The sequence below is a fragment of the Salinispora sp. H7-4 genome (assembly GCF_013416675.1).
GTDB classification, from domain to species: domain Bacteria; phylum Actinomycetota; class Actinomycetes; order Mycobacteriales; family Micromonosporaceae; genus Micromonospora; species Micromonospora vitiensis.
On the sequence record NZ_JABZED010000050.1, the window covers coordinates 603 to 56,963 of the forward strand.

Sequence of the window (56,361 nt, forward strand, 5' to 3'; positions counted from 1 at the left end):
TGGCGTCGTGACCGGTGACCCGGCTGGCCTGTCCGCTCCCGGACAGCACCACGTGTTCTACCGGCTCGGCAACGGCAACGGCACCCTCGAACATCGCTTCGTCAGCGACGACACCGGCCGACAGCGAGCAGGCTGGATACTGCACTCTATAGGTAGGTGTACGGGAGGAGCTGAGCGTGAGTTCGGACGAGGTGAGCGCGGCCGACGCGCGTACCGGAACAGTTGTGTCGCTACTGGACGGTGCCACCGGCTGGGAACCCCTCTCCGGCGGGCTCGCCCACCACGTGCAGCGAGTCCGGCTCGCCGATGGCCGGCCGGCCGTGGTCAAGCAGACCCCGGCGTCCTCGCAAAACCCGCCCGGCATGTTCGCCCTGGAAGCCGCGGGGCTGCGCGCCCTCCACGACATCGGTGGCGTTCCGACCCCCGAGGTCTACGAGGTGACCGAGCGCCATCTCGTCCTCGCCGCCCTGGCGCCCCGCCCCGACACCGACCGGTACTGGGAAGAAGCCGGCCGTACGATCGCCCGCCTGCACTCCGTTACGGGCAGCACCTTCGGCTGGCCCGAGGACGGCTGGCTCGGCCTACTCCCCCAGCACAACACGCAGACCAGCGACGGCCACGAGTTCTTCGCCACCCACCGGCTACTGCGCTACGCCACCGAGCCGAAGGTCCAACAGGTCCTGGACCCGACCGACCTGAACCGGCTGGAACGCATCTGCCACCGGCTACCCGAACTGCTCCCACCCGCCCCCGCCGTACTCACCCACGGCGACCTCTGGCGCAACAACCTCATCGCCACCGACCAGGGCACCCCCGTACTCATCGACCCCGCGGTGCACTGGAACTGGGCCGAAGCCGACCTCAGCATGATCTACAGCATCGACCCCCCGCCCGAGCCCTTCTTCGCCGCCTACGAGGAGGCCGCCGCTCCCCAGCCCGGCTGGCGGGACCGCATGGACCTGCTCAACCTCCGCGAACAGCTCAGCGTCCTCGCCCACTTCGGCACCGACCTCCCGGACTGGATCCGCGACACCAAAGCCGTGCTGCACAAATACCGCTGAACGGTGGGCTGCCGCCGGCACCGGGCGCCGCGGCGGAAGCTAGCTGGCACCCGGTCCGGCAGCGGAGGCTGGAGGAGTGCCCCGAACTGCCGTAGCTTGTCCTCATCGGGCAGGAGGCGCCATGTTTGCCGAGCACGTGCGGGACTTTGCAGCAACTGCCGTGATCTTTGGCTTCTTCGCCTCGAGCTGGTTCGGCTGGGCGCAGGAGGCGCCTCCGGGTAGGTGGCGCGGGCTCCTCGCCGCCGGCTCGGTGACCGGCCTCCTCACCGCGATCGCCGGTGCTCTGCTGACCTGGCGGCTCTGGCACAACGACACCGCCTTCGACGAGGCCACCAGCCGCGCGTTCGGGGTCGTGGTCGCCATCGAGTTCGGGGCCGCCACCCTCGGGGCGGTCCTGCTCGCGCTCCGCGGCCGACGGGACCTGATCTCGATGTGGGTCGCCTTCGTCGTCGGTGTCCACCTCTTCCCGGTCGCCACACTGATCGGCTATCCGATGATCCACCTGGTCGCCGCTCTCATCACGGTCGTCTCCGTCGCCGCGATCCCGGTCGCCCGGGCCCGGGAGCTGTCGGTGAGCGCAGTCGTCGGTGCGCCAACCGGGCTGGTCCTGCTCACCGCCGCTCTCTTCTCTGTGGTCTCCGCAGCCATCCTCGGTTTCTGAATCCCAGCGCCGCTGGACGGGCCTAATCTCGCTTGCCGCGGTCATGCGGTTGTCCGCTACGTTGCCCAGGTGACTGTCGAGGTCCCCTACCGCCCGCTCCCGGTCAACCAGTCGAACGTCCGGTACGCCCATGGCCCGGACTCGAGCGCGCAGCAGGGTGTACCCGCCGGCGAAACCATCGAGTTCGACTGGCGTGAAAGCCATGCCTACCCCGGGACATCCCGCAGGTTCTGGGTTCACCTTCCGGCGCAGTACGACCCCACCAAGCCAGCGGCGCTGATCGTCTTTCAGGACGGAAAGCTATACCTGGACCCAGCGGGAGAGGTCCGGGGCGGAACCGTCCTAGATAATCTCATCCACCACGGGAAGATTCCGGTCACCATTGGCCTGTTCGTGGATCCAGGCACCTTCGAGGGGGCCGAGAGTCCGAAGAACCGTAACGCCGAATACGACGCCTTCGATGACCGATACGTCAACTTCCTCCTGGAGGAGATCATCCCTCAGGTCACCGACCGCTACTCCATCACCGAGGACCCCGAGCTGTGGGGTATCGGTGGTGGCAGCAGTGGCGGTAACTGCGCCTTCACCGCCGCGTGGTTCCGCCCGGACAAATTCCGACGGGTCATCGGCTGTCTGTCCAGCTTTGCGCAGATGCCCGGCGGTAATCCATACCCCGAACTGATTCCCCGCGTTCCCCGCAAGCCGCTTCGCATCTTTCTGCAGGCGGGCCATCGAGACCTACACTGGAACGAGCCCGAGCGAAACTGGCTGGCCAACAACCTCCAAGTCGCGGCCGCGCTGGCGGAAGCCGGCTATGACTTCCGTCTTGTGCTGGGCGATGGTGGCCACAGTCCGAATCATGGTGGCACCCTTGTCCCCGACGCTCTACGGTGGCTGTGGCGACCGGCCGACAGCCATTGAGCCAAGCTTCTCCTTTCGCCGGACAGCCACGGGTCGTCCCGCTGGATGCACCGCGAGTGTTGCTACTCTCCGCGCAAGCGCGCTGGTCGTACAGTGTCCGATGGAAAACGAATCCAGAGGACGGGATTTCCCATGAGTGACGTTGACGGCACGTACGCCTCCGGCACGCCGTGCTGGTTCGACATGACAGTGCCCAGCCGGGACACCGCAATGGACTTTTACGGACCGGTGTTGGGCTGGACCTTCCAGGGCGACTTCTACACGATGTGCGAGGTTCGCGGAAAGCCGGTGGCGGCGATCGCCGAACCGCATCCGGGCGAGCCGGCGCCCGCCCAGTCGAACTGGACGATCTACCTCGCGACGGCGGACTGCGAGGCGGCGCTGCGACGGGTCACCGATGCCGGCGGCAAGGTGGTGAAGCCGCAGCAGGACGCCATGGTCGGCTGGCTGGCAGTCGCCCAGGACACCACCGGTGGCATCTTCGCCCTGTGGCAGGGCCGTGAGCTGAGCGGGTCACAAGTGGTTGACGAGGGCGGAGCACCCTGTTGGAGCGAGGTGACCAGCGCTGACCTGCCCGCCACCGTCGAGTTCTACCGGCGGGTCTTCGGCTACGACACCAAGCCCCTCGAGGACATGCCCTACGTGACGCTCAACTCCGGTGGTCGCCCGGTGGCGGGAGTTTTCGCCGGCGCGGAGCAGCGCCCACACGAAGGGCACGCGGCATGGCTGGCGTACTTTCAGGTCCCCGACGCGGAGAGAGCCGCGGAGCAGGCGGTGTCGCACGGTGGTCGGGTGGTGACGGCTCCGCAGGATTCGCCGTACGGCCGCAACGTCGTCCTGGCCGATCCGTTCGGCGCCACCTTCGTGGCCATCGAACGCCACGGGTAGCGACCGAGCCCCCAGAGAACTGGCCCGCTCGGCCGATAGGTCCTGACGGATCCCCGACGGGATGCGACCAAAGACCTCGTCGTTCTTCAGCCACCCGGCCTCAGCTACCGACCACCCCGCCAAAGGGCGCGTATCAGCCCGCCGCCGGTTGGATTCAGGCGTGCACCGGCTGCCGTATGTTCGCCGGTGGGCGGGCCGAGCAGGACGCAACGGGTCAACCGGACGGTCCACCGGTTAGCCGGCGGACCGTCCAGCGCGACCCGGCACCTGGGCCTACAGCCTCGGTGTCTCGGCGATATACGGGTACCCCCGATCAACCTGAGGACTGCTCGGCCGGGGCGCGGTTAACGCCGCTTCGCCCGCTGGGCGTCTTTGATGACCCGGGCTAGTCTCCGACCCGCGCGGCGCTGGGCCGCCGGGTCCGCGCGGAGCTCTGCCCATGCGGCCTCCCGGCACAGCTGATTCCAGGCCCGCAGTCGTTGCTCGCTCAGCCTCCCGTCGGCGACGGCCGCGAGCACCTCGCAGCCGGGCTCGTTGGCATGACTGCAGTCGCCGAATCGACAGCCGAGCGCCAACTCCGCGAGGTCGTCGAACCCCGCGTCAACGGTGGCCACGTCGGCGTGGACGCCGACCTCGCGCATGCCGGGGGTGTCAATCAGGCAGCAGCCTCCCTCCAGCGCGAAGAGCTGCCGGGCAGTGGTGGTGTGCCGGCCCTTCGCGTCCGAGCTGCGGACCTTTCCGGTGGCGCCCAACTCCCGGCCGGCAAGGGCGTTCAGGAGCGTCGATTTTCCTGCCCCGGATTCGCCGACGAGCACCAGGGTGCGCTCCGCGCACCGGCCGAGGAGGTCGGATATCCCGGTGGCTGTCGCCGCCGCGACAGCGATGATGTCGACGCCGGGATGCTGCTGGAGCAGACCGTTCTCGATGGCTGCGGTGGATCTCACGAGGTCGGCCTTGGCGAGGATCACCAGGGGTACCGCTCCGGCGTCCCAGGCCAGCGAGGTGAAGCGTTGCAGCCGGCCGTGGACGACCGGCCGGTCCAAGCCGCAGACGATGCCCACCACGTCCACGTTCGCGGCGATGAGCTGGCTTCCCCCGGTGGAGGGGTCACGACGGCGGAGTAGCGAGGCCCGTGGCAGCAGGTCGAGGACGCGATCGTCATCGACGACGACCCAGTCACCGACCGCGAGCGCGGGTGCCGCGGACCGTACGGGGAAGTGGCGGGTGCCACCTGCGGTGCTGATCAGGACGGCGGAGCCGTCGTGGCGGACGACGCGCCCGGGACGGCCGGCACCGTGTGCGGCGAGCGCCGCCTGCCATCGGTGCGACCAGCCCAGGGCGGTGAGAGACGAGGATGATTCTGGGGTCGCCGATGGACCCCGGTGGGGAGAAGACAACTGAGGAACCCTCTGCGTGAAGGAGTGAGATCCGATCGGGTGAACCGATCGTCACCTGATGTCGCTCAGGCGCACGAAGCGTGGCGGTTTTCAGCAGTCACATGCATGAAAACGCCACCTCCTCCTTCAGCTCCCGCAGCCTCGCGGTGAGGCCCCCGGACACACTACGCCATCTGTTCCCCCCGCGTCACGGCCGAAGGACCTCCGCGACGGGGAAGCACCCGGTCAACGGGTCGTCGTAGTGCCGCCAGGTGTCGCTGCCGTCAGCGAGTTCGTCATCGGTGAGCAGGCAGCTGGTGAGGGTGCGGCACAGCGAGACGGGGTCGAGGCCCAGGCCGATGAAGACCAGGTGCTGGTGGCGGTCGCCGTAGTAGGGGTCCCAGTCGAGTGCGGCGGCGAGCCGGCGGTGGTCGGACACGTCGTCCCAGCGGGAGTCGGGAAGGGCGACCAGCCAGTGGCCGAGGGAGCCGAGGCGGAGTCCACCCCCGGCGAAGTTCCAGGCGATCACCGTGTCGGGTTGGCTGGCGAGCCAGAGGTGCCCGCGAGAGCGTACGACCTGGTCGTTGAGGTCCTCAAAAGCGTCGTGGATGCGCCGTGGGTGGAACGGCCGGCGGGCCCGAAAGACGACCGAGACGATGCCGCAGTCCGGGTCCGGCTCGTGCACCCCGAGGACGTACCCCTCGAGGCCACGGGTGAGGAGGCCGGGGGTCTCGGGCCGGTGCCGGAGGGTGCCGCGCAGTTGGCGGGTCAGCGCGGTAGCATCGAGTTGATCATCACTGACCGGGACCTGCGTCGCCCACGGCGCCATCCGCTCGAGCAGCACCGACAGGCGACTGGTGCCGTAGGCGCCGGCTCGGGAGCGGCCCCAGAGGACGAGGGTGTCGGCGTACTCGATCTGTCGGACGATGACATCGGCCAGCGCCCGGTCGTCGTAGTCCGCCGCCGCGATGCCAAGGTGCTTCAGGTCGTCGGTGCTGACGAGTCCGTCGAGCAGATGTTCGGCATCGACGACGGTGACATAGGAATCGATCCGGATCAGGTCGGTGATCGGCGCGCCGTCAACGGGGCAGTGCGCGCAGACGGCGGCGACCACCTCGGGCTCGACCACCTCGGGCAGCATCAGCAGCAGATCGCGGTTGGGCCGCGCGCGGGCCAGCCGGGCGAGGGTGGGCAGCACATCCTCCCGCAGCGTGCAGGGGACGCATCCGTGTGCGAGCGTGATCCGCTCGTCCTCGAGTACGCCCGCGCTGTCGCGCACGACCCGTCGCACGGTGCCGACGCGCAGGTCGGCGAGGTCGTGCTGGACCAACAGCAGGGTCGGATCCGCCACCAGCAGCGTACGGGCGACGGCGTACGTCGCGGACGGCCAGAGGCCGCTGAGCACGGTCAGGGACGGCCGGGTGCCGGCCACCGCGGCGCCGGGGTCGGTGGGCGCGAGTGGAGACGTCGTCATCGCAGTCCTCTCAACTCTTAATGAAAACGATTGTCAGTCTAAGCCCATCGGGCGCGCCGGGTGGGCAGGGGCGCCAACATCCAGCCCACGCGCACCAACAAGACGACAATTGCTTTCGTAAACACCCGGCCCGGACGCACCGGGATGGAGGCGCTCGGATCACGGCCTCCCGTCCGCCTGGTGCCACCTGGGAGCGACCCGGTCGCGCCCCCACTCCTCAGGAAAGGCTGCGGACCCCTACCGTCTGCCCGCCGCTCTGCTCGCCGGTCGGCCGAAAGCCCAACCGGAGGTAGAAGCCCGCCGGCCCACCCGCCCCCGGCTCCCAGGTGACGTACGCCCGATCCCCGCCCCCTGCCCGGATCTCTTGACATACGGCGTCAACCGCGAACCGACCGTAGCCACGCCCCTGCGCCTCAGCCGCGATATTCAGCCGCCACAGGCCCGACCTCAGATCGTCGGCATCATGGTCGGGCCCCCACGGAATATTCAAGAAGGCCATAGCGAAGCCGACCAGCTTGTCGCCGTCATAGATCAACCTCGGCCAGGCATAGTCGGGCCAGACGTACGCCTCCGCGAGCGACTCGGCCACGGACTCGACAAAGTGCTCCTGATCGGGCCGCACCTCGAGCGCAAGAGCCGCCTCGAGATTCTCTGGGGTGATCCGCTCCAACCGCATGCGGCGGAACCTAGCGGCCCGGAGACAGAGCCGGCGACCGGTTTCCCCGCGGCAGGGTGGCTTCACCTGCCCGCGAATTGCGCACCCGGGCACCAATCACCACAGCGGACAGACAGCAGGCCGTTCCGTTGCCCCTGCTACGGTGTGGGAGAAGTCACCCCATCGCGAGTCGAGAAGAGATTCCCAGTGACCAACGCCCCTTCGGAAACCACGCCAACGGCCACCGAACCGAACGGGTCACTCTCCTCGAAGATCGACACTACGATCGCGCATCCGGCCCGGATCTGGAACTACTGGCTGGGCGGCAAGGACAACTTCGAGGTGGATCGCGAGGTCGGCGACCACACGATCGCTGCCTACCCACACATCATCGAACTGGCCCGCAACCAGCGATCCTTCCTGGTACGCGCGGTCACTCATCTGGCCAGAGAGACCGGCATCCGGCAGTTTCTGGACATCGGCACCGGGCTGCCGACAGCCAACAACACCCACGAGGTCGCGCAGTCGATCGCACCCGAGTCGCGCATCGTCTACGCCGACAACGACCCGCTGGTCCTGGTGCACGCGCGGGCGCTACTGACCAGCCACCCCAGGGGCGTCACCGACTACATCGACGCCGACCTGCGGGACCCGGACAAGATCCTCGCTGCGGCGGCCAAGACACTCGACTTCACCAAACCGATCGCCATCACCATGCTCGGCATTGTGATCTTCCTGGCCGATGACGACGAGGCCTACGGAGTAGTCGACCGCCTGGTCGAGGCGCTTCCGTCGGGGAGTTACCTGGCGATGACACACACCACCAACGCCATCCACGGTGCCGCGACCGACGAGGCGGTCCGGATCTGGAACGAGGGCGGCTCAGACCCGATGGTGGTGCGTAGTCTCGACGGCATCGGCCGGTTCTTCCGCGGCCTTGAGCTGGTCGAGCCGGGCATCGTCTCACTGACCCGGTGGCGACCCGACGCCGATACCGCCACCGGGCCCGAGGTTGACGAGTTCTGCGGGGTGGGCCGCAAGCCGTGACCGGCAGGTAGGGCACCACGGTCGGCAATTTTCCGATTCCGGCGGGCGTGGCCGGCCGGTCATCGGAGTGACCCGCGGCAGGAGGGGTCGTAGGCGTCATAGATAACGGTCGTGTGTCGACACCTGTCGGGCCGAGTATCGGCGGTGTGACACTGCTGTCGATCGGTCACGGGGAGGGTGAGGACCATTGGTTGCGGAGCACCAGGGCCGGCAGGAACTGCCGCCCCTCGACACCCTCGCCGACCGCTTGGAGTACCTGTTCGAGACCATCCGCCCCACACCGGAGGAGCTTGGACGGCCCGAGGAGTCCGGGCGGAAGTACACAAACAAGGAAATAGCCGACAAGATCAATGGGCACCAGGCGGAGACGGGGGTGTCGATCAGCGCCGCCTACATCGGAGAGCTACGCCGGGGGGTGGCGCAGGATCCGCGCACCTCGCATGTTCGCGCCCTGGCTCGCGCCTTCGGCATCCACTCCGGATACTTTGTGGAGGATGATACGGCGCAACGGGTCCAGGAGCAGATCCGGCTCCTCGGCGAGCTGCGACGGATGGGCGTCAAGCAGGTAGCACTGCGGCAGGTTCTCGCCGACACCGGCTTGTCCTCGGCTGACTCCCGGCTGGTGGAACAGATGGTCGCCCGCCTGCAAGCCCTCGGCGGCGGCAACCGGAACGGCCACTGACCGCCGTGCTGGTCCTGCGGTGGAGGCATGCGGACGACCGGGGAAGAACCGACGTGACCCTGCGCCAACTACGAAAGCGCTGCAAACGGCTGCTCGCCGAGCTAGCGCTGCCCGAGGCGTTCGATATGCCGGATCTGTGCCGATTCTTGGGAGAGCGCCGGGGACGGCCGATCCACCTGGCTCCGATCAGCCTGCCGGTGCACACCGTGTGCGGCATGTGGGTGCCGACGGGCACCTTCGACGCGGTCTTCTATGAGCAGGACACCTCGCCGATACACCAAATGCTGATCATCGGGCACGAGCTGGGGCACCTGCTCGCCGGACACCGGACCGCTGCCGTCCTGGCCCCGGATACCGCCAAGCTGCTCCTGCCGGACCTCGACCCCCGGACCGTGCAGCGCTTCCTCGGCCGGAGCACCTACGCCGCCGAGGCGGAGCGGGAAGCGGAGATGATCGGCTCGCTCCTGCTACGCCGGGTCCGCGACAGTGCGACCCCGGCTGGGCCGCAGCCCTCTGGAGACGATCCCGAGGCCGACCTGTGCGACCGGCTACGGCAATCGCTGGAACACCCCGGCCGGTAGCAACCGATGGACACCCTGCTCTACGGCCTCTGCGCCGGCGCTGGGTGGGCGACCTTCGCCTACACCCTACGGCTGCTGCGCCGGCACCCCACGCCGGCACGCCGTGCCCTCTGCATCTCGATCGGTGCCTTCGCCCTCGGCGCCACCCTGGCCATCCCACCGCTCGCCGCTGGCATCGAGACCGGCTTGGGGCTACCAAATCTGGCGAAGGCACTCGCCCACGGCTGCGCCATGACCATCGCCGCCTCCGCCGAGCGCATGCTGCTGTACCTCGCGCTGCCCGCCGCGCAGGCGGCCGCCCGGGCCCGACACTGGGTCTGGATCACCGCCGGCGCGTACCTGCTCATGGTCGCCCTGTATGCCCACACCCTCGGCTACGACCAGCCGGTGCAGTTGACCGTCGAGTACGCCACCGACCCGGCAGTCTCGGCATATCTGCTGATTCTCCTGGTGGCGGGCTTCTTCGCCTACTGCATCGACATCGCCCGGCTGTGTTGGAGGTTCGCCCGCATCTGCGGCCGGCCCTGGCTCCGACGTGGCCTGCGCATCACCGCTGCCGGCGCCGCGGTCGCCGTGCTCTACAGCACCAACAAGGTCAGCTACCTGGTCGCCCACTGGGGCGGGCTACAGCCAACCGGCGAACGCGAGATCGCCGCGGTCCTGGTCACCATCAGCGCACTACTCATGATGATCGGCCTGACCATGCCCGCCTGGGGCCCACTGATACCCCTCCCCCGGTGCTCGGACGACCTGCGCTCCTACCGTCGCCTCGGGCCACTGTGGCACGACCTCACCGCGGCGCTGCCCGAGCTTGAGCTGGACCCACAACTCCGCCGGCCGCTCGTCGCCCTACGTGACCTCGATTACGCGCTGACCCGTCGCGTTGCCGAGATCCGCGACGGACGGCTGGCGCTGCGCCCCTTCCTGGACGCCCGGGTCACCCAGGCCGCCAACACCCTCGCCGAGCAGGCGGGACTCGTCGCCGAGGACCGGCTCACCACCATCGAGGCCGCCCAGTTGGCCTTCGGCCTGCGAGCGCACCGAGCCGGCGTCACCGCCGCCCAGCCGCATCCAGCCGAGGCCCCACCCCGATCGGTCGACGGCTACGCCGGCGAGATCATCTGGCTCACCCGCGTCGCGACCGCGTACCACCAGTCCCCGGTGGTGGCGGCCGCCCTCGACGCCACCGAGCACCTCACCGCCGCCGACGCCCGGCCGCAGCCCGCTGGAGGCCCCCGCCCGTGAGAGACCGCCTCGTTCACCTGCACCGGATCCGCTCGCTCGACCCCGACGACGACCACCTGACGATCTACCAGACCATGCTGCGGTACGAGTTTCCGTGGGACATGAAGCTCGGACTCAACCTCGCCTTCAACCGCTCGTTCTCGATCCCGGAGATCGCCGCGGTGCACACCGCCACCGGCGAACTCACCGAACGCACCCAGCAGCGGATCGACGACACCGGCCTGCTCATGTACGAGCTCATCCTCAACGGCTTCGAGCAGCCCCGCGGGCGGGACGCCCTCCGCCGGATCAACCAGATCCACCGCTCCCACCGCATCAGCAACAACCACTACCGCTACGTCCTCGCCTGCCTGATCGTGGTCCCCACCCGCTGGCTGGAACGCTACGGCTGGCGCCGACCCTGCTGCCACGAGCGGCGCGCGACCTGGCGGTTCTACCTGGAGTTGGGTCGCCGGATGGGAATCACCGACATCCCCGACTCCTACGAGGCGGTCGAGACCTGGTTCGACGAGTACGACCGGGCCCAGCTGCGCCCCAACGACGACGCGGCCGCGATCGAGCGGGCCACCCGGATGCTGATGCTGAACCGGCTACCCGCTGCCCTCGCCCCGGTGGGCAACGCACTGGTCAGCGCCATCTACGACCCACCCCTGCGGGCCGCGACCCAGGTGCCGAACCCACCCTGGCCGGCGCGCGTCGGACTGCACCTGGCCCTTCGCGCCCGCGCACACACGCAACGCTGGCTCAGGCGACCGCCGACAGTCCCCCTGTTCGCCGACGGCATCAAGACCAAGACCTACCCCCACGGGTACGACATCAGCCAGCTCGGACCCAGCCCACCCGCCGCGGCCGGCGACACCCCGGCTCCGAACTCGCACGACTAACCAGGATCCGACCGGCGACCTGCCCGGCGGGGCCAGGGCATCGGTACCGCCCTGCTGCGAACAGCGATCCGTGTGGTCGGCGAGCAGGGCGGCGGCGAATCTCACCTCACCGTCGACGAGGTTGATACGGACGCCCGGCGGTTAGCGTCCGCTGCGGCGCGTACCCGGACGGGACCGGCTGGAGAAGGCCGCTGCCCCGGACCGGGTCGGTACGGACCGCGTCGGTGCGGACCGGGTCGAGGTGGTCGGCGCCGGTTTGCCGCCGCGCTGCCTCCGGCCACCGTGGGCGGGCCGCGCCTCCGGCTGTGGGCCACCAGCGGGCGGTACGGGCTGGGGGGTCAACCGCCGTTCGCCCGGGGCGATCTCGCGGAGCAGCGCGTCACCCGGGCGCGGTCGGCTCGTGGTCGCGGTGATGCCAGCCTTGCGGGTCAAGGCCCGCACCTCGGTCACCTGCGCGTCGGTCATCAGGGTCACGACCGTCCCGTCCGCACCAGCCCGAGCGGTACGGCCCGAGCGGTGCAGGTACGCCTTGTGCTCCACCGGCGGGTCGGCGTGTACGACCAGCGCCACGTCGTCGATGTGGATGCCCCGGGCGGCGATGTCGGTGGCGACCAACGTGTGCGCCTCCCCGGTGGCGAATGCCCGCAGATTCCGGGTACGGGCGCCCTGGGCGAGGTTGCCGTGCAGTTCGACCGCGCTGACCCCGGCTGCGGCCAGCCGTCGAGCCAGGGTTTTCGCACCCCGTTTGGTACGGGTGAACACCACCGTACGGTTCGACGTGGCAGTCAACTCGACCAGCACGGCGAACCGGTCCTCGGCCTGAACGTGCAGCACGTGGTGGGTCATCGCGGCGACCGGCGACAGCGTTGAGTCGACGCTGTGCACGACTGGTGTGGTGAGGAACCGCCGCACCAGGACGTCAACGCCGGAGTCCAGGGTTGCGGAGAACAGCAGCCGCTGCCCGCCGCGCGGGGTGCGCTCCATCAGTCGCCGTACGCCGGGCAGGAAGCCGAGGTCGGCCATGTGGTCGGCCTCGTCGAGGACGGTGATCTCGACGGCGTCCAGGTGCGCGTGCCCGGCCTCGACGTGGTCGGTCAGCCGTCCCGGGCAGGCCACCAGGACGTCGACCCCGGCTTTGAGCCCGGTGATCTGGGGCCGGGCGGCGACACCGCCGAAGATGGCCATCGTGCGCAGCGACAGCGCCTGGGCCAGTGGCGCCATCACGCGGTCGATCTGGGTGGCCAACTCACGGGTCGGCGCGAGGATCAGCGCCCGGGGGCGGCCAGGGCGACGTCGCGTGGGGTTCGCGGCCAGGCGGGTCAGCACCGCCAGCACGAAGGCGTAGGTCTTACCCGAACCGGTACGACCCCGGCCGAGTACGTCCCGTCCGGCGAGCGCGTCCGGCAGGGTCGCGGCCTGGATTGGGAACGGCCGTTCCACCCCGGCAGCGGCCAGTTGGCGGTTGAGCGCGTCGGGCACGCCGAGGTCGGTGAAGGTCAGCGAGTCGGGCAGGGTGCGCTGGGAGTCAGGCGAGGTGTTCTGGCGCGGGCGGCTTGCCGCCATGGAGGCTCCGAAGGTTGAAGGGGGGCCGTCCCGCCCGGCGCTGACCGTTTCGGTCGCGGCGTGTGACGTGGGCATCGAACCCGGTCGTTCTGCTGGAAGGGCCGCGTGCCAAGTCTAGCCGAAGCCATTCCGGAGCACGTTGCCCACCGTCGTTCTGCCATCAGCACCATCCGCATGCTTCCAGCACGATGAATAGATTACTGAACGGGTCTGCGGGGTTGCGATGGGCGCTGATAACGTGCCGCACGTGACTGATCGAGCGGCCTCCGGACGGGAATACTGGCCCAACGACGAGCATGCGCCTACCTCCGGCGGCCACGACCAGTACGGTCTGAGCACCCAGCCGGTTTCGGGCGGTTTCGCCGCACCGCCGCTTTCCGGTGACTTCGCCGCACCAGCACCGCAGCGCCGGATCGTGCCGTCTCCGCCCCCACAGCGGGGGAAGCTGCTGCGCGGCGTGATCGTCGGGGTGCTCGCCGGTGCGTTGGTGGCCGGGGTCGGCGCGTTCGTCCTCGGCCGAACGACTGCCCCCGACAGCACCCCGGTCGCCGCCCCGCAGTCGGACGCACCCGCCGAAGAACCGGCTCCGGCTGAGGCACCGCCCGAGGAACCCACCGACCCGTTCGCCACCGCCAACCGCGCGGCGTTCCCGGATGACCTGATCCCGTTGGCGGAGCCGTGGCTCGCCGACATGAGTAGCTGCGCCGCGAACACCGATGACGGCGGCCCGGCCCTCGGCCCCGGCGAGCGCGCCCACGTGCTGTGCCGGGACGGCGGCATGTATCTCCACTTCGTCGCGTACCAGTCAGCCGAGGGGCGAGCCGCCGACCTGAGCTTCCGGCAGCGGATCGCCCGCGGATCGGCGAGCGACCGACCCGATGCGGAGGAGCCCGGCGAAAAGCTGGGTGGCGTCACCGGCGCTCCGGGGATGTACGTCGAGTACACCACCCCGACCGGCGAGGTCCCGGCGCTCTGCGGAATCTGGTGGAACCCGGACGGCACCGATACCGCTGTCTTCGTGGACGTACTCTGCGACAGCCTTGGTGGCAACTGGGACTCGCTGCGGTCCGTCTGGCAACGACACAGTTAGTCGCAGTCCAGTTCACTGTCGACAAGCGGCGCGGCGGGGCCGCCGTCTCAGCCACCCAGATCTCCGCGCTCTCCATTGTCCGGCTCGCTCTGACCCGAGTGCCGGAAGGACCAGCCAGTCGTGGTCCATGTGTTGCACCATCCACCTCCCATCTGCGTTTCAGGCACTGCACGCCGCGCCGGATGTGACTCCTTTTCGTGCCGAATGGCTGTCCTTCGCAGGGTTACTCATCGGCTGAGGCCCGCGTGAATGCGGCGACGTCGAAAACAAAGCTTTTTCCGGCCGCATCCAGCGTTGTGTGGAGCGAGCGTAGCGCTCTTCACCAGCTAACCTGACTAATCCGGATTTATCATCAGGAGGCAGACATGCAGCTCTCGTACTCCCGCCGGGTGGCCGCAGGTGGCGTGCTCGCCGCGCTGACATTCGCCGGAGTCGGTGCGCTCACCGCGACCCCGGCGTACGCGGCGGCCACAGCCGAGGTCTCTGCGATCCACGGCATCCCGGGCACCCCGGTCGACGTGTACCTCAATGGGGAGAAGACGCTGGACAACTTCGCGCCCGGCGAGGTGGCGGGCCCGCTGAGCCTGGCTGCGGGCGTGTACGACATCGCGCTGACCGAGCCGGGCGAGCCGGTGGCCAACGCGTTCCTCACGGTCGACGACGCGGAGGTGCTGGGCGGAACCAACATCAGCATGGCCGCCCACCTGGACGCGAGCGGCCAGCCGACGCTCACCTCCTTCGTCAACGACACCTCGAAGGTGGACGTCGGCAAGTCCCGGCTGATCGCCCGGCACATCGCTGCCGCTCCGGCGATGGACGTACGGGCCGGCGGCACTTCAGTCTTCACCAACCTGACCAACTCGAACGAGGCCAAGGCCGATATGGAAGCCGGAACGATCACGGCGGATGCGGTGCTCGCCGGCACGGAGACCGTCACGATCGGCCCCGCCGACCTGGAATTGAGCGAGGGTACCGCGACGATCGTCTACGCGTTCGGCTCGGCCGATGCCGGCACCCTCGAGGTCGTGGCGCAGACCATCACCGGCCTGCACTCCACCCCGTCCGGGGTGCCCAGCGGCTCCGGCGGCCTGGCCGGCACCGGGGCGAGCACCTGGTGGTACCTCCTGGCCGGTGCCGGCGCCCTCCTGCTGGTCGGTGGCAGAGCTCGGGTCGCCACCGCCCGGAGGAACAGCCGGTGACGGTGCGCAACCGCGGGGCGCTGGCGGCGATGGCCGCCGGCGCCGCCGCCCTCACCGTCGCGGCGGTGGCCGCCGTTGCCGCTCGGCCGGCGGCGGATGTCGGCGCGGACGAGGTGACCGCCCTCGCCAGCCCCGCCCCCGCCGCCGGAGGGGCCCGAACGCCGGTGCCGGTACGCAGGGGCGAACTGCCGACCGGCATCGAGGTTGTGCCGCCGGTCGGCCTACGGATCCCGACAATCGGGGTGACCGCCACGGTGAACGCCGTCGGCATCAACCCACAGACCGGTGAGTTCGAGGTACCGCCCAGCGTGGACCGGGTCGGCTGGTACCGCTACGGCCCGGGGCTGGCGGCGCCGGCGGGCTCGGTGGTGATCGCCGGCCATGTGGACAGCGCCACCCAGGGCGAAGGTGCGTTCTTCCGGCTCCGGGAGTTGGACCGGGGTGACCACCTGACCGTGACCGGCAGCGAGGGGCAGGACCGCATCTACCGGGTGATCGCCCGGGAGGAGTACCAGAAGACAAAGATTCCGCTGGACCGGTACTTCGCCCGCGACGGCGACCAGCGGTTGACCCTCATCACCTGCGGCGGGCCCTTCGACGCCGACACCCGCCGATACCGCGACAACCTCGTGGTCACCGCGGTCCCGACCTAATCGACCGGGTCGGTTGGTCGACGACCGCGCGCAGCGCCGGATAGCGCTGCCGGAGGCGTCGTTCCAGCTGGCCGTGCAGGGTGCTGCGGGCGGCCGGGCAGCCGTTGCACGCGCCGGCGAGGCGGACGGTCACCACGTCGTCCCGCACGTCCACCAGGTCGATCCGACCGCCGTGCGCGGCGGCGAACTGCCCGACCGGCCCATCGAGGAGCTGCTGGGCCAGCGTACGCAGCACCGCGTCACCGACCCGCGCACCGGAATCGGGCACGACGTGCCAGCCGTCGGGTTCCCCGAGCGCGGCGTGCAGCGCGCCGCGTACCCGTGGCCCCTGGTCTTGCCAGCTGCGCCGCGGGCCGAGTCGGGTGACCACGGCGGCGGGTTCCAGCCGGAGCTCGGCGAGGGTTCCGTCGGCGAGCAGCCCCGCCAGCGGTGGCGGGGCCGTGGCAACGACGCCGACCGGGTGGAGCAGGTCGGCGGGGATGACCCAGCGCAGCAGATCCGGTTCGTCGGCGCAGCGCTGCGGGTGCAGGGGAACCATCCGAGTCACCCCACGAAGAAGGCGGTGACGGTCCGGGCAAGGTAGGCCATCAGCCAGGCGGCCACGGTGAGGTAGCCGAAGGCCACCAGCGGCCACCGCCAGGTGCCGGTCTCCCGCCGGATGACCCCGACGGTCGCCATACATTGGAGGGCGAAGGCGAAGTACACCAGCAGCGCGGCGATCGTCGGCGCGGTGAAGATCGGCTGCCCGGCGCGCGGGCCGTCCGAGTAGGTCATGGCCCGCAGCGCGTCACCCGGGTCTTCGGGGTCCTCGGCCGCCGCGACCTGGCCGAGGGTGGCGACGAACGTCTCCCGCGCCGACTGGGCGGACAGCACGCCGACATTGATCCGCCAGTCGAAACCCAGGGGGTCGAAGACCGGCGCCACCAGCCGGCCGACCTCGGCGGCGTAGCTGTGGTCGACGACGTAGGCCGACACCGCCGCCGAATCAGCGGTGTCGACGCCCGCGGCCTGCATCCGCTCGGTCGAGTGCAGCGGCAGGTTCAGCAGCAGCCACAGCACCATCGTGGTGGCCACAATGATGGTCGAACACTTACGGAGGAACGAACTCGCCGCGCCCCACACCGCCAGCAGGACCGCCCGGGGCGAGGGCAGCCGGTACGGCGGCATCTCGAGATAGAACGGCGTCGGTTGGCCACGACGGTCGCCGAACTTCTTGAACGTCCACGCGGCCAGCATCGCCGCGACCGCACCGAGCAGGTACAGGCCGAACATGACCAGACCCTGCAGACCGAACGGGCCGAACGTGGCGGCGGGGTCGACCAGCAGCCCGATCAGGACCACGTAGACGGGAAGCCGCGCGGCGCAGGTCATCAGTGGCGCGGCCATCATCGTGGCGATCCGGTCCCGGGCCGAGGGCAGGGTGCGGGTGGCCATGATGCCGGGGATCGCGCAGGCGAACGAGGACAGCAGCGCCACGAAGGCGCGCCCCTCCAGCCCGAAGCGGCCCATCACCCGGTCCATCAGGAACGCCGCGCGGGACATGTAGCCGACCCCCTCGAGGAGGGAGATCAGCAGGAACAGCAGCATGATCTGGGGCAGGAAGACCAGGACGCCGCCGACTCCGCCGATCAGGGCGTCCCCGAGCAGACCCGACAGCCACGGATTGGTGACGTGCACCGACACCCAGCCCGACAGTACGCCGAAGAACGCCTCGACCCCTTCCTGCAGCGGAGCAGCCAGGGTGAAGACCGTCTGGAAGAACAGCACCATCACGGCGAAGAAGACCACGGTGCCCAGGATCGGGTGCAGCAGCACCGCGTCGAGCCGTCGGGTGCGGCCGTGCGGTTGGGCCGCCCGGTACCCGGCGTACGACAGGACGGACTCCACCCAGGCGTCCCGCTCACCCGGTTCCACCGGTGGTGGTATCACCGGCGTCGGCCACTCTCTCCAGTCGAGCAGCTGTTCCCGCAGCTGCGCGATGCCGTGACCGCGGTGGCCGACCACCGCGACCACCGGCACGCCCAGGGCCTGGCTCAGCGCGTCGACATCCACCGCGCCCTGGCGGCGGAGCAACTCGTCGGTGAAGGTCAGCACCACGCAGCTGGGAAGGCCCCGGGCCAACACCTGCGCGACGAATCCCAACGAGCGCCGCAGGGTCGTCGCGTCAGCCACGATCAGCAACGCGTCCGGCGCCCGCATGCCGTTGCCGTCCAGGACATCGACCAGAACCTGCTCGTCCAGACTGACCGGGTCCAGCCCGTACGAGCCGGGGAGATCCTCGACGGCGAACTTACGGTCGCCGACCCGGCAGGTCCCGGCGAAGCGGGACACGGTCACCCCGGGATAGTTTCCGGTCTTGGCGTTCAAGCCGGTGAGGGCGTTGAAGACGCTCGTCTTGCCCGCGTTGGGGGCACCGACCAGGGCCACCTGCGGCAGCTGGGTCAGTGGGGCCGCGGGCTGACCGCTCTCGTGGCAGGAGCTGCTCACCGGTCCGCCTCGACCACGTTCACGCACGACGCCTGCGCCCGGCGTAGGCAGATCTCGTAATCTTTCACCAGGTAGATCAGGGGGTCGCGCAGCGGTGCCCGACGCAGCATCCGGACCTCCGTGCCCGGCGTGAAGCCGAGGTCGGCCAGGCGCCGCGCGACCGCCGGGGAACCGGGCACCGAGACGCTCACCACCTGCGCAGTGACGCTCGGGGTCAGGTCGGCCAGCGTCCTTTCGCCGCACCGAGCCTCAGCCTGGGGCCGACGGTCGGGCCGGGCCTCAGCCCCGGGCCGACCGTCGGTCCCCTGTTCGAACGTCCTGCTCGTCATGCACGCCCCCAGCCAGACTCACCTTGGATTAGGTAAGGCTAACCTCAGGAAAACTCGCTGGAGCATGACCTTCGGCCCCTCTTCTCGGGACAGTTGCGGGCCAGCTGGGCAGCTGCCCAGCTCGCCGGGCCAACGCACCGGGGAGAGACTCCCCGCCCAGATCCGACCCAGGCCCGAGGCAGCGCAGCGCTACCCCCGGTCCACGAACTCGCTCAGGCGCTGCCGGACAGCCGACGCACCAGGCGCCACGAGCCCGGTAGCAGACCCGCAGCGAGCAGGGCCTTGAGTAGGTCGCCCGGCAGGAACGCAACGAGGCCCAGCAGGAGCGCGGTCGGCACGTCCATCCCGGCGGCAACCGTCAACCAGGGAACACCAACCGCATAGATCACCACGTTCCCGAACACCATCAGCCCGAACATGCGCCACGGCCGCCGGTCCGCCCCGGCCGAGGCCAGCCGGCCGACAACCGCCGCGGCCAACACGAAGCCCAGCAGGTAGCCCGCGGTCGCGGACGGCCAGCCGTGCGCGCCGTCGGCAAACCACGGCACCCCCAACACCCCCGCCACCAGGTAGAGCAGCATGCTCGCCACCCCACGGGCCGAGCCGAGCGCGGTCCCGGCCAGGAGCACCGCGAAGGTCTGCCCGGTCACGGGGACCGGCGACCCGGGAATCGCCACCGACACCTGTGCGGCGGCACCGACGACAGCGGCACCACCAACAACCAGGGCGATCTCCCGCGCCACGGAACCGCCCCACGCGTCGGCCAACACGCCGACACGTGGGCCGGAGGCCAGCACCAAACCGTCTGCCATTCCATCCTCCTGTTGTCGCTACCGACGCCGGTGGCGTCCCTACAGATCATGTGGATCCTCCCAGCACTGCCGCCAGCTCGGGCGTCCGCCCACAGCCCGTCATGCAGCACAGCCAGGATGATCATTCACGCCGGGACGGTAGGCGACGAAAACACCGTCGACCCGGGCCATCCGGCCTGCTCAACACCGACCCACACCGAAATACGGGTGCGCCGCAGCGGCCGATTCGATACTGATATCGCCATGCCCGAGTTGAGCCCGCCCACCGTACGGGTGCATCAATCGTTCATTGCCGCCATGGCCGAGTTCCGCACCGAGGGACGTGGCGGCCCGGAAGACCGCAGCATGATCGGGTCTGAGCTGCGCGAATTCTCGCGCCACTGGTCAACTCCCGCCGGGTTCGCGGCGTACGTCGACTGGCTACGAAAGCAAAACCTCGAGGAATCCCCGCGCCCGGACGGGCACGTACCGTCAACCACGTTGTGGTGGATCCAGGACGACGCCTATCTCGGCCGCCTCGCGATCCGGCATCGCCTGACCCCGAGCCTGCGGGACTTCGGCGGTCACATCGGCTACGACGTACGACCAACCGCACGGCGGCGGGGCCACGCGACCGCGATGCTGACCGCCGCGCTGCCCGTGGCGCACCACCTGGACATCGCCTCCGCCCTGGTGACATGCGACGTGGACAACGTCGCCTCCCGTAAGGTGATCGAGCGCAACGGCGGGATCTTCGCCGACCAACGCAGCGAGCAGCTTCGGTTCTGGGTTCCGACCGGCTGATCCGGCGATACGGACGGCGGATCAGCGGCATCCGGGTCACTCTCCGCGGTAGCTCTCCCCGTGCGGAGCCGGGCCACGGTGCGGGGCGACCGGGCTGTTGTCGGGCATCAACTCACCGGTGTCGTCGAACACGATCACGCCGTTGCAGCGCAGACTCCAGCCCTGCTCCGGGTGCGACGCGATGATGCGGGCCGCCTCGTGGTCGACCGCGCTCGCGGCAGGACACGTCGGCTGATGGCTGCACGGGGTGTTGGCGTTGTGCCGGGCTCGGAGGGCGAGGTCGACGGTGTGCATGCCGGTTCTCCTCTCAACTGGGCGACTCAGCCGCGCTGGCGCGGATTGGAGTGGCCGCCTCCTACCAATGCGCTACGTCATCGCTGAACAGATGAGACGGCCCACCCCCGGGCTGATACACGCACGGCAGAATACTGACGCACATATTGATAGATCATAAAAAATAGGGTACATGGAGTAAGGGAAAATGATCCTGATCACGAACTGAAAGATCAGTCCCAGGCTTCGCCCATCGTGGCGAGTTCGCCCGCGTACTCGATCTGATCGCGCCAGGGCTCCGGCCACGCGGCCATACCGCGGGCGGCACCGAGGAACGCGCCGGTCAGACCGGCGATGGAGTCGGAGTCGCCGGAGGTGGTGGCGGCGCGGGCCAGGGCGGACACCGGATCGTCGGCATGCCGGATCGCGCAGAACAGTGCGGTGGCCAGGGCCTCCTCGGCGATCCAACCGGCACCGGTGATCCGACAGGCGTCCCCGCCGTCGTCGGCCGAGGCGAGCGCCAGATCGAGCCGATCCAGTACGTGCTGGCACTCGTCCCAGCCACGGGCGAGGTAGTCGGCGGGATCGGCGACGCCGGGCTGCTGCCACAGCGCACCCAACCACTCGTCGCGGTAGACGGTGCGCTGGTCGTGGGCGCGGGCTCGCAGCAGCGTGGGCAGGGACGGCAGCTCCGCGCCGTCGCGCAGCAGCCGCACGGCGTACGCGGTCAGCTCACTGGCGGCGAGCGCGGTGGGGTGCCCATGGGTCATCGCGGCCTGCAGCTGCGCCACCCCGGCGAGGGTGTCCAGGTCGTAGCCGGCGACGAGCCCGACCGGCGCGACCCGCATGTTCGCGCCGCAGCCCTTCGACCCGATCATCGTGGCCTGGGTCCACGGCTGGCCGAGGGCCAGGTTCCCGCAGGCACGCAGGCAGGTCATTCCCGGTGCGCGGGTGTTGTCGGGACTGGCTGCCCACTGCACGAACCGCTCTCGAAACAGCGGTTCCAACACCTCGGCCGTCGGCGCGGGCGCACTCAACAGCGCCATTCCGACCGCCAGGGTCAGCTGGGTGTCGTCGGTGACCGGTGCGGGGTCGCCCGCCAACTCGCGCGGACCATCGGGCCCATAGCGGGCACGGATGTCCGGGACCGTCATGAACTCGGTCGGTCCGCCCAAGGCGTCCCCGTAGGCCAACCCGAACAGACACCCGGACGCCGCATTCGGCGTAGTCGGCTCTCGCATCTCGGGTGGATGGTAGCCCAACGGATGGCACTGCGGAGGTGCCAGATTGACGATAATCGGACCGGTACGCCAGCGAGGAGAGATCATGGACGACTGGAACAAAAAGATCATCAAAGAGTTCCGCGAAAACAACGGCCAGGTCGGTGGCCAGTTCGCGGGCGCGCCCCTGCTGCTCCTGCACACGGTGGGCGCCAGGAGCGGCCAGCCACGCCTGAACCCGGTGATGTACCAGAAGTTGGATCACGGCTACGCCGTGTTCGCCTCCAAGGCCGGCGCCCCCAGCCACCCCGACTGGTACCACAACCTGCGGGCCCATCCGCAGGTCAAGGCGGAGATCGGTACGGACACATTCAACCTGGTGGCCAGGGTCGCCGCGGGGGACGAGCGGGAGCGCATCTGGAGCGCGCAGAAGGAGGCCTTCCCAGGCTTCGCGGAGTACGAAGCCAAGACCGACCGGGAAATCCCCGTCGTCGTACTGGAAGCCGCCTCCTAAACCGCGCCCGAACGCCTTTGCTCCACGTCGGACGAATCGATAGGTTGCTGCCCATGGGCAGCATCCTCTCGGTCAACCTCGCGGTCCCGGAACGCAGTACCGTGAAGCGAGTCGGGGTCACCGGCATCAACAAGCAGCCCGTCGACGGACCCGTGACGGTCCGGGCCCCCGGGCCGAAAACCACCGGCCTACACAGTGGCCTGGTCGGCGACCAGATCTTCGACATCGAGCACCACGGCGGCGACGACCAAGCCGTGTACGCGTACGCCCGGGAGGACTACGACTGGTGGGAGGCCCACCTCGGGCGGGTGCTGCCAGGCGGGATCTTCGGTGAGAACCTGACCACGGCCGGCGTCGACGTCAACGGTGCGGTGATCGGCGAGACCTGGCGCATCGGCGACCAGCTCGAACTCCAGCCGACCTTTGGCCGCATTCCGTGCGCGACTTTCCAGGCCAAGATGGCGGAGCCGCAGTGGGTGAAGCGGTTCACCCGGGAAAATCGCCCCGGCGCCTACCTTCGGGTCGTCACACCGGGAGAGGTGCAGGCCGGAGATCCGGTTTCGGTGCTCCACCGGCCGGCCCATGGCGTGACAATCGCGGCGGCCTTCCACGCGTACCTGACCGAGCCGGAGTTGCTGCCCGCGCTGGCAGAGGTCGAGGGCCTCCCCGACGACCTCCGGCACACGCTACGGGAACGTGCGCGGCGGTGACGAGGGCTACCGGTAGCGGGCTGTCGCTGCTCATCGACAACCGCGGCTTCCGGACGCTCTGGCTCGCCCGTACCACCTCCTACCTCGGTGATGTCATCACTGCCACCGCCGTGGTTCTCTACCTCTACGAGATCGGGGCGACCCCGACCGAGCTCGGGTTGGCGCTCGCCGCGAAGGCACTGCCCCAAGGGCTCGGCCCGGTGACCGGCACCCTGGCCGACCGCTGGGACCCCCGCCGCATCATGATCGCCGCCGACCTGATTCGGTTCGGGACAGTCGGCCTGATCGCGGTGGCCCTGCCACCCTTTCCCGTGCTCCTCGCCCTGATCCTGCTCACCAGCACGCTGACCACCTGCTTCTTGCCGGCCGGCAAGAGCTGCGTGCCGCGGCTGGTGGAACGGTCCAGCCTGGTGCAGGCCAACTCACTGCTCGGGCTTTCGCACAATGTGGCGCTGGCCGTCGGGCCGGTCCTCGGTGCGGTACTCATCCAGACCGCCGGAGCCCGAGCCGCCTTCGCCCTGGACGCGGCCTCCTACCTGCTCTCCGCCCTGGTGCTGTTCTTACTGCCACCGGTCGGCGGCGGTCCCGGTGCTGCCGGCCGTACCACGCGGTTCGTCGCGGACCTCACGGCCGGCCTGCGTTACGTGGCCGGGCACGCCGTGGCCCGGGCGGTGGCGCTCTCCCTCTTTCTCGGTGTCTTCTTCGCGGCGTGGGACAGCGTGGGACTGGTCTTCCTGATCAAGGACGACCACGGCGGCACCGATACCTGGGTCGGGGTGGCGACCGGCGGGTACGGACTGGCGATGGTGCTCGTGCCGCTACTGCTCGCGCTGACCCGTTGGCAGCCGTCCGGCCCGCGGCTGCTGCTCATCGGCCTGTGCTGCTCGGCCCTGGGCCTCATCGCCGTTGGCGTCGCCGGCCAGCTGGCCCTGATCGTGCTGCTCTACACGATCGCCGGTGCCGGCAACGGCCTGGAGAACATCGCCACCGACACCGCCATCGGCCAGAACGTGGACAGCGACAAGCTGGGCCGGGTCTTCGGCGCGATCTACGGCCCAGTTTTCCTCGCGGAGACCGCCGCCTACCTGATCAGCGGCCCCCTACTCGAGGCGACCTCGCCGGCCGGCGTGTTCCTCATCGCCGGCACCGGCCTGCTCGGGGTGGCTGCTGTCGCCTGGTGGCTGCTCCGCCGGGCCGAAGGGCCGCCACCGTACCCGCGCCCCAGAACGCCACGCCGAACCAACCCTCCGGCCGGAGTCATCACTGCTCAATCCGGAGGGCCCAGCGCACCTCCGCCGACGTCTCCACCGTGACCCCCAGCTGCTGCGCGGTTGAGGCGGTATCAATCTTGTCAAGGCTGTGGTGAAGGTTCGGGCCACACCGGATGGTGGACGTGGAGGCTGAGCCCACCGCGAGCACGAGCGAGCCGTCACCCTGGCAGTCGAGGCTGATCCACAATGCGCCCGGACCAGTGGTGACGCGTCCGGCTATCGCCGCGCCAGACTGGGGCCCCGCAGCCAGGAGTGTGGTTCGCCCTGGCTCGGCGGGAGGTAGTCCCACTTCATCGGCGACGGATGGGGGCACTGAGGGTGGAGTTGCGGCGGACCCGGCGTTCGGGGGTGCGGTGGAGTCTGCGGTCGGGGTCGTGGCGAGACCCGGACTGGTATCGGATCCGGCTGCGCAGCCGGTCAGAGCAAGGGCGCCAACCATGGCCAGGGGAGTCAGAAACAGGCGCATTGCAGCTCCCCTATTAGCGCGACCAAGCCGGTTGAGCCGACCACGTAGGCCGTACACGGTTTTTATAATTGCCATGGCTCGTCCCGGATAACATCGAGATTGATGAAACGCGGGCCGTCGGTGCACAGTGGCACGAAAGCCTCATGGGTCGCGTTGGTCACGGCCAACTCGGAGTTCACCATCGCATCATCGTACGAGTCGAACTCAAGGATCTCCATGTAGTGGGTTGGATCATCGCGGTCGCGGCAGACCCGCGTACGGGTGGCGGTACGCAGGCCGGCACTCCCGTTGATCCACTCGGTGAGGAGCCGGTCCACCGCCTCGGGACACTCGGTCCGGTAGTCGATTATCTGGATGAATCCCACCCAGGTCTCCCTTCTCGATCTGTGGGGTGAATCAGCTACTGGGCCATGGTGACCGGCGGTAATCCGGCCCGATACCGGTCAACCAGCGGTGAGCGGTACCACTGCGCGATCTCCAGCAACTGCCGGACCTCCTCGTCGGGGTCGTCACCGGGGGCGCTCGTCAGGTCCTCCTGCGGCACCATCGGCGTGGCGCTGATGCAGCGGGCTCGTTCGATCGTGGTAGAAAATGTAATCAGTAGTGTCGGTCGCAACCCATACCCCACTGGCAATCCCGGCTCCGCCAACACCGGCGAATCAGACGCGCCCGTCGCACCCATGCCCCCCCGGTCGCCCCTTGCAGTTGCGCTACTGACCGTGACCCGCTCACCCGACACGTCCACACCCCGCTGACGCGCACCTCGGGGTGATCATTACTGGGGAGTATAGAAGCGGACGAACCGGAGGACTAGCCCGCTTTCACCCTGCCACCGTCACCCCAGACCACCGTCAGCTCAGGTCGCCGGCACCGCCCGGGCCGCCGGCACCGCCCGAGCCCTCGGCACCTGAACGCCCACCGGACCAGTTGCCAACCTCGATCTGGTAGCGAACGTGGGGCACCCCAGCCCGGTCCTGGCCAGACCCGGCCAGGATCCCACCGAGCTTCTCCACCGCCCGCCGAGAACGGAAATTTTCCGTACCGATGAGAAAGACAACGGTATCGACGAACTGGAAAGCATGATCCAGCATGAGCTGCTTGAGTGTCTTGTTGTAAACCCCGCCCCAGTGGGAACGCGCAAGGAAGGTCCAGCCAATTTCGACCTCGCGGCGCTCCGCATCGTAGCCGTGATACCGAGATGAACCGATCAGGCGAGACTCCCTGGTGTCGACCACTGCGAACGCGCCGCCGGAGGCGAGCGCATCCCGGAAGAAAGCGCGAAACACTTCCTCTCGGCACCGGTCCGGCTGCGGATGCTGTTCCCACAGCAGCGGGTCAGCGGCGACAGCGAACAGCTCATCGAAATCCGCCGGCCGGAGGGGCCTTACCGTAATCAGCTCGCCGGTCAGGACGGGCTGGAGTTCAAACGACATCGCGAGGGCTCCAATCATGGACGGGACAACCCGTGGCCTCATTCACCCAGGGCGGCGAGCAGCCGGGGAAGGTCGGCGAGGCCCGGGATCCGGTGCACACCGACCGGCACCGGCACGGTCGACCTCGCCGTCGCCGTCGCTGTTGATCGTGCACGATCAAGCCAGATTCCGACAAGGCCCGCGTCGCGGTGTAGCGCCGGAGCCACGAGTCCGCCGCCACGTCGTCCGGCGTCCGCCCCAGGAACCCGGTGACCCGCCGCCGCAAGACACACCGCTCCCGCGACCGATCGCCGGGAACACGCGGTTCCGGTACCGTCCGGGCCCACAGGGGTCGACCAGGGCAGTAGGTTGGGCTCCGGTACACCAGGCGCCGGTCAACGGGATAGCGAGGACAACGCCGCACATGAGCCCGTCATGATGTTCCGAGTCCTCCTCGCCGTCGCCGGTCTGCTGCTGCTCACCGTGGCCGCCGACCATCTCGTGCTCGGCGCGTCCCGGCTCGCCCACCGGCTACGGATCAGACCCGTCGTCGTCGGCGTCGTGGTGATCGGTCTCGGCACCTCGGCACCGGAGCTGCTGGTCTCCGGAGTGGCTGCGGCCCGCGGTGACACGAGCATCGCCCTGGGCAACATCGCGGGCTCCAACATTCTCAACCTGACCATGGTCCTCGGCGTCGCCGCACTGGTCGCCAAGGTCACCGTGAAGTCGACGGTGATCTACCGCGAGGCACGGCTCGCGGTCGGCGCCGTGCTGCTCTTCGGCCTCCTGGCCTGGACCGGACTGACGGCTGTGAGTGGTGTGGTGCTGCTGGTCGCCGCCGCCGGTGCGCTGTGGCTGCTGATCCGGTGGGCGGGCGAGGACGAAGCCACTCCGCTGGCCCGGGACGTGGTGGAGCACGTGGAGGGCGAGAACGTCGCCGTGGTCGACCCGACGCCGACGCAGCGGCAACCGCTGGCCCGGTGGGAGCCGGTCCGCACCGTACTCGGCCTGGTCGGGGTCCTGGCCGGGGCCCAGCTGTTGGTCGTCAATGCCGCCGCCATCGCCACCGACCTGGGGGTTCCCCAGTTGATCATCGGGATGACCCTGGTCGCGGTGGGCACCTCACTGCCGGAGCTGGTCACCACGATCCAAGCCCAGCGGCAGGGTCAGTCAGACCTGCTCGTGGGCAACCTGTTCGGCTCCAACCTGTTCAACAGCCTCGTCGGCGGCTCGGTGATCGCCCTGGCCGCCCCGAGCAGTGTCCCCGGCACCAGTGCCGCGCTCGTCCTGGTGATGGGCCTGGCCGCGGTGGCGGCGTGGATACTGCTCCGCCGGAGCTATTCACTCACCCGACCGGAAGGCTCGGTGCTGCTCGCGGCGTATGTGCTGACGATACCGCTGCTGCTGTCCACGTAACCGGCACCGACCGCCACCCGAAGAAGAGCGCCACCCGGAGAAGAGCGCCGGCTACCCAGCCGGCGTTGAACCGATTCCTACGAGGTGGGTGCCGACACCTCGCGCAGGCGGCGGCGGAGGTACCGGTACTCGGCGTCGGTCCCGCACAGCTCCAGCGCCCGTTGGTAGCCGGCTGCCGCCTCGGCGAATCGCCCCAGCCGGCGCAGTAGGTCAGCCCGGGTCGCCGGCAGCAGGTAGTAGTCATCGAGCACTCCGGTGGCGGCCAGGCGCTCCACCAAGGCCAGCCCAGCGCCGGGTCCGTCGGCCATCGCCACCGCCACCGCCCGGTTGAGCTCGACAACCGGGCTCGGTGCCAGGCGGGCGAGTTGCGCGTACAGGCCGACGATCTGCGGCCAGTCGGTCGCCGCCGCCACCGGCGCCTCGGCATGGACCGCGGCGATCGCCGCCTGCACCTGGTAGGCACCGGGGCGGCGCCGCGCCAGTGCCTGCTCGAGCAGGACGACCGCCTCGGCGATCTGGGTCTGGTCCCAGGCCGAACGGTCCTGGTCGGCCAGGGTGACAAGGTCACCGTGCTGGTCAACCCGGGACCGGCGGCGGGCGTCGTGCAGCAACATGAGCGCGAGCAGTCCGCGGGCTTCGGGCTCAGCCGGCATCAGGGTGGTCAGGAGGCGGGCCAGCCGGATCGCCTCGCCGGAGAGTGCAGCGGTCACGAGGTTCGTGCCGGCGGTCGCCGCGTAGCCCTCGTTGAACAGCAGATAGAGCGCCGCGAGTACGGCCGACAGTCGCTCCGGTAGCAGCCGAGCCGGCGGGACCCGGAACGGGATCCCCGCATGGCGGATCTTGTTCTTCGCGCGGAACAACCGTTGCCCCATGGTGTGCTCCGACACCAGGAAAGCTCGGGCGATCTCCGCGGTCCGGAGCCCGGCGAGGTAGCGCAACATGAAGGCGACCTGCGCCTCACCGGTGAGCGCCGGGTGTACGCAGGTGAACATCAGCTCGAGGCGTTCGTCGGGGAAGTAGCCGACCGGGGCCGGCTCCCCCAGCCGGGACACGTCGCGCAGCTTCCCGGCCTCCACGGCAGAACGACGAAGCCGGTCCACCGCGCGATTACGGGCCGTGGTGGCGAGCCATCCCCCCGGTCGATCCGGTATCCCCTCCGTCGGCCAACGCGTGAGCGCTTCGGCAAACGCGTCCTGGGCGCACTCCTCCGCCAGCTCCCAGTCCCCAGCGAGCCGGATCAGCATGGCGACGATCCGCCCCCAGTCGTCGGCGTAGGCGGTGGCGACCGCCGCGCTGACCCGGCCCGCCTCGATGTCGGTACGCAGTCCTACTCCCAGAACGGCCGCAGCTCGACCACATTGCTACGCGCCATCGGGTGCTTTGACGCCACCTCCACCGCCTCGTCGAGGTCGACGCAGTCGAGTACGTCGAAACCGGCTATCACGTCCTTCGTCTCGGCGTACGGGCCATCGGTGAGCAGAACCTTGCCATCGCGTACGCGAACCGTCGTCGAGTCGCTTCCCGGACGGATCGCCTCGCCCAGCAGCCGTACGCCCCGGCCGTCCATCTCCTCGACCCAGGTGTCAACGTCCATCTCGTCCGGTGCGGCACCGACGGGACGGCCGGGGTCGCCCGCTCCCTCGTCGGCCGGCCGGTTGACACACACCAGCATCAGGTACTTCATCTGCCCACCTTCTTCGCCTCGTCAGCCAACCGCGCCGGGTGGCTGACCCCTACGACGAACGGCCCGCCCTGATTTCTACCGTGCGCCGCGACCTATTTCAGCCCGGGCAGTCGGGGCGTTGCCAACCGAATGTCCTCTCAAGGGCGTTTCTCCGCATCTATACGGGATAGCTCGTTGACACTGGCGTCTGCCCTATTGGCGATGTTTCCCGACGTGGAGGTCGGAGTGATGCGGAGAAGCTGCCAGCGGATAGACCGGAGCGCCAGAGTCGACCGGGTGGGTCGGGCCATCGTCGGCTTGTTCTTTCTGGTGTTGGCGGTGACAGCCACGCAGGCAGTCGCCGGCGCATGGCCTGCGGCCGCACTGTCCGGCGCCGCGTCGGACACCCTCCTGGCCTGGGGGGAGAACAATGACGGCGAGTTGGGCGACGGAACCACCACCAACCGCAGCACACCCGTCACCGTCGACCTGCCCCCAGGAACCGAGGCCACGGCCATCGCCGCCACCGGCGACCACAGCCTGGCGCTGACGTCCACCGGCACCGTCCTCGCCTCGGGCGAAAACCTCGACGGCCAATTGGGCGACGGAACCACCACCAGGCGCAGCACACCCGTCACCGTCGACCTGCCCCCAGGAACCGAGGCCACGGCCATCGCCGCCGGCGACGACCACAGCCTGGCGCTGACGTCCACCGGCACCGTCCTCGCCTGGGGAGATAACTCCGAGGGTCAGCTGGGGGACGGAACCACCACCAACCGCAGCACACCCGTCACCGTCGACCTGCCCCCAGGAACCGAGGCCACGGCCATCGCCGCCGGCGACGACCACAGCCTGGCATTGACATCCACCGGCACCGTCCTCGCCTGGGGCGAAAACAACGACGGCGAGTTGGGCGACGGAACCACCACCGACCGCAGCACACCCGTCACCGTCAACCTGCCCGCCGGCGTCACCATCACCGCCATCGCCGCCCACGGCGACCACAGCCTGGCGTTGACATCCGCCGACGCCATCCTCGCCTGGGGCGCCAATTTCGGGGGGCAGTTGGGCGACGGAACCACCACCAACAGCAGCACACCCGTCAACGTCGACCTGCCCGCCGGCGTCACCATCACCGCCATCGCCGCCGGCGACGAACACAGTCTGGCGCTGACTCCCACCGGCACCGTCCTCACCTGGGGCTCCAACTTCTTCGGCCAGTTGGGCGACGGGACCACCACCGACAGCAGCACACCCGTCAACGTCAACCTGCCCGCAGGCGTCACCATCACCACCATCACCGGCGGCAACCTCTACAGCCTGGCGGTCACCTCCACCGGCGCCGTCCTCGCCTGGGGCGAAAACTCGAGTGGTCAGCTGGGCGACGGAACCACCACCGACAGCAGCACACCCGTCAACGTCGACCTGCCGCCGGAAACCATCATCACCGCTGTCGCCGCCGGCGATGCCCACAGCTTGGCCCTGACCGCACCACCGACGTCCACCACCACCCTGCAGGTCACCCCAACCGACCCGGCAGCGGATCAGGACATCACCCTCACCGCCACCGTCACCTGCAACATCGATGCCCCCACCGGAACCATCACCTTCCGCACCAACACCACCACCCTCACCACCACGCCCCTGACCGCCGACGCCACCGCCACCCACACCGCCACCCTCCCACCGGGCACCCACACCCTCACCGCCCACTACACCAGCACCAACACCTGCCCCGACAGCCAATCTCCACCCACCACCATCACCATCGCCCCACCACCCGACGAGCCCGACCTACCCATCACCGGCCCCAAGATGACCACCACCATCGGCGCTGCCGCCCTGTCCATCCTGGCCGGTGTGATCCTCAGCTACGCCGCGCGCCGACGCCCGCCACACCAGGTCAGGTAGAACCAAGGTGCCACCAGCCCACACCACCCCTCCCGCCCGACCTGCCGGAGCCGATCGAGGCGTACGCCCTGGTGGCCGCCCCATCGCCCTGGTGGTCTGGGGGCGGGGCGGGTGGCACCCGCGACAACAGGCATCCGAATGACGACGCCCCGCCGTTGGCCTCACAGCCGGGCGGGGCGTCGTTGCCTGGGACAGGAAAAAAGTTGTAGGCGATGCGGGTCACCATCGCGAACTCGCCGGCGGAGCCAGGTTGGAGCCCCCGGCCGGGATCGAACCGGCGACATCTCGCTTACAAGGCGAGTGCTCTGTCCAGCTGAGCTACAGGGGCGTGTTGCCGACGCCAGCATAGCGACTGACGTCCAGTTTTCCCGCGCGGCAGGCCCGGTCAGCGCGCCTTCCGTCGGCGGCACGCCCGAACCGCCGTCGTTTCGTGCCCGGCACTGCTTGCCTGACCGTTATGTGTATGGCCCGGGTCCCAGCAGCTGCTCCCGTTCTTGGCACGCGGACGAAACCGATCTACCGTTCAGGGACGCGGTCGACGCCCGTCGCCCGTGGGCCGGGTCGCAGCTGCGGGCCGGTCCGCTCTTTCACTCGGATCGTCCGGCACGTTCCTGCCGGTGAAAGGAAGCACCCTCATGGCCACGGTTACCTACGCCAAGGCGTCCCGGATCTACCCGGGCACCGAGCGGCCCGCCGTCAACCAGCTCGACCTGGAGATCGGCGACGGCGAGTTCCTGGTCCTGGTCGGCCCCTCCGGTTGCGGTAAGTCCACCAGCCTGCGCATGCTCGCCGGCCTCGAGGACGTCGACCAGGGTTCGATCTCCATCGACGGCCGGGACGTGACCCACCTGCCGCCGAAGTCCCGCGACATCGCGATGGTCTTCCAGAACTACGCCCTCTACCCGCACATGTCGGTGTACGAGAACATGGCGTTCGCCCTCAAGCTTCGCAAGACCCCGAAGGCGGAGATCGACCGGCGGGTCAAGGAGGCGGCGACGCTGCTGCAGTTGGAGGAGTACCTCGGCCGCAAGCCGAAGGCGCTCTCCGGCGGCCAGCGCCAGCGGGTGGCGATGGGGCGGGCGATCGTCCGCGAGCCGCAGGTCTTCCTGATGGACGAGCCCCTGTCGAACCTCGACGCCAAGCTTCGGGTGCAGACCCGTACGCAGATCGCGTCGCTGCAGTCCAAGCTCGGGGTGACCACGGTCTACGTCACCCACGACCAGGTCGAGGCGATGACGATGGGGCACCGGGTGGCGGTCCTGCTCGACGGCGAGCTCCAGCAGGTCGACACGCCGCGGGCGCTCTACGACACCCCGGCCAACGTCTTCGTTGCCGGCTTCATGGGCTCGCCGGCGATGAACATCAAGACCGTGCCGCTGACCGACGAGGGCGCCGAGTTCGCCGAGATGCACATCCCGCTGACCCGCGAGCAGGTCGAGGCGGCCCGCGCCGACGAGGCTGGCGACAAGGTCGTGGTGGGCTTCCGTCCGGAGGACTGCGAGCTGGTCAGCCCGACCGAGGGCGGCCTGCCGGTCACCGTTGAGCTGGTCGAGGACCTCGGGTCGGACGCGAACATCTACGGTCACGCCGCGCTGGAGGGCACCAACGAGCGGTTCGTGGTCCGCACCGACCGGCGCACCATGCCGACCATGGGCGGCACCGTGTTCGTCCGGCCGCAGCCCGGCCGCAGCCACATCTTCAACTCGAAGTCCGGCCTCCGGATCCCGTCCTGACCTAGCGAAAAAGAGGGGGCGGTCCGCTACTGCGGACCGCCCCCTCTTCTCGTGTGCGGAAACTAGGCCTCGACGGCCCGGCGGCGCGCCACCTCGGCGAGCGTCACGGCCGCCGCGACGCTGGCGTTCAGCGACTCGACGTCGGAGACCATCGGGATTCCGACGGTCAGGTCACAGGTCTGGCCGACCAGCCGGGACAGGCCGCGCCCCTCGGAGCCCACCACCACGACGAGTGGGCCAACAGCGGCCTCCAGGTGGTACAGGTCGGTCTCCCCGTCGGCGTCCAGGCCGACCACGAGGAAGCCGGCGTCCTTGCACGCCTTCAGTGCCCGGGTCAGGTTGGTGACCTGGGCGACCGGAACCCGAGCGGCGGCACCGGCGCTGGTCCGCCAGGCGGTCGCGGTAATCCCGGCGGCCCGCCGTTCGGGGACGAAGACCCCCTGCGCGCCGAACGCGGCGGCCGACCGGATCACCGCGCCCAGGTTCCGTGGGTCGGTGACCCCGTCCAGCGCCACCAGCAGCGGGGCGGGCTGTTCCAGCGCCGCCGCCGTCAGGTCCTCGAACGGCTCGTACCGGAACGGCGGCACCTGCAGGCCGACGCCCTGGTGCAACACGCCGCCGGTCATCCGGTCCAGCTCGGCGCGGCTGACCTCCAGCATCGCGATGCCCCGGTCCGCCGCGGTCCGGACGATCTCGCTGATCCGGTCGTCGGTGTTGAGCCCCTGCGCCACGTAGAGGGCGGTGGTCGGCACGTTCGCACGCAGTGACTCGAGCACGGGGTTGCGGCCGACCAACAGCTCGGGAGTGTCCTTCGCCGGGTTCGTCCGCCGACCGGGGGCGACCCGGGGGCCACCGCTACGGCTGTCCGGCCGACCCCGGCCGCCGCTCTTGGCGGGGGCGCCCCGGCCACTCTTGTTGGTGGGGACGCCCCGGCCGCCGCCCCTGCCCCAGGTGGTGTCCTTCGTGCCGGGTTTACCGATCTTCGGGGCGCGCCCCTCCTCGGCCGCGCTCCGCCGCTCCTTCTCCTGCTTCCAGGCGGTGCGCTGGGGCAGCTTCTCGGTGCCCGAGTACCCCTTGTGCCACGGCCGCTCGTCGGCGGGCAGGGTACGGCCCCGACCGGCGAGGGCGTCCCGCCCCTTGCCGCCGGTGCCCTTCGGGGCGCCTGCCTTCGATGTCAGCCGTCGGCCACGGCGCTGCGAGTTGCCGGCCATCAGTCCTGCTCTCCAATAGTCCAACGGGGGCCCTGGGGCGTGTCCTCGACCACCACGCCGGCCTGCTTGAGCTGGTCGCGGATCGCATCGGCGGCGGCCCAGTCCTTGCGGCTGCGGGCCTGCGCCCGCTGCTCCAGGGCCAGCTGCACCAGCGAGTCGACCACGGTGCAGAGGTCGTCGGTGTCGCCGCCGGCGCTCCATGCCGGGTCGAGGGGATCGACCCCGAGGATATCCAGCATCGCCCGCACCTGGCCGAGCGCGGTGCGGACGGTCACATCGTCGCCGCCGGTCAGCGCGGTGTTGCCGTCCCGAAGCGTCTCGTGCAGCACGGCGAGCGCCGCCGAGGTGTTCAGGTCGTCGTCCATGGCGGCGGCGAACGCCACGGGCACCACCGCGGGTTGGCCGGCGCCGACCCGTTCGGCGGAGCGCTGCACGAAGCCCTCGATCCGCCGGTACGCGACGGCCGCCTCCCGCAGCGCGTCCTCCGAGTAGTCGATCATTGACCGGTAGTGGGCGGCGGCGTAGTAGTAGCGCAGCTCCACCGGACGCACCCCGAGCGAGTCCACGTACGTCAGGTCGAGCGAGTTGCCGCAGGACTTGCCCATCTTCGCGCCGCCGATGTTGAGCAGGCCGTGATGCACCCAGTAGCGGGCGAACGGCAGGCCGGCGGCCTGGGACTGGGCGAGTTCGTTCTCGTGGTGCGGGAAGGTCAGGTCCAGCCCGCCGCCGTGGATGTCGAACTCACTGCCGAGGTAGCGCCAGCACATCGCCGAGCACTCGATGTGCCAGCCGGGCCGGCCCCGACCCCACGGCGACGGCCAGTACGCGTCGGTGGGCTCGCCGGGCTTGGCGCCCTTCCAGAGGGCGAAGTCGCGCGGGTCACGTTTGCACCGCGCGGGGGCGTCGCCGGCGGACTGCATGTCGCTCGGGCACTGGTTGGACAGCGCACCGTACGCGGGCCAGGAGTGCACGTCGAAGTAGACGTCGCCGGAGCCGTCGGAGGCCGGGTAGGCGTGACCGGCGTCGATCAGTTTCGTGATCAACTGCTGCATCTCCGGGATGTGCCCGGTGGCCCGCGGCTCGTAGGTGGGGGGCAGCACGTTCAGCGCCCGGTACGCGGCGGTCAGCTTCAGCTCGTTGGCGTAGGCGATCGACCAGTACGGTCGGTCCAGCTCCACCGCCTTGACCAGGATCTTGTCATCGATATCGGTAAGATTGCGAATGAAGCGAACCTCGAAACCGCGCGCCAGCAGCCACCGGCGGAGCACGTCATAGTTGACGCCGGAGCGAAGGTGCCCGATGTGCGGCGATGCCTGGAGGGTGAGACCACACAGGTAGATCCCCACCTTGCCGGCTTCCCGCGGGACGAAGTCCCGCACCGAACGGGTGGCGGTGTCATACAGGCGTAGGGTCACCGGACAAGGGTATCCGTCCCCGCTTCCCCGGGCCGCCGGGAGCCGGGTCGTACGCTGCTGGCGTGGACACGACCCCCCGACGCAGCGACCCGCCGTCCCCGCGGGGTGGCGAGAGCGCACAGACGCTGGACCGGGGGTTGCGCCTGCTGCACCTGGTCGCCGACGCGCCCGGCGGGATGACCGTCACCGAGCTGGCGGGCCAGCTACGGATCGGGCGCGCCGCCGTGTACCGGCTGGTCGCGCCGCTGAGCGCGCACGGCCTGCTGCGCCGGGACGCCGACGGCCGGCTCCGCCTCGGGGTGGGGGTGCTGAATCTGGCCCGGCGGGCCCAGCCGCTGCTGGCCGAGGGGGCGCTGCCGGCGCTGCGCCAGCTCGCTGAGCAGACCGGCGCGACCGCGCACCTGACCGTGGTCGAGGGCGGTGAGGGAGTCGCGCTGGCGGTGGTCGAACCGAGTTGGACCGCCCTGCACGTGGCGTACCGGACCGGGGCGCGGCATCCGCTGGAGCGTGGGGCGGCAGGGCGGGCGATTCTCGCCGGCCGGACCGGCGTGGCGGATCCGGTGGACACGGCGGGGGAGTTGCAGTCCGGGGCGCACGGGGTGGCCGCACCCGTGCTGGGCGTACCAGGTCTGGAGGCGAGCGTCGGTGTGGTCTCCCTGACGCCGCTGGACACCGAGACGGTCGGCGGCCAGGTCCGCACGGCCGCCGGCACCGTCGCCGACGCGCTGCGCTGAAGCCGACGGGCCGCGCCGAAGCCGACGGCCGCGCTGACAGTTGGGGCCGGCGGGCCGCGCCGAAGCAGAAGGCCCGGCCGACCTGTCGGGGTCGGCCGGGCCTTGTGCTCGGTCCCGCCCTACGGCCGGCCGTGCGACTTCAGCGGGGTGGTTACCGCCGTGTACGCGTCGATGACGCCGTGCCCGTAGAAGCCGTTGAAGCTACGTCCACCGGCGCAGTACGCGTCGTAGGTCTCGTCGCGGCCCTCGTCGCGGTACTGCTGCAGCCGCGGGGTGGGGCAGGCCTGCTCGGTGGCGGTGCGGTAGAGGTGCTGCTCGACCAGCTCCGGGGCCAGGCCGTAGCCGGTGTGGCCCTGCTTCTTGCCGTGCTTGCTGACGATCAGCGCGGCCACGCCCGAGGCGTGCGGCGACGCCATCGAGGTGCCCTGGAGGTAGCGGTAGTAGCCGCACTCACCGTTGCTCTTGCAGTCCTTGAAGACGATCCCTTCCGCGCTCGGGTCGATGTTGCCGTCCGCGTCCACCAGGCCGTCTTCCTTGAGCACCTTCTCCGGGTAGGTGGAGAGGATCAGGTTGGGGTAGGTGCTGAAGGTGTCGGTGCCGAACCCGTCGCGGTACCAGCCGCCGGGCGCGGCGATGCTGATCTGCTCGGTGCCGTAGTTGGAGTAGGCGGCCTTCTTGCCGGACGGGCCGACGGCGGAGACGCCGATCACGTGCGGCCCTTCGACCGGCAGGTCCCAGCAGCTGTCGTTGTCGATCTCACGCGGGTACGGCGGGGTGTCACCGAAGTCCGGGCTGGAGGTGTCGATCCGCGGGTCGCCCAGGTCCTCGTGGTTGTTGCCGAGGGAGCCGACCAGGGTGACGCCCTGTTCGTGGGCGAAGTTCAGCGCCCGCTTCATCGCCTTGATGATGGCCCGCTGCTCGGCCTGGTGTTCGGGGGAGTCGGCCGGGTTGGCGGTGCAGTTGTAGAGCCACGGGTCGACGTAGAAGGACATGTTCACCACGTCCAGCCCGGCCCGCCCGGCGTGCAGCAACGACTGCACCACCGGCTCCAGGAAGAAGTAGCCGGAGTCCTGGCCGCCCTTCAGCTCCACCAGCGAGACGTTCGGCGCGACACCGGAGAGGCCGAAGCCGTTGGCGGCGGCGCCGATGGTGCCCGCCACGTGGGTGCCGTGGCCACCGTCATCGGTGCCGACCGGGTCGAGGCAGCTCGCCACCTCGCACTCGCCGTCGACCTCGGGCAGGTCCGGCGCGAAGTTGCGGGACAACGCCCAGTTGAAGTTCGGCGCGATGTCGGGGTGGCTGGCGTCGAGGCCGGTGTCCAGCACGCCGACGGTGACGCGCTGGTCGCCGGGCTCCTTCTTGCGGGCCTTGTCGGCGCGGATCATGTCCAGGCCCCACAGCTTGTCGTCCAGCGGGTCCATCTTCTTGCCCTTGCCGCCGGACCCCTTGCCGCCGGAGCCCTTGCCGGAGTCGGAGCCCTTGCCGGAGCTCTTGCCGTTGATGGCGGTCAGCAGCGCCTCCTGCTCGACCGGGTCCAGCTTGGGCTTCCGGCCGATGGCTTTCTGCTCGACGGCACCGATCAGGGTGTCGGCCTCGGCAATCCGGTCGGTGAAGTCCAGCTTGTCGCTGGTCACCTGGAACACGCCGACATCGTCGATCCGGGTTACGACGGTGCCCCCGGCTGCCTGGATCTCGGCCAGGGCCGCCGCGGCGCTGACGCCGTCCTCCGCGACCACAGTGAAGGTTTGGCTGCTGCTCGGTGCGGCGCCGGCGGGGACGCTCAGCCCCGTGACCGTCAACGCCAGGCCCGTCACGGTAGCGACGGCGCCAGCGGTGAAGCGTCTGCTCACATCGGATCCTCTCGTTGCAGGACGTGGCAGTCATCGAACAGCACCGTCGACGTTTACACCAGGGGTCGTTCCGATTGCGCCCGAAGATCTTCTTCGTCCGCAAGGGCAGCCAAGACGGCAGAAAGATCCGTCAAGGTGGACAGCTCCGCATCTGGCCGCACCCCCGGCGGGCAGGATCGACCATCGCGGTTCAGCCAGACTCCATGCAGCCCGGCGGTCTGCGCCCCGACCACGTCGTGGGCGATCGAATCGCCGACGTACACGACCTGCCGAGCCGGCACCCCGGCTGCCTGGACCACCGCCGCGTAGAACTCCGGCGCCGGTTTCTTCGGCAGCCCGTTGTCGTGCGCGTACACCTCGAAGGCGAACCTCCCGCCGAGCCCGCACCGCTCCACGCGACTGTTGCCGTTGGTGGCGTAACCCACCGTCCACCTCTCCGCCAGGGCTGCGAGCGCGGGCAGCACATCCGGGAAGGGGCGGGTCAGCGCGAACCGCCGGGCGAAGTAGTGCGCCAGCAGGACGTCCAGGTGCGCGTCGAGCCCGACTCGGGACACCGAACGGGAAAGTGCCATCCGTCGCACCTCCGGCATCGACCGAGCGGGGTTCGCGGCGAAGGTCACGGACCAGTCGTGCTCCAGGTCAGCGAGCGAGACCGCAGCCGCCGCCGGGGCCAACCGGCGCATCTCGTCGAGGACGGCCAGCAGCCCGCCGGTCATCGCTGGGCGCAGGTCGAGCAGGGTTTCGTCGGCGTCGAACACCACCGTACTCAGCATGGCGTCGAGCTTGCCAGGGTCACCCGCGGGTGGCGAGTGCCGGTTTCTGGCCCTGCTCAACCGGTGGGGTCTCGCGTGGCTCGTCGAGGCGGACCAGGGCCACCCCGGCGACGATCAGGGCCCCACCGGCCAGCTGGACCACGGTGGGCAGCTCGGCCAGCACCAGCCAGGCGATGAGCACGGCGAACATCACCTCGGTCAGGCCGACGAAGGAGGCCAGCCGGGCACCGAGGAGACGGGTCGAGACAACCCCGGTGAGGTACGCGAGCACGGCCGCCACCAGCACCAGCCCCGCCACCGGCACCAGCCAGCTGGTGCGCTGCCCGGCGAAGTCGACCGCGCCGGTGTACGTCCGCAGCGGCAACACCCCGACCAGCCCGAGGAGGAGCAGCACACCGGCGCCGACCGCCATCCCACCGGAGGCCAGCACCACCGACGGGAGGTTGGCGTCCATCCGGCCGGCGAGCACGAAGTAGCCGGCCAGCCCGACGGCCGCGCCGAGCCCCCAGAGCACCCCCACCGGATCGAGCCGCTCGGCCCCGGCGAGGTCGAGCACGAGGCCGAGCCCGGCCAGGGCGACGATCGACCCGACGACGGTGAGCCGGCGGGGTCGTTGCCCGTGGGCCAGCCACATCCAGCCGACCACCACCACGACTGCCAGGTACTCCAACATCAGCGCGACGCCGACCGGCAGGTAGCGCACCGCGTTGAAGAAGCACACCTGGGCGAGGGCGACGCCGAGCAGCCCGAACGCGGTGATCGAGGCGGCGTTGCGCCGGAGCAGCGACCAGCGACCGCGCAGCGCCAGCACCGCGGGCGCCGTCAACACCAGGGCGGCGAGGCCGACCCGGACGACCACCGCCGCCTCGGCGGACCAGCCGGCGTCGATCAAGGAGCGGGCGAACGTCCCGGAGGTCGCGAAGGTCAGTGCCGAGAGCACCGCCAGCAGCAGGCCGGCGCTGCCGCGCGGGGGTTGGCGCATGGGTTCTCCTTGGCAACAACACCATGTAATGGGCAAAATGCGCTTACGTCGATGACGGTAGCGTTACCAGGATAGGAGTCAAATTGCTTTTTGCCCATGACACCGAGTGCGCACTGATCGCCGCCGCAGCCCTGGTGAACACCGACGGCAGCACCGGCGACGGCCTACCCGACACGACCGCGCTGAACAACTTCTTCGTCGCCCACGCGTACAGCGGACGACACGAGCACACCGACGGCGAACTCCGGGCGGTACGCGAGCTGCGCCCCCGGCTGCGCCGCCTCTGGCACGGCGACACCGACGAGATCGTGTCCATCGTCAACGGACTGCTCCGGGAGAACGCCGCCCTGCCCCAGCTCATCACGCACGACGACGAGCCGTACCACCTGCACGCGGTACCCCGGGACGCGCCGCTGGCGACCCGGATGGCGGTGGAGGCCGCGATGGCGATGGCCGACCTCGTCCGCAGCGGCGAACTGGGCCGGCTACGAAGCTGCGACCACCCCGGGTGCGGCAACGTCCTGGTCGACCTGTCGCGGAACCGGTCCCGCCGCTTCTGCGACGCCGGCTGCGGCAACCGGGCCGCCGTCACCGCCTACCGCGCGCGCAGGACCGCCCGCCGGCCCTGACCCGGCCGTGGTGCCGCCACCCCAGTTCTGACCGTTGCATTACGGAGTTCGGTAACCCCGGCCCCGACCGGGCATCCTGGACAGGCACGGTCGCACGGGAGGCGCAGCGAGGAAGGGCTGGTGGGGTGGAAGAGTGGGATCTGGTGGTCCTCGGTGGTGGCACCGCGGGGCTCGTGGCGGCCAAGACCGCCGGCCGGTTCGGCGCCCGGGTGCTGCTGGTCGAATCCGCCCGCACCGGCGGTGACTGCCTCTGGACCGGCTGCGTGCCCAGCAAGTCGCTGATCGCCGCCGGGCACGCCGCGCACGCCGTCCGCACCGCCGACCGGTTCGGGGTGCAGACCGGCCCGCCGACGATCGACGACACTGCCGTGCTCGCCCACGTACGGTCGGCGATCAGCCGGATCGAACCGGTGGACTCCCCCGCCGCGATCAGCGCCACGGGGGCGACGGTGGTTGCCGGCCGGGCGGAGTTCACCGGCCCGGCGACACTGCGGATCACCGACGACGCGGGCACCCGACCGGCGCGGTTCCGCTGGGCACTGATCGCCACCGGCGCCACGCCGGCCCTGCCCACCGTGCCCGGCCTGGCCGAGGCCGACCCACTGACCACCGACACGCTCTGGGATCTCACCGCGCTGCCCCGGCGGCTGGCGGTCCTCGGCGGCGGCCCGGTCGGCTGCGAGCTGGGCCAGGCCCTCGCCCGGCTCGGCGTCGAGGTCACCGTCGTGGAGGTGGCCGACCGGCTGCTGGGCAAGGAGGAGCCGGAGGCCGGCGCGCTGATCGCCGAGCGACTGCGGGCCGAGGGCGTGACCGTGGTGACCGGGACCGCCGTCGACCGGATCGCCGACGGCACGCTCCACCTCAGCAGCGGCGAGACGGTCGAGGTCGACCGGATCCTGGTCGCCACCGGACGCCGACCGCGCAGCACCGACCTGGGCCTGGCCGCCGCCGGAGTGCGCTGCACCGAACAGGGGCACGTCGTGATCGACGGCCTGATGCGGACCAGCAACCGGCGGATCTACGCCGCCGGTGACGTCACCGGCACCCTCCCGTTCACCCACGTCGCCGGGGTGCAGGGCGGGTACGCCGCCACCAACGCGCTGCTCGGGCTGCGCCGCCGCATCGACTACGCCGCCGTACCGTGGGTGACCTTCACCGACCCGGAGGTGGCGCGCGTCGGGGCGACCCTCGCCCAGGCCCGCCAACGGCACGGCACCCGCGCCCGCGCGGAGCGGCTCTCCCACGACCACGTCGACCGGGCGATCACCGACGGTCGTACCGACGGATTCACCCAGCTGGTGCGCGGGCCGGGCGGCCGGCTCCTCGGCGCCACCGTCGTCTCGCCCCGGGCCGGTGAGACGATCGCCGAGCTCGCCGCCGCGATCCGGCGCGGCGCGAAGGTACGCGACGTCGCCAGCACCGTGCACCCCTACCCGACGTACGCGGACGGGCCGTGGAACGCCAGTCTCGCCCAGCTCCGCGCCGACCTGTCCGCGCCGCTGCCGGCCCGGGCGATGACCGCACTCCGCACCCTGCGCCGCGCCCTACACCCGATCCGGGGTGGGAACCGATGACCGACGAAGCAAACCAGCCCGCGGCGGCGTCCCGGCTCGTCCGGATCGTCGGCTCACCGTGGCCGAGGCTGGTCTTCCTGGTGGTGCTGCTGGCCGGCGCGGCGACCCTGCTGGCCACCCAGGGCACCCCGGATGTGGCGACGCTGCGGGACCGGGTCGCCGCCACCGGGCCGTGGGCACCGCTGCTCTACATCGCCGGGTACGCCCTGGGCACCGTGCTGCTGGTCCCCGGGGTGCTGCTCACCGCGGCCGCCGGGGCGCTGTTCGGGGTGGTCGGCGGATCGGTGGTGGTGCTGGTGGGGGCGACCCTGGGAGCGGTGGCGTCGTTCCTACTCGGCCGGTTGCTGGGCCGCCCGGCCGTGGAGCGGCTGGTCGGCGGCCGGCTGCACCGCCTGGACCGGTTCCTGGCGCGGCGCGGGCTGATCGCGGTGATCGGGCTGCGGCTCGTGCCGCTGGTCCCGTTCGCGCTGCTCAACTACGGCTCCGGGGTGACCGCCGTGCGGCTGCGTGACTACGCCCTCGGTTCGGCGATCGGCATGACGCCGGGAATCGTCGCCTACACCGCGGTCGGTGGCTCGCTGACCGACCCCACCTCGCCGCAGTTCCTCGCCGCCGTGGCCGGTCTGGCCGCGCTGACCCTGGCCGGTGCGGCAGCGGCCCGCCGGGCCCGCCGCCGGGACTCCCGCCCGGTGTCGACCGCCGAGGGCACCACCGGGTCGGCGTGGCGGCTGCCGCCACCGTCGCCGCCGAGGTCCGCTTCATGATCGACGCACGTCTGCGGCCGGTCCTGGCCAAGACCCTGGACCGGTGCGCCGCCGCCGTGGACCGGCCGTGGGTGACGCCCGGCCGGTTGACCGCCGCCGGCCTGACCCTGGGCCTGGCCGCGAGCGCCGCCGCGGCGGCCGGCTGGTGGTGGCCGGCGCTGGTCGCGTGGCTGGTGTCCCGGCTCGCCGACGGCCTCGACGGCCCCCTCGCCCGGCGCCGCGGCACCGCCTCCCCGTTGGGCGGGTTCCTCGACATCGTCGCGGACTTCACCGTGTACGGGGCGTTCGTCGCCGGGGTCGCCGTCGGCGTCGACGGGCCCGCCACCCCGTTCCTGGTCCTGCTGGTGACCTACTACGTCAACGGGGCGACGCTGCTGGCGTACTCGTCGATCGCCGAACGGGTCGGCCGGGAACGCGGTGACGAGCGGTCGCTGCACTTCCTCGGTGGACTGGCCGAGGGGACCGAGACCATCGCCGTACACGCCCTGTTCTGCCTGCTGCCCGGCTTCGCCGGGCAACTCGCCTGGGGGTGGGCCGCCGTGGTGGCCATCACCGCCGGGCAGCGCGTCGTGCACGCTGTCCGTACCCTGTCCGAGCCCGCCGGGAGGCCCACCCGATGAACCGACGATGGCGCGCGGTGGCGGCGCTGACCGCGGCCGGCCTGCTCGCCGCCGGCTGCACCGCCGGCACCGGCGACGCCGACCCCGCCCCCCGCGACTTCGCGCAGGTGCTGCGGGAGGCCCGCGGGCAGACGGTCAACCTCTTCATGTACGGCGGCGACGACGGCGCCAACCGCTACCTCGACGAGGTCGTCGCCCCGGCCGCCCGCGAACGTCTCGACGTCCGGATCAACCGGGTACCGATCACCGACACCGCCCTGGCGGTCAACAAGGTCCTCGGCGAGAAGCAGGCCGGCCGCGGCTCGGGCGGGTCGGTGGATCTGGTGTGGATCAACGGGGAGAACTTCCGCACCGGCAAGCAGGCCGGGCTGTGGCAGTGCGGGCTGGTCGAACTGCTGCCGAACATGCGCTACGTCGACTGGTCCGAGCCGACCGTCGCCAACGACTTCGGCACCCCGGTCGAGGGGTGCGAGGTGCCGTGGAGCCGCGCCCAGTTCGCGTTCAGCTACGACTCCGCCCGGGTCAGCGACCCGCCGACCAGCCTCGCCGGGCTACTGGACTGGATCCGCGCCCACCCGGGCCGGTTCACCTACCCGGCCCCGCCGGACTTCACCGGCTCGGTCTTCGTCCGGCACGCCCTCTACGCCCAGGCCGGCGGGGTCGACCTGATCCCGGACGACTTCGACCAGGCCGCCTACGACCGGCTCACCCCGCCACTGTGGCGGACCCTGCGCGAGCTGCGGCCCGCCCTGTGGCGCGCGGGTGCGACGTACCCGGCCAACGAGAAGGAGCTCAACGACCTGTACGCCAACGGGCAGGTCGACTTCACCATGACGTACGGGCCGGCGCAGGTGACCAGCCTGGTCGAACGGGGACAGTTCCCGGCCACCACCCGTACCCTGCTGCTGGACGAGGGCACCATCGGCAACACCAACTACCTCGCCGTACCGGCCAACGCCGCCAACCGCTCCGCCGCCCTCGCCCTGGCCGACCTGATGCTCTCCCCCGAGCTGCAGTACGAGAAGGCCCGCCCCGACGGGTGGGGCCAGTATCCGGCCGTGGACCTCGACACGCTCGACGTCGAGTGGCGGGACCGCTTCGCCGCCCTGCCCACCTCGGCCCAGGTGCCGAGCTACGACCAGTTGTCCCGCAACAGTCAACCGGAGCTGCGGGCGGAGTGGCTGCCGCCGTTGGAGGAGGGCTGGCGGCGCGAGGTGCTGCAACAGTGAACCACCGCCGCACCGGCCTCCTGCTGATCCTGCCGGCGCTGGCCACCGTGGTGCTGCTCTTCGGCGGCGGCCTCGGCTACGGGTTCGCGCAGAGCCTCGGCCTGGCCGGGTTCACCGACACACCGGTCGGCCTGGCGGCCTACCAGCGGGTGACCGACGGTCCGGCGTTCACCGACGGGCTGCTGCTGAGCCTCTGGATCTCCACCGTCGCCACCGGGCTCGCCGTCGCCATCGGGGTCGCCGCCGCCCTGGCCCTACGCCGTACCGCCCCGGGTCAACGCGCGGCCACCTTCCTGGCCCAGCTCGGGCTGCCGGTGCCGCACCTGATCGGCGCGGTCGCGATCGGGCTGCTGCTGGCCGACTCCGGCCTGCTGGCCCGCGTCGCCCGTACGGTCGGCGTCGCGCTGCCCGCCCTGGTCGCCGACCCGCACGCGGTCGCCGTGATCGCCGAGTACGTGTGGAAGGAGGCGCCGTTCGTGCTGATCGTCGTCCTCGCCGCGCTCGGCGGGCCGGTCGCCGAGCACGAACGGGTCGCCGCCACCCTCGGTGCCCGCCCCCGGCAGGTGCTGCGGCACGTGACCCTGCCCCTGCTCGCCCCGTCGATCCTGGCCGTGGCGGTGCTGATCTTCGCCTTCACCCTCGGCGCGTACGAGGTGCCCGCCCTGCTCGGTAGCGCCTACCCGCAGCCGCTACCGGTCCTGGCCTATCAGCGGTTCACCGCCGCCGAGCTCTCCGGCCGGGCCGAGGGGGTCGCCATCGCCCTGCTGATCGCGGTCATCGCCGTCGCGGCGGCGCTCGCGTACACCGGGGCGAGCCGGCGGGCCGTCGGCCGGGTGACGGGAGCACGGCGATGACCGGAACGCGGCTGGCGACGGGATCTCGGCCGGTGCAGGAAGCGGGGCCGGTGCAGGAAATGCGGCCAGCGCGGGGAGCGCGGCCGGCGACCGGAACGCGGCGGCCCCGGCGGCCGCTCGGCGTGGGGCTGGCCCGCCCCACGGTCCTGATCCTCACCGGACTCTGGGTGGCGGGGCCGCTGCTGCCGCTGGCCGTGCAGGCCTTCACCGACCAGTGGTTCTACCCCGACCTGTGGCCGAACCGCTGGTCGCTGGCCGGCTGGGAGCAGGCCCTCGGCCCGCAGTCCCGCCTCGCCGAGGCCGTCGCCACCTCCATCGGCATCGGCGCCGCCGTCGCCGCCCTCGCCACCGTGCTCGGGGCCGCCGCCGGACGGGCGCTGGCCTGGCACCGGCTGCCGGGGAGGCGGCTGATCGAGCTGGTCCTGCTCGCCCCGGTGCTGGTGCCCCCGTTCGCCGTCGCCATGGGCGCGCAGATCGTCTACCTGCGCGCCGGGCTCGCCGACTCGCTCACCGGCGTGGTCCTGGCCCAGCTACCGGCGGCCACCGCGTACGCCACGCTGCTGATGTCCGGGATGTGGGCCGGGGTCGACCCCGCTCTGGAACGGCAGGCCCGCACCCTCGGCGCCGGGGCGTGGCGGGCGTTCCGCGAGGTCAGCCTCCCCCAGCTGCGCGGCGGCCTGATCGTCGCCGCCATGTTCGCCTTCCTCATCTCCTGGAGCGACTACTTGTTGACCCTGCTCATCGATGGCGGCGTCGTCACCACCGTGCCGCTGCTGCTCTTCGCCACCGCCGCCGGCAGCGGCAACCAGGCCGCCACCGCGGCCATCGCGCTGGTCGCCGTCGCCCCGCCCCTGCTGCTGACCGCCCTCGCCGCCCGACAACTCGCCGGCCGCGACACCGCCCTGCTCGGAGCCGGCCGATGACCGCCGACATCACCATCGCCGACCTGGACCACACCTACCCGGGTGCCACCACGCCGACGCTGCGCCGGGTCACCCTGGAGGTGCCGGCGGGCACCCGTACCGCCGTCCTCGGGCCCTCCGGCAGCGGCAAGTCCACCCTCCTGTCGATCGTCGCCGGGCTGAGTACCCCCACCGGCGGCGACGTCCGGCTCGCCGGCCACAGTGTGCTGCACCAGCCCCCGCACCGGCGCGACCTCGGCGTCGTCTTCCAACGCCCCCTGCTCTTCCCGCACCTCACCGTGGCCGAGAACGTCGCCTTCGGCCTGCGCATGCGCGGCACCAACCGCGCTGCCATCCGGCGGCGGGTAGCCGAGCTACTCGACGCCGTCGCGCTACCGGGCTACGGCAAGCGGCGCAGCGGCGAACTCTCCGGCGGCCAGCAGCAGCGCGTCGCCCTCGCCCGCGCCCTGGCCGCCCGCCCCGGTGTCCTGCTGCTCGACGAGCCGTTCAGCGCGCTCGACCCGCAGCTACGCGGCGACATGCGGGTGCTCCTCACCGAGCTGCACCGGCGGGAGGGCAGCACCACCCTCTTCGTCACCCACGACCGCGACGAGGCCACCGACGTGGCCGACACGGTCACCGTGCTCCTCGACGGCCGGGTCGCGCAGCACGCCCCACCCGCCGACCTGTTTCGCCGGCCCGCGACCCTGGCCGTCGCCCGGTTCCTGGGCGGCGCCGGCAACGCCATCCCCGGCACCGCTTCCGCCGGCCACTTCGACTGCCCCCTCGGCCGACTCCGCCTCGACACCGACCACCGAGGAGCGGCCCTACTCCTCATCCGCCCGGCCGCCATCGTGGTCGGCGACCATCCGGGCGACAACGTGGTGCCGGCGACCATCACCGCCGTCACCGACCGCGGCACCCACCTCGACATCCAGGCCACCAGCGGTGGTATCACCCTGCAGCTCACCACCGGGCCGGCGGCACCGCTGCGCCCCGGCGACGACACCCTCCTCTGGCTGCCACCGGCCCATCTCGGCGTGGTCACCCCGTAGCCAGATCAGGGGAACGGTTCGTGGTCCGGGCCCGGGTGCCCGTCGCCTACCCCGCCTGTCGTACCCGCTGGGCGACGTCGCGGTAGAAGAGGGCCGAGCGCTTGGGCACCCGCCGTTGGGTCTCGTAGTCCACCCGGACCAGGCCGAACCGCTTCGCGTACCCCTCGGCCCACTCGAAGTTGTCCAGCAGGGACCAGGCCAGGTAGCCGCGGACGTCGGCCCCACGTTGCCGGGCCCGGGCTACCGCCCGCAGGTGCTCGGCGACGAAGGCGACGCGGTCGTCGTCGGCGACGAACCCGTCGGCGTCCGGCTCGTCGTCGAAGGCGGCACCGTTCTCGGTAATGACCATGGGAATGCCGGGATAGTCATGGCCGAGGCGGACCAGCAGGTCCGTCAGGCCCTCGGGTTGGATCTCCCACCCCATCGCGGTCGTCGGCCGGCCGGTCGGCAGGGAGCGCCGAACGGGTAGGCCGTCCGCCTCCTCGGTGCGGCCCTGCTCGTCGGTGCCGCTGATCCGGTGGGCGAAGTAGTAGTTGACGCCGAGCACGTCGATCGGCGCGGAAATGGTCTCCAGATCGCCCGGTCGCACCGGGATCTGGACGCCGACCCGGGCGAGGTCGGCGACCACGTCGTCGGGGTAGCTGCCACGCAGCACGGGGTCGAGGTAGAGACGGTTGCCGAGGCCGTCCGCGAGGCGGGCCGCGTTGCGGTCCACCGCACTGGCGGTGGCCGGCTGCCCCGGCCCCAGGTTCAGGGTGATGCCAAGCTGGGTGCCGGGGGCGGAGGCGGCCCGCAGCCGCTCGGTGGCGAGGCCGTGACCGAGCAACAGATGATGGACTGCGGCGACAGCGTCACCCAGGTCGCGCCGGCCCGGGGCGTGCACGCCGACGTGGTAGCCGAGCATCGCCGCGCAGAGCGGCTCATTGAGCGTCGTCCAGGTGGGTACGCGGTCACCGAGCGCGTCGTGGACGAGCATCGCGTAGTCGGCGAACCGGTACGCGGTGTCCCGGCCCGGCCAGCCGCCGGCATCCTCCAGCTCCTGCGGCAGGTCCCAGTGGTAGAGCGTGATCCACGGTTCGACACCGCGACTGAGCAGTTCGTCCACGAGCCGGTCGTAGAAGGCCAGGCCGGCGTGGTTGACCGGGCCGCGCCCGCCCGGCTGGACCCGCGGCCAGGCCACCGAGAAGCGGTAGGTGTCCAGGCCGAGGTCCGCGATGAGGGCGACGTCCTCCGGCATCCGGTGGTAGTGGTCGCAGGCGACGTCTCCGTGGTCGGCGTCCCGCACCGCGCCCGGGACGCGGCAGAACGTGTCCCAGATGGAGGGGGTACGGCCGTCCTCGCTCGCCGCGCCCTCGATCTGGTAGGCCGACGTCGCCACGCCCCACCGGAACGTGGCCGGCAGCGCCCAGATCGGGTCGTCCTGGTCCACGGTCAGCGAGGCACGGCGCGCGGTGGGGGTAGGAGGTGGGGTGGTGTCCATGCTGCTCCTGTCACGGTCGGGTTCCGGTGGCGGGCTCGGCGGTGGGGTGCAGCCAGCAGGCGACGGTGCGGCCGGCGTGGCTGTCGGCGGGGCGCCCCAGGGGTGGCAGCCGGCTGCGGCACACGTCGAGGGCGTACGGGCAGCGAGGGTGGAAAGCGCAGCCAGTGGGCATCGCCCGGAGGTCGGGCGGGGATCCAGGAATGCCGGTGAGGGTACGTCGCGGCCCTCGCAGGGCGGGGAATGACTGCAGCAGGCCCTCGGTGTACGGGTGCAGGGCCTGCTGGTAGAGCCGATCACTCGCGGCCTGCTCGACGACGCGACCGCCGTACATGATGGCGATGTGGTCGGAGAATTCGACCAGTAACGACAGGTCGTGGGTGATGAACAGGACGGCGAATTCGAGCCGCTGACGCAGCTGCGCGAGCTCGCCGAGGATCTGCCGCTGCATGACCACGTCCAGTGCGGTGGTGGGTTCGTCCATGATGACCAGCTGCGGTTCGAGCAACAGTGCCATCGCGATCATGACCCGTTGCCGCATGCCGCCGGAGAGCTGGTGTGGGTAGGCGTCCAGCCGGTCCGCTGGGATACCGACCAGCCGCAGGACCTCTCGGGCCCGCTCGCGCCGCCCGACGGCGGTGCTGGTCGGCCGGTGTGCCTTGAGCACGTCCAGCAGCTGGGTGGAGATCCGGTGCACGGGATTGAGCGAGTTCATGGCGCCCTGGAACACCACGGCCGTCTCGGCCCAGCGGAATCGGCGCAGTTGCGCGGGCGTCATGGCCAGCACATCCACCGGGACACCGGCCGGCGGGTGGTAGATCACCTGCCCGCCGGTCACCACGCCGGGCGGGGGTAGCAGCCGGGTCAGCCCGTAGGCCAGGGTGGACTTGCCGCTGCCACTCTCGCCCGCGAGACCGAGCACCTGGCCCCGGTGCAGGGTCAGGTCCACGTCGCGGACCGCGCGGACCGCCGTCGCACCCACGCCGTAGTCAACGCAGAGGTTGCGGATCTCCAGCACCGGGCTACTCACGGGACGACCTCCTCGCCGTGGTCGGCCGGCGCCGCTGCCGACGTGGTTGACGGTTCAGTGGCTGCGCTGGCGCGAGGACCGGGGTGAAGCCGGTCCGCATCCGGACGGTGCGGCCGTCGGGAGTCCGGATCGGTCCGCTGCCTGAGGTACGAAGCCGAGGGCTGACCAGTTCGTCGATGCCGAAGTTGACCAACGCGAGGGCGGTGCCGAGCAGCGCGATGGCCAGGCCCGCGGGTACGAACCACCACCAGGCGCCCTGCGCGAGGGCCTGTTGGCTCTGGGCCCAGTAGAGGATGGTGCCCCAGTTCCACGGGGAGATGGACGAGATGCCGATGAAGGCCAGGGTGATCTGGGACATCACCGCGAAGATCACGGTGCCGATGAAGCCCGAGGAGATCACCGCGGTCAGGTTCGGCAGGACCTCGAAGGCGATGATGCGCCAGGTCGACTCGCCGGTGGCGCGGGCGGCCTCGACGAAGTCCCGGCGACGCAGCGACAGGGTCTGCGCGCGCAGCACCCGGGCTCCCCAGGCCCAGGATGTGAGCCCGATGAGCAACGCGATGGTCAGGTCACCGGACTCGGGAATGGCGGCGGAGACGATGATGATCAGAGGTAGCGCCGGGATCACCAGGAACACGTTGGACAGCACCGAGAGGCTCTCGTCAGCGACACCGCCGAGGTGGCCGGCGGTAACGCCCACGACGACCGCGAGCAGCGTGGCCACGATGCCGGCGGTGAAGCCGACCAGCAGTACCCCCCGGGTGCCGACCAGAACCTGGCTGAAGATGTCCTGCCCGAGGTGTGTCGTGCCGAACCAGTGCTGGCCGGAGGGCGGTTGCAACAGGTCGGCGCTGCGGCGGCCGGGGTCGTACGGGGCCAGCCAGGGACCGATGACCGCGACGACGGCGAAGAACCCGAGGGTGATCAGCCCCGTCATGGCCTTGCGGTTGCGCAGCAGCGGGAGTCGCCGCCCGGGGCGGTGGCGCACTCCGGGGCCGACCGTCGCGGGGCCGGCCGGGGTGGCGGCGTCAACGGTGCCGGCAGGGACAGCCATCTCCTCAGCCCTCCTTGCGGGTACGCGGGTCGAGTGCGAGGTACGCCAGGTCGGCGAGCAGGTTCGCCACCAGCACCGAGACTGTGATGATCAGGAATATGCCCTGCAGGAGGGGGTAGTCCTTGGCGCCGACCGCCTGGAAGAGCTGGAAGCCCAGGCCGGGGTAGGAGAAGACGATCTCCACCAGCAGGGTGCCGCCGACGATGAAGCCGAGGGACAGCGCGAAGCCGGAGATGTTGGGTAGCAGCGCGTTGCGCGCGGCGTAGTGCAGGGCGACCCGGCGTTCACCGAGGCCCTTGGCGTGGGCGACGGTGATGTAGTCCTCGGCGGCGACGGTGACCATCATGTTGCGCATGCTGAGCACCCAGCCGCTCATTGAGGAGACCAGGATGGTGGCCGCCGGCAGCAGGCTGTGCTGTAGCGCGCTGCCGAGGAAGATGGTGTCGAAGGCGGGTACCAGGCCGGGTTCGTAGCCGCCCGAGGACGGGAAGAAGCTGCCGGGGCCGGTGAGCAGGGCGATCGCGACGAGCCCGAGCCAGAAGTACGGGATCGAGGAAAGGAACGTGGTGACCGGCAGCAGCCCGTCCAGCCAGGAGCCACGCCGCCAGCCGGCCAGGACGCCCAGCCCGGTGCCGAGGGCGAAGCTGACCAACGTGGTGATGCCGACCAGCGCGACGGTCCAGGGCAGCGCGTTCCCGATCACGTCGGAGACCGGGGTCGGGAAGAAGGTGAAGGAGAGTCCGAGGTCACCGCGGAGCAACTGCGCCCAGTAGTCAACGTACTGCCCCCAGAGGCTCCGCTCCTGGTCGAGCCCGAACAGCACGTACAGCGAGTCGATGGCGTCGGCGCTCAGTTGCCCCTGATAGCGGGCGATCAGGGAGCGGACCGGGTCACCGGGGATGAGCCGGGGCAGGAAGAAGTTGATGGTGATGGCGGCCCAGACGGTGAAGAGGTAGAAGGCGAGCCGCTGCAGCAGGAACCTCACCCGTCCCCCTTCCCCGCGCCGGCGAACGACGCGGCGGTGTGCCGGTCGTAGAGCCAGCAGGCCGCCCAGTGGCCCGGCTTGTCCCCCACGTCGAGGCGGGGCGGCAGGTCGGTGGCGCAGCGGGGCATCGCCGCCGGGCAGCGTGGGTGGAACCGGCACCCGGCCGGGGGCCGGATCAGGCTGGGCGGTTCCCCGTCACCGCGGTCGGGCACGGCCGGCGGCGCGGCACCGGTGATCCGGTCCGGGTCGGGTGCCGAGCCGACGAGCAGCCGGGTGTACGGGTGCGCGGGTCGCTGCGTGACGGTCTCGCTGTCGCCGCCCTCCACCGACCTACCCGCGTACATCACCAGCGTCTCGTCAGCGAAGTAGCGCGCTGAGGCGATGTCGTGGGTGATGTAGAGAACCGCCAGGTGTAGCCGTTCGGTCAGCTCGCGCAGGAGGTTGAGCACGCCCAGTCGGATGGAGACGTCGAGCATGGACACCGGCTCGTCGGCGAGGAGCACCTCCGGGTCGGCGCCGAGCGCGCGGGCGATGGCCACCCGCTGCCGCTGACCGCCGGACAGTTCGTGCGGGAAGGCGTCCAGGTAGCGCTGCGGTGGCGTGAGGGCGACCCGTTCCAGCAGCCGGTGCAGGGCGTCTGCACGCTCGGCCGGGCCGCGACCGGCGGTGCCGTGGATCCGCAGCGCGCGGGTCAGGTGGTAGCGCACGGTGTGTACCGGGTTCAAGGAGGCGAACGGGTCCTGAAAGATCATCTGCACCCGCCGGACGTACGCCCGGAACGGTCGGCCACCGCGGACGGCGACAGGCTGGCCGTGCAGCAGGATTCGGCCGCTGGTGGGCGGTTGCAGTTGGGCCAACAGGCGCGCGACGGTGGACTTCCCGGAGCCGGACTCTCCGACGAGCGCCGTCACCCGGCCACGGCGCAGGGTCACGGTCACGTCATCAACGGCGTGCACGACGGGCCGCTGCCGGCGCAGGAGTTGCGCCAGCCCCCGGCGGACGGGGAAGTGCCGGGTCACCGCCTCGGCGGTGAGCACCACGTCGGAGCGGGGTTCGGTCTCGGTCATCTGGGCTCCTTCGCCGGGGCGGGCCGGACGCGGGTGCGGGGCCCACCAGGACGAGGTCCCGCACCCGGTCCGCGCTCAGGAGGTGGGGGTGAGACGCAGCAGCACGTCCAGGGCGCTGGGTTGGGTCGGCTGCGCGGACGCGTAGGGGTCGGCGTCATTCGGCCAGCCGGTCCAGTTCCTGGTGACGTACGCGCCGCCGACATTGCCGGCTCCGGCGGGCAGCATCGGCGCCTGCTCGACCATGATCTTCTGGAGGGTGTTCAGGGCCGCGGTCCGGCTGGCGTCGTCGGTGGCCTCGGCGTAGTCCCGCAGCGCCCGCGTCGCCTCCGGGCTGTCGAACCGGCCGAAGTTGCCCTGCTGGGAGGCGGTTCCGATCGGCTTGAGCAGCGCACCATCCATGATCGTCCGATAGAGGTCGTAGGGGGTGGCACCCGAGTCCGTCCAGCGGAAGGTGCCCTCGAAGGTGCCCTCCTCGACGGACTTCTGCCACGCCTCGGTGTTGGCCTTGTCGACGGTGGCGGCGATACCGATCGTGGACAGGTTGTCCTTCACGATCTCCAGGCTGGTGATGTAGTCGGACCAGCCGGCCGGGTCGCTGAGCTTGATGGTGACCGGCTCACCGGACGGGTCGCGCAGCGTGTCGCCGTCGAACCGGAAGCCGGCGTCGGTCAGCACCTTCTTCGCGCCGGCCACGTCGACCTGGTACGTGCGGCCCTTGTACTCGGGGGCGATGAACGGTTCACCGGCCGGGGTGGGGATGCCGGTCACCGAGGTCACCTCGGGCTGGAACCACCCGGCCGATGCCTGCACGAAGATGTCATTGCGGTTGATCACCATGTTCATCGCCCGGCGCAGGGCCGGGTTGTCGAACGGTTTACGGGTGGTGTTGATCCACAGGCCGTGCACGCCCAGCGCCGGCGCCGCCCACACCTTGTTGTGTTCCGGGTTCTTGGCGACGAAGACCGTCTGGTAGTTGGGGATGAAGACGAAGCTCCACTCCGACTCACCGTTGGCCAGGGCGGTCGTCTGCGCGTTGTTGTCGTTGTACGAGGTGTAGCGCAACTCCTTGACCTTCGGCAGATCCTGCCAGTAGCCGCCGCCGCGCAGGGTGAGGGTGGTGGTCTGCGGGGTGAAGGACTTCAAGGTGTAGGGGCCGCTGCCGACCGGCTCGGCGTTGAGGTCGGTGGCCGGGTCCTCGACCGCGGACCAGATGTGCTTCGGCACGATCGGGATCGAACCGAGGACCTTGGTCTGGTTGACGAACTGCGACGCGCCGAAGGTGACGGTCACCTGGTTACCGCTGGTGGTGATCGAGGAGAACGGCAGGGCGTTGAGGTTCAACGCCTCATTGTTTTTGATCATGTCAAGCGTGAACGCGACATCGTCGGCGTTCAGCTGCTGCCCGTCCGACCAGGTGGCGTTCTCCCGGACGGTCAGGGTGAGGGTGCGGTAGTCGGACGACCACTCCCACTTCGTGGCCAGCCACGGCCGGGCGGGCTCGGCGGGACGGGCTAGATTGGTCATGGCGAGCGGCTCGTAGAGCGTCCACCGGTAGCCGAGAGCCGCCGCCGAGGAGGACTCAAGGAACGGGTTGTGATTCTCGGTCTGCGGGCCACTCGGCATGCCGATGTTGAGCACCGTCACGCCTTCGTCCTGGGCGCGGGTGTTCGCGGTCTCGCCACAGCCGACGAGCGCGGTGGTGGCGACGGTGCCGGCGAGCGCGACGGCAAGGAAACGACGTCTGTCGATCATGACTCCCTGCATTTCTCCGACCGTGGGGCCGGGGGGAATGGTGCCGGGGAATGAACCAGGACCGTTGGTGCGACATCAGGCGACGGTGGATTGACGAACGGTGAGGGTGGTGGGGATGACCACCGGCGCCGTTGGCAGCGGTATCCCGTTGAAGTGGTTCAGCAACGCGCGCGCGGCAACCGCACCCATCTCGCGAACGGGTTGGCGCACCGCGGTCAGTGGCGGCTCGGTCTGCGCCGCCAGCGGCAGGTCGTCGAAACCGACCACGGCCACGTCGGCCGGAACCCGCCGGCCGCTCTCCCGGAGCACCCGCAACGCCCCGGCCGCCATCACGTCGTTGTGCGCGAAGACGGCGTCGAAGTCGAGCCCCTCGGCGACTGCGCGGCCGGCCAACGCCTGCCCGCACTCGTACGTGAAGGCGCCCTCGAAGAGGAGCGCCGGGTCCAGCCGCGCACCGGCGGCGGCGTAGCCGTCGGTGAAGCCGCCCAGGCGCTCCTGGACACAGCCGAAGCGGTACGGCCCGGCGATGACCAGGGGCCGTCGCCGGCCGAGCCCGACCAGGTGCTCGGCGGCGGCCCTCGCCCCCGCCCGGTTCGTGGTGCCGACCGAGGGGAACCTTGGCTCGTGCCCCCGGTCGTCGATCAGCACCACCGGCAACCCCTGGTCGTGCAGCTCGGCGATGTAGTCGAGGGTTCCCTCGGGCTCGATGACCAACAGCCCGTCGAAGGACTTCGCCGACACGTGGGTGGCGAACTGCCGCATCGACTCCACGCCCCGGTTGCAGGTGGACAGCAGCAGCCCGTACCCCTGGCTCTCCACCGCATCCACGGCGCCCTGGAGTACCTGGCCCACCCAGGGCCAGGTGAGCGAGGGGACGAGCATCCCGACGACCCGGGTGGAGCCACGGGCGAGGTTGACAGCGCGGGCACTGGGGACGTAACCGAGCTCGTCGATGACAGCCCGGACCCGCGCCGCCGTGGCCTCGTCGAGCTCCCCCTTGCCGTTGATGACCCGGGAGACGGTGGTCTTGCTGACACCCGCCCGGAGCGCAACATCCGCGATGGTGATTGGCACTGACCGCATCCTTGTCAAGCGCTGAATGAGCCCGAAACCGGTTCCGGAATCGGTTTCGGGCAGTCAACCCCCGTGAAATGCGTCACGTCAATAACAAGAAGGTAACGGAAGAAGTTTCCTCGCCATCTCTTCTCAGCGCCGCCCCGGGCGTGGTTTCATCGGCACACCTGAGTTCGTGGAGCGCTCCCACGCCGCCGACACCCCACCCGGCACCACCACCACCAGGATCGAGAGGAGCCGCATGGCCCCCAATCCACCGGCCGACCGGAGGCGACGCGCCGCACCGCTCGCCGCCGGCATCGTCCTCGCGCTCGCCGTCAGCGGGTTCACCGGCGGCAGCGCGCAGGCCG

56 protein-coding genes, 1 tRNA gene and 2 pseudogenes (1 of these 59 cut by a window edge) are annotated in these 56,361 nt (G+C 70.5%); 29 read left to right on the plus strand and 30 right to left on the minus strand.

Features of this window, described 5'->3' with window-relative positions; genetic code table 11:
* The first annotated feature begins 176 nt into the window (after positions 1-176).
* The 4 genes from H0524_RS18985 (at position 177) to H0524_RS19000 (ending at position 3,531) form a co-directional block, all read left to right on the plus strand.
* On the plus strand, positions 177-1,061 hold the full coding sequence (locus tag H0524_RS18985) for a fructosamine kinase family protein (RefSeq protein ID WP_180199856.1): 885 nt from the start codon (positions 177-179) through the stop codon (positions 1,059-1,061).
* Positions 1,062-1,182: 121 nt separating this feature from the next.
* Entirely contained in the window at positions 1,183-1,722 is a 540-nt protein-coding gene (locus tag H0524_RS18990; protein WP_180199857.1) for a hypothetical protein, read from the plus strand.
* 69 nt (positions 1,723-1,791) lie between these two features.
* Positions 1,792-2,643 (plus strand): esterase family protein, encoded by an 852-nt coding sequence (locus H0524_RS18995; protein ID WP_180199858.1) that lies wholly within the window; start codon positions 1,792-1,794, stop codon positions 2,641-2,643.
* Positions 2,644-2,775: 132 nt separating this feature from the next.
* Positions 2,776-3,531, plus strand: a complete 756-nt coding sequence (locus tag H0524_RS19000) for a VOC family protein (protein ID WP_180199859.1) — start codon at positions 2,776-2,778, stop codon at positions 3,529-3,531.
* Between the two features lie 344 nt (positions 3,532-3,875).
* Here the strand turns inward: H0524_RS19000 and rsgA are convergent, their stop codons facing one another.
* The 3 genes from rsgA to H0524_RS19015 form a co-directional block, all read right to left on the minus strand.
* A complete protein-coding gene (rsgA, locus tag H0524_RS19005) occupies positions 3,876-4,868 on the minus strand; it encodes a ribosome small subunit-dependent GTPase A (RefSeq protein WP_180200015.1) in 993 nt (330 codons plus the stop codon).
* Between the two features lie 247 nt (positions 4,869-5,115).
* The gene (locus H0524_RS19010; protein ID WP_180199860.1) at positions 5,116-6,381 is read right to left on the minus strand and encodes a GTP-binding protein; all 1,266 of its coding nucleotides are present in this window, start codon (positions 6,379-6,381) and stop codon (positions 5,116-5,118) included.
* A gap of 217 nt (positions 6,382-6,598) precedes the next feature.
* Entirely contained in the window at positions 6,599-7,057 is a 459-nt protein-coding gene (locus H0524_RS19015) for a GNAT family N-acetyltransferase (RefSeq protein ID WP_180199861.1), read from the minus strand.
* A gap of 186 nt (positions 7,058-7,243) precedes the next feature.
* Here H0524_RS19015 and H0524_RS19020 point away from each other — a divergent pair, with 186 nt between their 5' ends.
* The 5 genes from H0524_RS19020 to H0524_RS19040 all read left to right on the plus strand — a co-directional run bounded on the left by H0524_RS19020 (position 7,244) and on the right by H0524_RS19040 (position 11,475).
* A complete protein-coding gene (locus tag H0524_RS19020) occupies positions 7,244-8,083 on the plus strand; it encodes an SAM-dependent methyltransferase (RefSeq protein ID WP_180199862.1) in 840 nt (279 codons plus the stop codon).
* Between the two features lie 187 nt (positions 8,084-8,270).
* Entirely contained in the window at positions 8,271-8,765 is a 495-nt protein-coding gene (locus tag H0524_RS19025) for a hypothetical protein (RefSeq protein ID WP_180199863.1), read from the plus strand.
* Between the two features lie 53 nt (positions 8,766-8,818).
* Positions 8,819-9,346, plus strand: coding sequence for a hypothetical protein (locus H0524_RS19030; RefSeq protein WP_375372014.1), 528 nt, complete (start codon positions 8,819-8,821; stop codon positions 9,344-9,346).
* Positions 9,347-9,352: 6 nt separating this feature from the next.
* On the plus strand, positions 9,353-10,591 hold the full coding sequence (locus H0524_RS19035) for an MAB_1171c family putative transporter (protein WP_180199864.1): 1,239 nt from the start codon (positions 9,353-9,355) through the stop codon (positions 10,589-10,591).
* Positions 10,588-11,475, plus strand: coding sequence for an oxygenase MpaB family protein (locus tag H0524_RS19040; RefSeq protein ID WP_180199865.1), 888 nt, complete (start codon positions 10,588-10,590; stop codon positions 11,473-11,475). Before H0524_RS19035 ends, H0524_RS19040 begins: the two co-directional genes overlap by 4 nt.
* 141 nt (positions 11,476-11,616) lie before the next feature.
* Here H0524_RS19040 and H0524_RS19050 read toward each other — a convergent pair whose 3' ends face one another.
* Positions 11,617-13,038, minus strand: a complete 1,422-nt coding sequence (locus H0524_RS19050; RefSeq protein ID WP_180199866.1) for a DEAD/DEAH box helicase — start codon at positions 13,036-13,038, stop codon at positions 11,617-11,619.
* 223 nt (positions 13,039-13,261) lie between these two features.
* On the opposite strand from H0524_RS19050, the gene H0524_RS19055 reads away from it, so the two are divergent.
* On the plus strand, positions 13,262-14,128 hold the full coding sequence (locus tag H0524_RS19055; protein WP_180199867.1) for a hypothetical protein: 867 nt from the start codon (positions 13,262-13,264) through the stop codon (positions 14,126-14,128).
* Between the two features lie 94 nt (positions 14,129-14,222).
* Here H0524_RS19055 and H0524_RS25040 read toward each other — a convergent pair.
* A pseudogene (locus H0524_RS25040) lies at positions 14,223-14,342 on the minus strand (RNA polymerase sigma factor); the annotation flags it as partial.
* Positions 14,343-14,493: 151 nt separating this feature from the next.
* On the opposite strand from H0524_RS25040, the gene H0524_RS19060 reads away from it, so the two are divergent.
* Both H0524_RS19060 and H0524_RS19065 read left to right on the plus strand, forming a co-directional pair.
* Positions 14,494-15,327, plus strand: a complete 834-nt coding sequence (locus tag H0524_RS19060; RefSeq protein ID WP_180199868.1) for a DUF4397 domain-containing protein — start codon at positions 14,494-14,496, stop codon at positions 15,325-15,327.
* A complete protein-coding gene (locus tag H0524_RS19065) occupies positions 15,324-15,980 on the plus strand; it encodes a class F sortase (RefSeq protein WP_180199869.1) in 657 nt (218 codons plus the stop codon). The genes H0524_RS19060 and H0524_RS19065 overlap by 4 nt, the downstream gene beginning before the upstream one ends.
* Here the strand turns inward: H0524_RS19065 and H0524_RS19070 are convergent.
* The 4 genes from H0524_RS19070 to H0524_RS19085 all read right to left on the minus strand — a co-directional run bounded on the left by H0524_RS19070 (position 15,961) and on the right by H0524_RS19085 (position 19,608).
* Positions 15,961-16,518 (minus strand): NifU family protein, encoded by a 558-nt coding sequence (locus H0524_RS19070; protein WP_180199870.1) that lies wholly within the window; start codon positions 16,516-16,518, stop codon positions 15,961-15,963. The two genes, H0524_RS19065 and H0524_RS19070, sit on opposite strands and share 20 nt — an antisense overlap.
* 5 nt (positions 16,519-16,523) lie before the next feature.
* Positions 16,524-18,467 carry a ferrous iron transporter B gene (locus tag H0524_RS19075; protein WP_180199871.1) on the minus strand — a complete coding sequence of 648 codons (1,944 nt, stop codon included), beginning with the start codon at positions 18,465-18,467 and terminating at the stop codon, positions 16,524-16,526.
* A complete protein-coding gene (locus H0524_RS19080; protein WP_180199872.1) occupies positions 18,464-18,796 on the minus strand; it encodes a FeoA family protein in 333 nt (110 codons plus the stop codon). Before H0524_RS19080 ends, H0524_RS19075 begins: the two co-directional genes overlap by 4 nt.
* A 212-nt stretch (positions 18,797-19,008) precedes the next feature.
* Positions 19,009-19,608, minus strand: a complete 600-nt coding sequence (locus H0524_RS19085; RefSeq protein WP_180199873.1) for a biotin transporter BioY — start codon at positions 19,606-19,608, stop codon at positions 19,009-19,011.
* 243 nt (positions 19,609-19,851) lie between these two features.
* On the opposite strand from H0524_RS19085, the gene H0524_RS19090 reads away from it, so the two are divergent.
* Positions 19,852-20,391 (plus strand): GNAT family N-acetyltransferase, encoded by a 540-nt coding sequence (locus H0524_RS19090; RefSeq protein ID WP_180199874.1) that lies wholly within the window; start codon positions 19,852-19,854, stop codon positions 20,389-20,391.
* A gap of 36 nt (positions 20,392-20,427) precedes the next feature.
* Here H0524_RS19090 and H0524_RS19095 read toward each other — a convergent pair whose 3' ends face one another.
* Positions 20,428-20,685, minus strand: a complete 258-nt coding sequence (locus H0524_RS19095) for a DUF5999 family protein (RefSeq protein ID WP_018726678.1) — start codon at positions 20,683-20,685, stop codon at positions 20,428-20,430.
* A gap of 212 nt (positions 20,686-20,897) precedes the next feature.
* Positions 20,898-21,905, minus strand: a complete 1,008-nt coding sequence (locus tag H0524_RS19100; RefSeq protein ID WP_180199875.1) for an ADP-ribosylglycohydrolase family protein — start codon at positions 21,903-21,905, stop codon at positions 20,898-20,900.
* An 85-nt stretch (positions 21,906-21,990) separates the two neighbouring features.
* Here H0524_RS19100 and H0524_RS19105 point away from each other — a divergent pair, with 85 nt between their 5' ends.
* Genes H0524_RS19105 through H0524_RS19115 form a run of 3 tightly spaced genes read left to right on the plus strand, consistent with a single transcriptional unit; the run spans position 21,991 to position 24,421 of the window.
* Complete coding sequence (locus H0524_RS19105) at positions 21,991-22,398, plus strand: nitroreductase family deazaflavin-dependent oxidoreductase (protein WP_180199876.1); 408 nt, start codon at positions 21,991-21,993, stop codon at positions 22,396-22,398.
* Between the two features lie 53 nt (positions 22,399-22,451).
* On the plus strand, positions 22,452-23,108 hold the full coding sequence (locus tag H0524_RS19110) for an MOSC domain-containing protein (RefSeq protein ID WP_180199877.1): 657 nt from the start codon (positions 22,452-22,454) through the stop codon (positions 23,106-23,108).
* Entirely contained in the window at positions 23,105-24,421 is a 1,317-nt protein-coding gene (locus tag H0524_RS19115; protein ID WP_180199878.1) for an MFS transporter, read from the plus strand. Before H0524_RS19110 ends, H0524_RS19115 begins: the two co-directional genes overlap by 4 nt.
* A 486-nt stretch (positions 24,422-24,907) precedes the next feature.
* Here H0524_RS19115 and H0524_RS19120 read toward each other — a convergent pair whose 3' ends face one another.
* The 4 genes and pseudogenes from H0524_RS19120 to H0524_RS25650 all read right to left on the minus strand — a co-directional run.
* Positions 24,908-25,210 (minus strand): hypothetical protein, encoded by a 303-nt coding sequence (locus H0524_RS19120; protein ID WP_180199879.1) that lies wholly within the window; start codon positions 25,208-25,210, stop codon positions 24,908-24,910.
* 35 nt (positions 25,211-25,245) lie between these two features.
* Positions 25,246-25,392 (minus strand): hypothetical protein, encoded by a 147-nt coding sequence (locus tag H0524_RS19125; protein ID WP_180199855.1) that lies wholly within the window; start codon positions 25,390-25,392, stop codon positions 25,246-25,248.
* 304 nt (positions 25,393-25,696) lie between these two features.
* Positions 25,697-26,278, minus strand: a complete 582-nt coding sequence (locus H0524_RS19130; protein ID WP_180199880.1) for a GNAT family N-acetyltransferase — start codon at positions 26,276-26,278, stop codon at positions 25,697-25,699.
* Between the two features lie 38 nt (positions 26,279-26,316).
* Positions 26,317-26,466: pseudogene (locus H0524_RS25650) on the minus strand (HAD family hydrolase); the annotation flags it as partial.
* A gap of 226 nt (positions 26,467-26,692) precedes the next feature.
* Between H0524_RS25650 and H0524_RS19135 the strand changes: the two are divergent.
* Positions 26,693-27,673, plus strand: a complete 981-nt coding sequence (locus H0524_RS19135) for a calcium/sodium antiporter (protein WP_180199881.1) — start codon at positions 26,693-26,695, stop codon at positions 27,671-27,673.
* A gap of 77 nt (positions 27,674-27,750) precedes the next feature.
* Here H0524_RS19135 and H0524_RS19140 read toward each other — a convergent pair whose 3' ends face one another.
* Together H0524_RS19140 and H0524_RS19145 are read right to left on the minus strand one after the other, a co-directional pair.
* Positions 27,751-28,917, minus strand: a complete 1,167-nt coding sequence (locus H0524_RS19140; RefSeq protein ID WP_180199882.1) for an RNA polymerase sigma factor — start codon at positions 28,915-28,917, stop codon at positions 27,751-27,753.
* Positions 28,918-29,000: 83 nt separating this feature from the next.
* On the minus strand, positions 29,001-29,357 hold the full coding sequence (locus tag H0524_RS19145; protein ID WP_018217390.1) for a YciI family protein: 357 nt from the start codon (positions 29,355-29,357) through the stop codon (positions 29,001-29,003).
* 276 nt (positions 29,358-29,633) lie between these two features.
* Here H0524_RS19145 and H0524_RS19150 point away from each other — a divergent pair, with 276 nt between their 5' ends.
* Complete coding sequence (locus H0524_RS19150; protein WP_180199883.1) at positions 29,634-31,247, plus strand: Ig-like domain repeat protein; 1,614 nt, start codon at positions 29,634-29,636, stop codon at positions 31,245-31,247.
* A 251-nt stretch (positions 31,248-31,498) separates the two neighbouring features.
* Here the strand turns inward: H0524_RS19150 and H0524_RS19155 are convergent.
* Positions 31,499-31,575 (minus strand) — tRNA-Thr (locus tag H0524_RS19155).
* Positions 31,576-31,882: 307 nt separating this feature from the next.
* On the opposite strand from H0524_RS19155, the gene H0524_RS19160 reads away from it, so the two are divergent.
* The gene (locus H0524_RS19160; RefSeq protein WP_180199884.1) at positions 31,883-32,980 is read left to right on the plus strand and encodes an ABC transporter ATP-binding protein; all 1,098 of its coding nucleotides are present in this window, start codon (positions 31,883-31,885) and stop codon (positions 32,978-32,980) included.
* 62 nt (positions 32,981-33,042) lie between these two features.
* Here H0524_RS19160 and rlmB read toward each other — a convergent pair whose 3' ends face one another.
* Positions 33,043-34,191: a 23S rRNA (guanosine(2251)-2'-O)-methyltransferase RlmB gene (gene rlmB, locus H0524_RS19165; RefSeq protein ID WP_180199885.1), complete on the minus strand. Its 1,149-nt coding sequence runs from the start codon at positions 34,189-34,191 to the stop codon at positions 33,043-33,045.
* Complete coding sequence (gene cysS / locus H0524_RS19170) at positions 34,191-35,606, minus strand: cysteine--tRNA ligase (RefSeq protein WP_180199886.1); 1,416 nt, start codon at positions 35,604-35,606, stop codon at positions 34,191-34,193. The genes rlmB and cysS overlap by 1 nt, the downstream gene beginning before the upstream one ends.
* A 62-nt stretch (positions 35,607-35,668) precedes the next feature.
* Between cysS and H0524_RS19175 the strand changes: the two genes are divergently transcribed.
* Positions 35,669-36,340: an IclR family transcriptional regulator gene (locus H0524_RS19175; RefSeq protein WP_180199887.1), complete on the plus strand. Its 672-nt coding sequence runs from the start codon at positions 35,669-35,671 to the stop codon at positions 36,338-36,340.
* A gap of 119 nt (positions 36,341-36,459) precedes the next feature.
* On the opposite strand, the gene H0524_RS19180 is transcribed toward H0524_RS19175, so the two are convergent.
* From H0524_RS19180 to H0524_RS19190, 3 genes are read right to left on the minus strand one after another with little or no spacing between them, the layout of a single operon-like run.
* Positions 36,460-38,190 (minus strand): S8 family serine peptidase, encoded by a 1,731-nt coding sequence (locus H0524_RS19180; protein WP_180199888.1) that lies wholly within the window; start codon positions 38,188-38,190, stop codon positions 36,460-36,462.
* Positions 38,191-38,243: 53 nt separating this feature from the next.
* On the minus strand, positions 38,244-38,963 hold the full coding sequence (locus H0524_RS19185; RefSeq protein ID WP_180199889.1) for an HAD family hydrolase: 720 nt from the start codon (positions 38,961-38,963) through the stop codon (positions 38,244-38,246).
* 19 nt (positions 38,964-38,982) lie between these two features.
* Positions 38,983-39,945 (minus strand): DMT family transporter, encoded by a 963-nt coding sequence (locus H0524_RS19190; RefSeq protein WP_180199890.1) that lies wholly within the window; start codon positions 39,943-39,945, stop codon positions 38,983-38,985.
* An 83-nt stretch (positions 39,946-40,028) separates the two neighbouring features.
* Between H0524_RS19190 and H0524_RS19195 the strand changes: the two genes are divergently transcribed.
* From H0524_RS19195 to H0524_RS19230, 8 genes are all read left to right on the plus strand, one after another.
* Positions 40,029-40,574, plus strand: coding sequence for a CGNR zinc finger domain-containing protein (locus tag H0524_RS19195; protein ID WP_180199891.1), 546 nt, complete (start codon positions 40,029-40,031; stop codon positions 40,572-40,574).
* A 125-nt stretch (positions 40,575-40,699) separates the two neighbouring features.
* Positions 40,700-42,148: an FAD-dependent oxidoreductase gene (locus tag H0524_RS19200; protein ID WP_180199892.1), complete on the plus strand. Its 1,449-nt coding sequence runs from the start codon at positions 40,700-40,702 to the stop codon at positions 42,146-42,148.
* Positions 42,145-42,912: a TVP38/TMEM64 family protein gene (locus H0524_RS19205; protein ID WP_180199893.1), complete on the plus strand. Its 768-nt coding sequence runs from the start codon at positions 42,145-42,147 to the stop codon at positions 42,910-42,912. The genes H0524_RS19200 and H0524_RS19205 overlap by 4 nt, the downstream gene beginning before the upstream one ends.
* Positions 42,909-43,532, plus strand: coding sequence for a CDP-alcohol phosphatidyltransferase family protein (locus tag H0524_RS19210; RefSeq protein ID WP_180199894.1), 624 nt, complete (start codon positions 42,909-42,911; stop codon positions 43,530-43,532). The genes H0524_RS19205 and H0524_RS19210 overlap by 4 nt, the downstream gene beginning before the upstream one ends.
* Before the next feature lie 17 nt (positions 43,533-43,549).
* Positions 43,550-44,761: an ABC transporter substrate-binding protein gene (locus tag H0524_RS19215; RefSeq protein ID WP_180200017.1), complete on the plus strand. Its 1,212-nt coding sequence runs from the start codon at positions 43,550-43,552 to the stop codon at positions 44,759-44,761.
* On the plus strand, positions 44,758-45,615 hold the full coding sequence (locus tag H0524_RS19220; protein ID WP_180199895.1) for an ABC transporter permease: 858 nt from the start codon (positions 44,758-44,760) through the stop codon (positions 45,613-45,615). The genes H0524_RS19215 and H0524_RS19220 overlap by 4 nt, the downstream gene beginning before the upstream one ends.
* 59 nt (positions 45,616-45,674) lie before the next feature.
* Positions 45,675-46,538: an ABC transporter permease gene (locus H0524_RS19225; RefSeq protein ID WP_180200018.1), complete on the plus strand. Its 864-nt coding sequence runs from the start codon at positions 45,675-45,677 to the stop codon at positions 46,536-46,538.
* Positions 46,535-47,572 carry an ABC transporter ATP-binding protein gene (locus H0524_RS19230; protein ID WP_180199896.1) on the plus strand — a complete coding sequence of 346 codons (1,038 nt, stop codon included), beginning with the start codon at positions 46,535-46,537 and terminating at the stop codon, positions 47,570-47,572. The genes H0524_RS19225 and H0524_RS19230 overlap by 4 nt, the downstream gene beginning before the upstream one ends.
* Positions 47,573-47,618: 46 nt before the next feature.
* Here the strand turns inward: H0524_RS19230 and H0524_RS19235 are convergent, their stop codons facing one another.
* From H0524_RS19235 to H0524_RS19265, 7 genes are all read right to left on the minus strand, one after another.
* On the minus strand, positions 47,619-49,052 hold the full coding sequence (locus H0524_RS19235; protein WP_255436068.1) for a GH1 family beta-glucosidase: 1,434 nt from the start codon (positions 49,050-49,052) through the stop codon (positions 47,619-47,621).
* Between the two features lie 10 nt (positions 49,053-49,062).
* The gene (locus H0524_RS19240; protein WP_180199897.1) at positions 49,063-50,079 is read right to left on the minus strand and encodes an ABC transporter ATP-binding protein; all 1,017 of its coding nucleotides are present in this window, start codon (positions 50,077-50,079) and stop codon (positions 49,063-49,065) included.
* On the minus strand, positions 50,072-51,133 hold the full coding sequence (locus H0524_RS19245) for an ABC transporter permease (protein ID WP_018726648.1): 1,062 nt from the start codon (positions 51,131-51,133) through the stop codon (positions 50,072-50,074). Before H0524_RS19245 ends, H0524_RS19240 begins: the two co-directional genes overlap by 8 nt.
* A gap of 4 nt (positions 51,134-51,137) precedes the next feature.
* Positions 51,138-52,118: an ABC transporter permease gene (locus H0524_RS19250; protein ID WP_018217412.1), complete on the minus strand. Its 981-nt coding sequence runs from the start codon at positions 52,116-52,118 to the stop codon at positions 51,138-51,140.
* Entirely contained in the window at positions 52,115-53,185 is a 1,071-nt protein-coding gene (locus H0524_RS25655; RefSeq protein WP_180199898.1) for an ABC transporter ATP-binding protein, read from the minus strand. The genes H0524_RS19250 and H0524_RS25655 overlap by 4 nt, the downstream gene beginning before the upstream one ends.
* Positions 53,186-53,260: 75 nt before the next feature.
* Entirely contained in the window at positions 53,261-54,937 is a 1,677-nt protein-coding gene (locus H0524_RS19260; RefSeq protein ID WP_180199899.1) for an ABC transporter substrate-binding protein, read from the minus strand.
* Between the two features lie 75 nt (positions 54,938-55,012).
* Positions 55,013-56,020: a LacI family DNA-binding transcriptional regulator gene (locus tag H0524_RS19265; protein WP_180199900.1), complete on the minus strand. Its 1,008-nt coding sequence runs from the start codon at positions 56,018-56,020 to the stop codon at positions 55,013-55,015.
* Between the two features lie 166 nt (positions 56,021-56,186).
* Here H0524_RS19265 and H0524_RS19270 point away from each other — a divergent pair, with 166 nt between their 5' ends.
* Positions 56,187-56,361, plus strand: the 5' end (the start) of a protein-coding gene (locus tag H0524_RS19270) for a glycoside hydrolase family 9 protein (protein ID WP_309225161.1). Its footprint extends 2,180 nt past the window's final position; only the first 175 of its 2,355 coding nucleotides appear in the window; the start codon lies at positions 56,187-56,189; its stop codon lies beyond the right edge, outside the window.

What these genes read in the sequence shown, in the direction of transcription:
- H0524_RS19230 (WP_180199896.1), top strand. Translation starts at nt 46,535, where the DNA reads ATGACCGCCGACATCACCATCGCCGACCTGGACCACACCTACCCGGGT.
- H0524_RS19100 (WP_180199875.1), bottom strand. Translation starts at nt 21,905, where the DNA reads ATGCGAGAGCCGACTACGCCGAATGCGGCGTCCGGGTGTCTGTTCGGG.
- H0524_RS19245 (WP_018726648.1), bottom strand. Translation starts at nt 51,133, where the DNA reads ATGGCTGTCCCTGCCGGCACCGTTGACGCCGCCACCCCGGCCGGCCCC.
- H0524_RS19105 (WP_180199876.1), top strand. Translation starts at nt 21,991, where the DNA reads ATGGACGACTGGAACAAAAAGATCATCAAAGAGTTCCGCGAAAACAAC.
- H0524_RS19000 (WP_180199859.1), top strand. Translation starts at nt 2,776, where the DNA reads ATGAGTGACGTTGACGGCACGTACGCCTCCGGCACGCCGTGCTGGTTC.
- H0524_RS19015 (WP_180199861.1), bottom strand. Translation starts at nt 7,057, where the DNA reads ATGCGGTTGGAGCGGATCACCCCAGAGAATCTCGAGGCGGCTCTTGCG.
- H0524_RS19135 (WP_180199881.1), top strand. Translation starts at nt 26,693, where the DNA reads ATGATGTTCCGAGTCCTCCTCGCCGTCGCCGGTCTGCTGCTGCTCACC.
- H0524_RS19125 (WP_180199855.1), bottom strand. Translation starts at nt 25,392, where the DNA reads ATGGTGCCGCAGGAGGACCTGACGAGCGCCCCCGGTGACGACCCCGAC.
- H0524_RS25655 (WP_180199898.1), bottom strand. Translation starts at nt 53,185, where the DNA reads ATGACCGAGACCGAACCCCGCTCCGACGTGGTGCTCACCGCCGAGGCG.
- H0524_RS19090 (WP_180199874.1), top strand. Translation starts at nt 19,852, where the DNA reads ATGCCCGAGTTGAGCCCGCCCACCGTACGGGTGCATCAATCGTTCATT.
- H0524_RS18990 (WP_180199857.1), top strand. Translation starts at nt 1,183, where the DNA reads ATGTTTGCCGAGCACGTGCGGGACTTTGCAGCAACTGCCGTGATCTTT.
- H0524_RS19080 (WP_180199872.1), bottom strand. Translation starts at nt 18,796, where the DNA reads ATGACGAGCAGGACGTTCGAACAGGGGACCGACGGTCGGCCCGGGGCT.
- H0524_RS19060 (WP_180199868.1), top strand. Translation starts at nt 14,494, where the DNA reads ATGCAGCTCTCGTACTCCCGCCGGGTGGCCGCAGGTGGCGTGCTCGCC.
- rlmB (WP_180199885.1), bottom strand. Translation starts at nt 34,191, where the DNA reads ATGGCCGGCAACTCGCAGCGCCGTGGCCGACGGCTGACATCGAAGGCA.
- H0524_RS19130 (WP_180199880.1), bottom strand. Translation starts at nt 26,278, where the DNA reads ATGTCGTTTGAACTCCAGCCCGTCCTGACCGGCGAGCTGATTACGGTA.
- H0524_RS19055 (WP_180199867.1), top strand. Translation starts at nt 13,262, where the DNA reads ATGGGCGCTGATAACGTGCCGCACGTGACTGATCGAGCGGCCTCCGGA.
- H0524_RS19190 (WP_180199890.1), bottom strand. Translation starts at nt 39,945, where the DNA reads ATGCGCCAACCCCCGCGCGGCAGCGCCGGCCTGCTGCTGGCGGTGCTC.
- H0524_RS19140 (WP_180199882.1), bottom strand. Translation starts at nt 28,917, where the DNA reads ATGCTGATCCGGCTCGCTGGGGACTGGGAGCTGGCGGAGGAGTGCGCC.
- H0524_RS19085 (WP_180199873.1), bottom strand. Translation starts at nt 19,608, where the DNA reads ATGGCAGACGGTTTGGTGCTGGCCTCCGGCCCACGTGTCGGCGTGTTG.
- H0524_RS19225 (WP_180200018.1), top strand. Translation starts at nt 45,675, where the DNA reads ATGCGGCCAGCGCGGGGAGCGCGGCCGGCGACCGGAACGCGGCGGCCC.
- H0524_RS19265 (WP_180199900.1), bottom strand. Translation starts at nt 56,020, where the DNA reads ATGCGGTCAGTGCCAATCACCATCGCGGATGTTGCGCTCCGGGCGGGT.
- H0524_RS19070 (WP_180199870.1), bottom strand. Translation starts at nt 16,518, where the DNA reads ATGGTTCCCCTGCACCCGCAGCGCTGCGCCGACGAACCGGATCTGCTG.
- H0524_RS19110 (WP_180199877.1), top strand. Translation starts at nt 22,452, where the DNA reads ATGGGCAGCATCCTCTCGGTCAACCTCGCGGTCCCGGAACGCAGTACC.
- H0524_RS19205 (WP_180199893.1), top strand. Translation starts at nt 42,145, where the DNA reads ATGACCGACGAAGCAAACCAGCCCGCGGCGGCGTCCCGGCTCGTCCGG.
- H0524_RS19185 (WP_180199889.1), bottom strand. Translation starts at nt 38,963, where the DNA reads ATGCTGAGTACGGTGGTGTTCGACGCCGACGAAACCCTGCTCGACCTG.
- H0524_RS19095 (WP_018726678.1), bottom strand. Translation starts at nt 20,685, where the DNA reads ATGCACACCGTCGACCTCGCCCTCCGAGCCCGGCACAACGCCAACACC.
- H0524_RS19010 (WP_180199860.1), bottom strand. Translation starts at nt 6,381, where the DNA reads ATGACGACGTCTCCACTCGCGCCCACCGACCCCGGCGCCGCGGTGGCC.
- H0524_RS19145 (WP_018217390.1), bottom strand. Translation starts at nt 29,357, where the DNA reads ATGAAGTACCTGATGCTGGTGTGTGTCAACCGGCCGGCCGACGAGGGA.
- H0524_RS19260 (WP_180199899.1), bottom strand. Translation starts at nt 54,937, where the DNA reads ATGATCGACAGACGTCGTTTCCTTGCCGTCGCGCTCGCCGGCACCGTC.
- H0524_RS19050 (WP_180199866.1), bottom strand. Translation starts at nt 13,038, where the DNA reads ATGGCGGCAAGCCGCCCGCGCCAGAACACCTCGCCTGACTCCCAGCGC.
- H0524_RS19160 (WP_180199884.1), top strand. Translation starts at nt 31,883, where the DNA reads ATGGCCACGGTTACCTACGCCAAGGCGTCCCGGATCTACCCGGGCACC.
- H0524_RS19235 (WP_255436068.1), bottom strand. Translation starts at nt 49,052, where the DNA reads ATGGACACCACCCCACCTCCTACCCCCACCGCGCGCCGTGCCTCGCTG.
- H0524_RS19035 (WP_180199864.1), top strand. Translation starts at nt 9,353, where the DNA reads ATGGACACCCTGCTCTACGGCCTCTGCGCCGGCGCTGGGTGGGCGACC.
- H0524_RS19210 (WP_180199894.1), top strand. Translation starts at nt 42,909, where the DNA reads ATGATCGACGCACGTCTGCGGCCGGTCCTGGCCAAGACCCTGGACCGG.